The organism is Shewanella sp. MMG014 (assembly GCF_018100775.1).
Classification (GTDB): Bacteria; Pseudomonadota; Gammaproteobacteria; order Enterobacterales; family Shewanellaceae; genus Shewanella; species Shewanella japonica.
In genome coordinates this window covers 1-57671 of record NZ_JAGJDZ010000011.1, presented here as the reverse complement: position 1 = coordinate 57671, position 57671 = coordinate 1, and the positions used below count along the sequence as shown (strand labels likewise).

Sequence of the window (57671 nt, the reverse complement as noted above, 5' to 3'; positions counted from 1 at the left end):
AGAGCAGTATTATGCCTGCAACGTAGATGGGCAAAGCCCACCGCCTGAGGATTTCAGGGTTAATTTGTGCAAATACAAACATTACGCCTAGCGACAGTGTTAAGCGAACTAACTGACGCTCCATCATGGCTGCATCTTCGCCACTGGCTGAATAAATCACAAATAAGCCAAATAGCATTAATGCTAATAGGCCCAGTAATAGTGGCAAATCTATGTGAAGTTTTTGCCAGATATTTTTTTTATGTGGGTGGTGAGAAGCATTCATTCTTCTACCTTCCATTCGTCACGTAACATATATTCATCCAATAGAGCACGGGCAACTGGCCCTGCATTAACACCACCCCAACCAGCATTTTCAAGTACAACTGCTAAGACTATTTTCGGGTTTTCATAAGGGGCATAGGCAATGATTAATGCGTTATCTCGTAAATGCTCTGCAACGGTTTCAGAATCGTATTTGGCATCTTGTGCGACACTGAATACTTGCGCCGTACCGGTTTTCATTGCTGCGGTATAAGTAGCATCGGTAAAGCGAGATTTGTGAGCTGTGCGGCGCATTGCTTCATTGATGATTTCCCAGTTGTTGTCATTATCGAGCACAATTGGGGCTTGCTCATCTATCGGTGTATCAATTTTTGATGTTTCATCTTTAAATGATTTTAACAAATGAGGTGTGAAGCGCTGTCCATGATTGGCTAATATGGTGGCAGCATTCGTTAGCTGTAATGGCGTGGTTGTCCAGTAGCCTTGGCCAATTCCCACCGAAATAGTGTCACCAATATACCAAGGTTGGTTATAGCGCATGCGCTTCCAATCTTTTGAAGGCATGATGCCGTTGGCCTCTTCGTAAATATCGATGCCAGTGGATTCGCCAAAACCAAATTGGGACATAAACTGGGCAATTTTATCGACACCGACTTTATAGGCGAGATCATAGAAAAACGTGTCGCAGGAATCCATGATTGAACTATACACATCTACCCAACCGTGACCCCAACGTTTCCAATCTCGGTACTTACGCTCAACATTCGGAATTTGCCAAAAGCCAGGATCCCAAATACGGGTTTTCTCGGTAATGGTTTTTTCTTCGAGTCCAAGCAGTGCGACATGGGGTTTAATCGTCGATGCCGGTGAATATTGGCCTTGTGTTGCACGGTTAATCAAAGGCCTAGATTTATCATTAAGTAATGCGCTATAGGCTTTAGAACTAATGCCATGGACGAATAAATTAGGGTCGTAAGTTGGGCTAGAAACCATGGCGAGAACACCGCCATCTTGCGGGTCAATAGCGACAACAGAGCCACGGCGACCATCGAGTAACTCCATGGCTTTTTGCTGCAGTTTTAAATCTAATGTTAAGTAGATATCTTGACCCGGTGTCGGCGGGGTGACTTTTAAGGTACGGATCACTCGACCACGGTTATTCACTTCTTCTTCTAAGTGGCCTGGTTTACCTAATAATAAGCTTTCGTAGAATTTTTCGATGCCTTGTTTGCCAATGTCATTGGTTGCGGCATAGTTTTTCCATTGTCCTGAGCTTTCAAGTGAAGCACGGTCACGAGCATTAATTTTTCCAACATAACCCAATACATGGGTCATTAAGCCTTCATATGGGTAATGACGTTTAAGGCCTGCCTCTACTCTAAAGCCAGGAAATTGGTGTTGGTTAACACTAAATGTGGCAACTTGTTCTTCAGTGAGACGGGATTTAATTGTAAGTGGCTTAAAGCGTCGATGGTAACGCAATCTTTCAGTGATGCTTTCTCGTTCATCTGGGGTGAGTGCAATGATCTCATTGAGTTTATCCAGCGACTCAGTTATTCCTTGGGCTTTTTCTGGGATCAGTTCTAACGTATAAAAAGGTTGGTTTTCAGCCAGTAACTGTCCGTGTCTGTCATAAATAAGACCACGACTAGGTGCAACAGGCACCACACGAATACGGTTATCATTGGAGCGTGTTTCGTAATCTTGGAAAGAGACAACCTGCAATTGGTATAGATTAGACAGCAGGATACTGATTAGGACAAATACGCACAGGAAGGTAAACAAAGCACGACGTTTGAATAGCGACGCCTCGGCAGCGTGGTCGTGCATGGCAATGCGCTTTTTTGGCGACACTTAAGCTATCTCCGATAGGGGTAAGGCAGAAAAAATTCAGAATAGCTATATTAGCTGAATTAACTTCACTTTTACCAGCGCTTTACCAATTAGGTTTATTCTCTGTGGTAGGGGTGGTTGTTATTTATGCTCCATGCTCGATAAAGGCTTTCTGCCACCAAAACTCGAACTAATGGATGGGGTAAAGTCAGTGCAGATAAACACCAACTTTGGCTTGCTGCTGCTTTACAGTCAGGAGCAAGACCTTCAGGACCGCCAATCAATAAGCTGACATCGCGGCCATCAAGTTGCCATTTACTGAGTTGCTGAGCAAGTTGGGGCGTTTCCCAATTCTTGCCTGGCAAATCTAGGCTTACAATGTGATTGCCTTTGGGCACTGCTGCTAGCATAAGTTCGCCTTCTTTTTGAAGAATGCGTGCTATATCAGCATTTTTACCGCGCTTTCCTGCGGGGATTTCAATCAGTTCTAACGCCATATCGCGAGGAAAGCGACGTTGGTACTCTTCAAATCCGCGGGTGACCCAATCTGGCATCTTAGTGCCAACAGCAATCAGTTGTAACTTCATTATGCGTCGCTATCAGTCCATAGTTTTTCTAGGTCGTAGAATTCGCGTGTTGCTTGCTGCATCACGTGTAAAATTACGCCACCTAAATCAACCAGTACCCATTCGCTGCTATCACGACCTTCAACACCTAATGGTTGCATGCCTGCAGTTTTAGCTTCGACGATCATATTCTCTGCGATTGCACGAACATGTGTTTTTGATGTACCAGAACAAATTACCATAAAATCAGTAATGTGCGATTGGTTTGCCACGTCTAATACCACAACGTCTTTGGCTTTTAGGTCATCGATCTTATCGACAACAAAATCTTTTAATTCCGTGCTCTGCACGTCACTTACCTCGATCTGTTAAAACAACGGGGCATTATACGCAAAATACCCCTGTTAGCGCAATTGAACTGGCGTGCAAATGAACAGCTTAATTAGCTTGATACAGACTATGTTGGCAAATGTATTGCTGAATGACCTCAGGGAGTAATGCATTTAGCTGTGCATTGTTTGAGTCTTGGCGTTCTTCGACTGTTAAATTGCTCAGCAATTGGCGTATTTGTGTCGAAGATATATCTTGCGGCTGTACTTCGATAGGGTAGATTTTTCCTGTCAATGCTGTGGTACTGACGAGTTGGTTATCTGCTAATACGCTTGCCATTGGATGTTCAGCTGTTAACTGCCAGCCTGGTCGCTGACATACGACGATATGGCATAAGTCGAATAATGATTGCCAGCGATACCAAGTGGGTAATTGGATAAACGAGTCGGTTCCCATAATGAAGTAAAACTGATGCTGGGGATATTGCTGTTTAAGTAATGCTAACGTTGCTACCGAATATGATGGCGTGTCACGATTAATTTCAATATCACAAAGTGCAAACTCATCATATAGCTCACAGACAGCTTGAGTCATTGCAAGACGATGTTGACTGTTGACTGTCGTTGATTGTTTGTGGGGCGGTATATGATTTGGCATTAACCAAATTTTATCGAGATTTAGCTGATGCAAGACTTCCAATGCGGGCTTGATGTGACCTAAATGAATTGGGTCAAAAGTGCCGCCTAGTAATCCTATTTTCATGTCTGTAGCTCAATATGGGCAAGGCGGCGATGTGCATTTGGATCAAATAGCAGACATAAATGGCTCATAGCGGTCCAATCTTCAATACCCTGTTGTTTGAGATTCATTTCCATTTTTGAAGCAAAGGCAAGCATGTGTTCGATTTGGCTTAGGGTTAAGCGCGTTAATGCTGCTTGATAAAGCGGTTTGCGTTTATCCCATATTCGGTGCTGCTGCCAAAGACTATTAAGCTGTGCGCCTTCTTCGACCGCTGTTTTTAAACTAAGCAGTACATTAAGTTCTTTAAACAGTGCCCACATTAAAATTGGCATGGCGGTGCCTTCACCATTTAATTGCACCAGCATGTGCTGTGCGTGCTTTTGATGGTTACCTAATAGGGCATCCGTAAGCTGAAATACAGTAAAGCGAGATTGATCTTCAAAATAATCAGTTAAATGATCACTATGAATCGGTTGTTCAGGACTGAGTAATTGCAGTAGCTGTAGTGCTTGCTCTGCTGCTAATAAGTTGCCTTCAAACAAGTTAAACAGCATGGCTTTGGCATCCATTTGCACTTGCAAATGATAATGATGGATTCGGTTATCTAGCCAGCGCTGAAATTGCTTCCCCTCTGGGGTGGTACAAGGTAAATAAATGCCAGATGTATCGAGGGTCTTAAACCATTTACTTTTAGTTTCAGCGGACAGCTTTGGTCCGTGAATAAGTAAAATAATGTCTGGATTAGGGCTTTGCATCATTGAAATTAATGCAGCAGAGCCTTCTGTGCCGGGTTTAGCTTGTGGCAGGGTTAATTCAATGATCCGTCGACTGGCAAATAAACTCATGGATTGCCACTCCTGAATCAAATCATTCCAGCTGAAACCTGTTTCTTGAGTTAAGTGAACACGTTCATCAAAGCCATGCTTTTTCGCTGCAGCTAAAATCTGTCCTTTGCAATTTTCGATGAGCCATGGGTCATCGCCAAATAACAGGTAGCAACCTTGCGGATTTTTTAAATGCTGGCTTATTTGATCTGGGTAAACCCGCATCAATTCACCTCGATTGAGGCCAACGTTTGAATAATGTTGTCAGCTGCTTGAATACGCATTTCTTTGACCAACATATCCATCTCGCGACTTTTAGCGAGAGCTGTACGAGGATCGTCTTGGTAATCGCGACGTACTTCAGCATGGAAAATTTGTGGTTCAGATTGTGGCAAAGTGACGGAATAATTCACTAAATAAATCAATTCGTATTCGGCAACGTTACCTGTTGGGTATAACGATAATGTCGCTCGCTCTAATGAGTCGTTAATTAACCTTAGTGTTGGCGTTGTATCTGATGCAGGTACTGTTGAGACTGCATGAATACGTAATCTGTCGCTTACCAGTCTTGATAGCTCACTGTATTGATCGCTGGTGCTTAAATGTAATTCTTCAAGCTCAGCTGGAATAGAATAACTGCGTTGTAATTTAAAGCCGCAACCTGCAGTGGTTAAGATAACCAGTGCGATTATTGCCAAGCTAATGCGTTGTATTAGCATCACTGTTATTGGCATCCTTTTAAACGTTGGAGTGGATATTTTGCTAAAGCAAAGTTGAATAATAGATTACAGGGAAATAAGTAAGGTTGCTAATCAATAGCAACCTTACTGTCAGAAAATGCATTATTTCACTGTAGTGAACAGCGTTAATTGTTGAAAATGATTATTTTGCAACAATGTTCAGCAGTTTACCTGGTACGTAAATCACTTTACGCACGGTGACACCGTCAGTGAACTTTTGTACGTTTTCATCCGCTAAGCCTAATGCTTCAACTTCTTCTTTTGATGCATCTGCAGCAACGGTGATTTTAGCGCGCAGTTTACCATTCACTTGAACGATAATAAGTTTGCTGTCTTCAACCAGTGCTGACTCATCAACGGTTGGCCATAAGCTATCTTCAATATCAGTTTGGTTACCTAATGCAGTCCATAAGCTAAAGCTTGTATGTGGAATGATAGGGTAAAGCAAACGCGTTACTGCAGTTAATGCTTCTTGCATAAGTGCACGGTCTTGCTCGTTAGCAGACGGTGCTTTTTGCAATTTGTTCATTAGCTCCATGATAGCGGCAATAGCAGTGTTGAACATTTGACGACGCTCGATGTCATCACTGACTTTGGCGATGGTCTTATGCAGTTCACGACGAAGTGCTTTTTGATTGTTATCAAGCGCTTTAGGGTCAAGAGCAACAACGTCACCTTGAGCAACATGATCGTGTGCCGTTTTCCATAAACGCTTAATAAAGCGATGTGCACCTTCAACACTTGATTCTTGCCACTCAAGAGTTAGCTCAGGTGGTGCAGCAAACATCATGAATAAACGTACGGTATCAGCACCGTATTTATCAACCATTTCTTGTGGGTCAATACCGTTATTCTTAGACTTCGACATTTTGCTCATACCGGTGTAAACCAGTTCATGGCCTTCTTTGTCGACAGCCTTAACTACACGGCCTTTGTCGTCAGTTTCTTGAACTGTTACATCAGCTGGTGAAACCCAAACTCGAGCGCCTTTCTCATTGGTGTAGTAGTACGCATCAGCAAGTACCATACCTTGAGTCAATAGACGTTTTGCTGGCTCGTTCGAATCCACTAATCCGATATCGCGAAGTAATTTGTGGAAGAAACGGAAGTAAAGTAAGTGCATACACGCATGTTCGATACCACCAATGTATTGATCCACTGGTAACCAGTAGTTCGCTTTAGCAGGGTCAAGCATTTGATCGGCATGCGGGCTACAGTAACGTGCGTAGTACCAAGATGACTCCATAAAGGTATCGAAGGTATCTGTTTCACGCAGTGCGCTCTGGCCGTTAACTTCAGTCTTAGCCCACTCTTTGTCTGCTTTAATTGGGCTTTGAATACCATCCATTACCACATCTTCAGGTAAGACAACGGGTAGTTGCTCTTCTGGCGTTGGCATGACAGTACCGTCTTCAAGGGTCACCATTGGAATTGGTGCGCCCCAGTAGCGTTGACGAGAAACACCCCAGTCACGTAGACGGAAGTTGACTTGACGCTTACCTTTACCTTCTGCGGCAAGTTTTGCATCAATCGCATCAAAAGCGGCTTGGAATTCAAGACCGTCGAACTCAGCTGAATTAAATAGTACGCCTTTTTCAGTGAAGGCTTCTTCACTAATATCTAGCTCACCATCAACTGGCTTAATTACAGCTTCAATGGTTAAACCATACTTTTTAGCAAATTCGTAATCACGTTGATCATGAGCAGGAACAGACATAACAGCGCCTGTACCATAGTTCATTAATACAAAGTTTCCGACCCAAATTGGGACTTCTTTACCCGTTAATGGGTGAATGGCATTAAGACCCGTTGCAACGCCTTTTTTCTCCATTGCAGCCATAGCAGCTTCAGTGGTATCAACGTTTTTACATTCTTCAATGAATGCAGCTAACTCTGGGTTATTCAGCGCGGCTTTTTCTGCTAGCGGGTGACCGCTTGCAATCGCAACATACGTCACACCCATAACGGTATCAGGACGTGTTGTGTAGATATCGAACGTCTCGTCACTGTTAGCAACATTAAAGGTCATTTCGATACCTTCACTGCGGCCAATCCAGTTACGCTGCATTGACTTAACCTGTTCAGGCCATTCGTCTAGCTGATCAATATCATTTAATAGCTCTTCAGCGTAATCGGTAATTTTGATGAACCACTGAGGGATTTCTTTTTGAACCACTTCAGTGTCACAGCGCCAGCAGCAGCCGTCTTGTACTTGTTCATTGGCGAGTACGGTTTCATCGTTTGGACACCAGTTTACTGACGCAGTCTTTTTATAGACTAAGCCTTTTTCGTATAGCTTGGTGAAGAACCATTGCTCCCACTGGTAGTACTCAGGAGTACAAGTCGCAATTTCACGACTCCAATCATAACCAAAACCTAATAGTTTAAGCTGGTTTTTCATGTAGTCGATATTTTCGTATGTCCACGGTGCTGGGGCAGTCTTGTTGTTGATTGCCGCATTTTCAGCAGGTAGGCCGAATGAGTCCCAACCGATAGGTTGTAATACATTTTTACCTTGCAAACGTTGGTAACGAGCAACAACATCACCTATGGTGTAGTTACGGACGTGTCCCATGTGAAGTCGACCAGATGGATAAGGGAACATTGAGAGACAGTAAAATTTCTCTTTGTTTTCATCTTCTGTAACTTCGAAGGTTTTTTTGTCTTCCCAGTGCTTTTGCACTAGGGCTTCAATTTCTGAGGGATTATATTGCTCTTGCATCAATCTATTCCGGCCTATGCCGCCCATTGTTTGATCTAACGCTAAAAAGCGCGAGTGAGATCTGCATAGAATAAACTAGAAGTGATGCATTAAAAAGGTTCAGATGAAGGAGTATTTTTTATGAGTGGAAGAAGTTCAGCATTATTAGGGCTTTATCAGACGCTTTTTGAGCAAGTGAAACAGCGCTATGAAGAAGATAACTCATTGACTGCAAAGAGCCTTTTTGCATCAGTAACCCAGTGTAAAGATTATTTGCAATTGAAGTCAGAAGCTCAAGCAGAGGAGCTTGCTTTAGTAGAAGAATTTTTAAAGCGTGACATCGCAAGCTATGTAAAAGAGGAAAATGCTGAAAATCTCAGTTTTAGTCCTACAGTTATCACTTTAGAAAACACCCTTTGGCATTGGCTAGGTGAAATTACGGATAGAAGCCAAGTTGAATGGCATGAGATTGCCCAAGACTTCAAACACAAGGGCTTTTATATGTCGGGTGAGGTGATAAACCAAGGAAAGGTCATTTGTACTGAATGTAACCATGAAATGAGCATTGAGTTTCCAAGCTTAATTCCTGACTGCCCTCAGTGTGATAATGAAATGTTCACCCGAGAATCTTTAGCACCTTAATGTTGTAGCAAAGGTTAATTGGCTCAGCTGAGCCAATTAACGGTTTAACACCCAGACACCTCGTTAACATAGCCTGGTGGGGTTGCTGCATTAGCAGCTTGGCTATAGAGAAAATAGCATTGGTCATCTTGGACTTTGCCGTCTTGGTTTAGATCGTAACCGATAAAGGTATTTGCAATACCTTGGTACTCAATCACAAAACCATCATCAAGAATGAGCCATTTTTCGATATCAGTATTGTCTAGGTAACCCCATTTTAGGCGGGTATTAAAGCTGCCATCACCTTCTAAATCAATATCCAATAAATCCGTTCTATTTCCTACTGATTGGGTTGAGAAACTACTCATTTGTGAGCGGGCATAAACAAGATTATTAGCTGTTTTAGCACTGGCATTGAGCTGTGCAAGGCCACTGACTCTCGCTTCTGTAGAGACAGTGATAAATTTAGGTGCTGCCACAATGGCTAAAATAGCCAAAATGATAATGACAACAACGAGCTCAATTAAGGTAAACCCTGTTTGCTTTTGTTTTTGGTTCAATCAGTTTTGCTCTGTTTCCATATCGACACTTGAATAGCGATGCCAACGAGTAATAGTAACCAGCACAATATCAATAATGGGGTCTGACCTAGATGTTTAAACCAAGTTTCACCGTCATATAAAGCGACATCGGCCACTAATACGCCTTCTTTAAATTGTGGTATTTGGTGGGTAATACGTCCGTGGACATCAACCACAGCTGTCACGCCATTATTGGTTGCTCGAACCAGTGGTCTTCCAAGCTCAATTGAGCGCATTTGGGCAATTTCCATGTGCTGTAGGGGGCCAATTGAGTCACCAAACCATGCATCATTTGACACTGTAAGCAGTAAATCAGTATCAGCATGAGTATTGGCGCGAAGCTGTTCTGGAAATACGATTTCATAGCAAAGTGCTGGAGCAATTTGATACCCCATAGCGTTAAGGTTTTGCTGTTGAAAATTTCCCCTAGCAAATGATGACATTGGCAGATTAAAAAACGGTGCCAATGGTCTTAGTAGACTCTCAAACGGGACGAATTCACCGATAGGCAGTAAGTGGTGTTTTTTATAATCATTAGTGCCATTGCCTTGATAATCGCCCATAGGTTGAACGGCTTTATTAGCGTTACCTAGGACAATAAGAGAATTATAAAAATCATTCTTTTGCAGACTGATGATGCCAGTAATAATGGCACTGTCATTCATATTGGCGACTTTATCTGTGTTTCTTAAAAAATCACCCACCATTGATTCTGGTGCTGGAACAGCAGCCTCTGGCCATATGACAATATCAGCATCAAAATTTGGACGGCTTAAGTCCATGTATTTTAGCAGTGTAGGCCATAGTGCATCAGGCTCCCATTTCATGCTTTGTGCAATATTACCTTGCACCAAGGCCACTTTTACAGTCTCATTGCGAGGGGTAATGTCCGATATCATTGGTGCTGCGATTGTGGACGCCAATAGCACTGCAGAAATAATGATGGCACTCATAAAGCGCTTTTTCATGACTAATGCAATAGAGCCACACAATAGGGCAATGATGTAACTTAATCCAAGTGCGCCAACAATGCTGGCTAACTCTGAAAGCGGCCCTTGGGTTTGGCTGTAGCCAGCCCATAACCACGGGAACCCAGTTAATACCCAGCCTCGCATCCACTCTGTAATAACCCAAAGAGCAGGAAACAAACCTAGATATTGGAAATAACAATGCCAATGCTTAAAGCGAGGGTGTTGGCTAAGCTTGGCGGTGAGGTAGCCTGCCAGTGCGGGATAAAGTGCTAGGTAAAGTGCTAATAATCCCATTAATGTCATCGATACAAATAAGGGTAATCCCCCAAAGGTGTCGATGCTGACATGTACCCAGCTTATACCAAAGGCAAAACAGCCAAAGCCGAAACTTAACCAGTGAAAGAAGTTTTCTTTTGGGGTTAATTTACGGCTTTGCCAGAGGACAAATAACATCGCCGCTGGATAGAAGGCCCAAATGGAGTAGGGCGCAAAAGCGAGTGTGGTTGAAGCACCCGCAATAAAAGCGGTCATCATCTTAACTAAAGATGATGCAGAGATATTATTTTTTTTAAACACAGTGTTAGTCGTCGTTGTCTTCTTGAAGTTTAGGATCAGGTAACTTCACACTAAGCTGAATGAGTCGTCGAGTATCAGCGTTAGTGACTTTGAATTCAATGCCTTCGATTAACACGCTTTCATTACGCTCTGGTAAATGACCAAAGGCATGAGACACTAAACCACCGACAGTATCGAACTCTTCGTCGCTGAATTGGGTACCACAAGCTTCATTGAATTCATCAATTGGCGTGCGGGCTTTAATCATAAACGCTGTGTTACTGATCTTCTTGATTTCCGTATCTTCCACTGAGCTATGGTCAAATTCGTCTTCAATTTCGCCGACGATTTCTTCCAAGATATCTTCAATGGTGACTAGACCGGATACGCCACCGTACTCATCAACCACAATGGCCATATGATAACGTTGGGAGCGGAATTCTTTTAGCAGCACATCGACTCGTTTACTTTCTGGGACAACTACAGCAGGTCGAATGACTTGGTGTAATGAGAAAGGTTGGTCAGATTGCTTAAAACCATATTTGAGTAGATCTTTTGCTAACAAAATACCTTCAATATGATCTTTATCTTCGTTGACTACGGGAAAACGAGAGTGTGCTGATTCGATGACTGTTTCAAGTAACTCTTCAACAGTACTATCGATTTGTAATGTGACTATTTGGCTTCGAGGGATCATAATATCGCGAACGCGAAGACCCGATACTTCTAAAACACCATTCATCATTTCGCGAGTATCTTCGGTAATGAGATCACGCTCTTCAGCGCCTGCAATCACATCAACAAGATCTTCACGATTTTGAGGTTCGCCCTGAAACAACTGACCTATTTTGTCAATCCAGTTTTTTTTACGGGCGCTGGTACTCGGTGGGATGTCGTCACTCATAATATTTTACTAAATCGCTGGAGGGCACTTTCATGCAATCCTTTGACTTATTTATGCTTCCTTATACGGATTTGAAAAACCTAAACCTTCAATGAGTTGAGTCTCTAATGACTCCATTTCTTCGGCTTCACTGTCGATAATATGGTCATAACCTAGCAAATGCAAGCAGCCATGAATAACCATATGAGCCCAATGTGCAACAAGGGGCTTATTTTGTTGTTTTGCTTCGAGTTCTACGACCTCAGCAGCAATGATTAAATCACCTAAAAGTGGCAATTCTACCCCTGGTGGGGCATCGAAGGGAAACGATAAAACATTTGTTGGTTTATCCTTGCCTCGATAAGTATGGTTAAGCTGCTGACTTTCAGTATTTTCGACAATACGAATCGTCAATTCAGCTTGTGCCATTGTGTTACCAATTGCGGTGCGAACCCATAATTCAAACGCTTCTTGTGTCGGAATAGCTTGTGGGTCATTTACCGCAATCTGTAAGTCTACATCTAGCTCCAGTTTCGTGCTTTTCTCAGAGCTCATTTTTAACGACCTCAGTAGCATGATTTTCTTGCGTCATTTGTTCGTTAAATGCTTCTTGCCGCTTTTTGTACTGGCGCTCTTTTTCTGCTTTTATTGCTAGCTCTTTACTGTCGAAGGCATCATAGGCTTCAACAATTCTAGCAACAATTGGGTGACGCACAACATCGTGTGACATGAAAAAGTTAAAGCTGATGTCATTCACTTCGCTGAGCACTTCGATAGCTTGGCGTAGACCAGACTTTTGGCTACGAGGCAAATCTATTTGAGTAATATCACCTGTGATAACAGCGCGAGAATTAAAGCCGATACGGGTTAGGAACATTTTCATTTGTTCAACCGTGGTATTTTGGCTTTCATCCAAAATAACAAACGCATCATTTAAGGTACGGCCTCGCATATAGGCAAGTGGGGCGATTTCAATAATGTTACGCTCAATCAGTTTTTCAACTTTTTCAAATCCAAGCATTTCAAATAATGCATCATAAAGCGGGCGTAAGTAAGGGTCGACTTTCTGGCTTAAATCACCAGGCAAGAAACCTAACTTTTCACCTGCTTCAACCGCTGGTCGAGTTAACAAGATACGGCGGACTTCTTGGCGCTCAAGGGCATCAACGGCTGCAGCCACGGCTAAGAAGGTTTTACCCGTACCAGCAGGGCCAATACCAAAAGTAATATCATGCTTGGCAATATTGGCCACATAATTGGCTTGATTTGGATTTCTTGGCTTGATAACACCGCGTTTAGTTTTGATGTGCAGGGCACTGTCCTCACCTGAGCTTTCAGCTTCAAGGTTGATGACTTCTTGTATGGCTAAATGCACGCGCTCAGGTTCAAGATCAGGGGTGCTGCCTTTAACCGTTTGCGTTTCAATATATAACTGCTTGAGCAAATTATTCGCATTAAATGCGTTGCGTGGTAGGCCTACAATCTTGAAATGATTGTTTTTGTGGGCAATCTCAACCCCTAAACGGCGCTCAAGTTGTTTAATGTTGTCATCATAAGGACCACATAATGAGGCCAACCTTCGAGTCTCTGAGGGCTCAAGGTACAAATTCATGGTTGTTACTTTAGTGGACAAAAATATTGCTCCAAAACGAGAGTTTATTAACAATCAATCTACGAGTGTAAACGCTAAAATACCACGCTATGATGGTAAAAGCATAATAAAGGCGGCTCAAGGCCGCCTTTATTAACAAAACATAATCTGATTAATGATTAGTTTGGAGTGAACTGAGTCACACCTAGATCATCATCGGTTTTATGTTTAGCCAAAATATCTGACGGGCGTAAACTACGACGTAAATCCATTTCGTCTTCACCACGGACAAATACGCCACGTAATGAATTCGTGTAAACGTCAACGATTTCAACATCAACAAAGCCACCAATGCACTTTGGATCGCCTTCAAAGTTAACGACACGATTATTTTCAGTACGACCACGAAGCTCCATTGGATTCTTTACAGATGGACCTTCTACCATAATACGTTGCACTGTACCTAGCATTTGACGGCTGTAACGCATCGCTTGTTGAGTAATACGGTCTTGTAAAATCGCTAGGCGCTGTTTTTTCTCTTCCATGGATACATCATCAGGCAAGTCCGCTGCTGGAGTACCAGGACGTGCACTGTAGATAAAGCTGAAGCTGTGATCAAAGCTCACATCTTCAATCAACTTCATGGTGTCTTCAAAGTCTGCTTGAGTTTCACCTGGGAAACCAATAATAAAGTCAGAACTGATGTGAATATCAGGACGGGCTTTACGTAACCGACGGATGATTGACTTGTATTCAATCGCCATATGGCCACGTTTCATGTTAGTTAAGATGCGATCTGAACCTGACTGAACAGGTAAGTGCAAGAAGCTCACTAATTCAGGTGTATCTTCATAGACATCAATAATGTCTTGTGAAAACTCGATAGGGTGACTCGTGGTAAAGCGAATACGATCGATGCCATCAATAGATGCTACTAAGCGAATGAGTTCTGCAAAGGTGCAGATTTCATCATCGTGAGTTGGACCACGGAATGCATTAACGTTTTGGCCAAGTAGGTTTACTTCACGTACACCTTGCTCCGCGAGTTGTGCAACTTCTAGAATCACATCATCGACAGGGCGGCTGACTTCTTCACCACGTGTGTATGGCACTACACAGAATGAACAATATTTACTGCAACCTTCCATAATGGACACGAACGCCGTTGGACCATCAGCTTTAGGCTCAGGTAAACGGTCAAACTTTTCGATTTCAGGGAAGCTCACATCAATAACGGCTTTATCACCGTTATTGATTTGGGTAATCATTTCAGGAAGACGGTGCAAGGTTTGTGGGCCAAAAATAATATCAACACACTGAGCACGTTCTTTAATTGCTTTACCTTCTTGCGACGCAACACAGCCGCCAACACCGATAATTAAATCAGGTTTTTTATCTTTTAAGGTTTTCCAGCGACCAAGCTGATGAAACACTTTTTCCTGTGCTTTTTCACGAATTGAACATGTGTTTAGTAGCAGTACGTCTGCTTCTTCAGCATCCTCAGTCAAGGTATAGCCTTGATAATCGTCCAGCAAATCAGCCATTTTAGATGAATCGTACTCGTTCATCTGACAGCCCCAGGTTTTTATGTGCAGTTTTTTACTCATCAGTTACGCCGTTCTATTACCACAGAAAAATAGCCGAGTATTTTAACTGCACAAAGGCTCGCTGGCTAGCCTTTGTGCACATCTTGTTGGCATTATTCTGAAATGGCGAATACCCCTATTTTTTCAGGGTATTTATCTTGCTGAGCTAACTCATTTGATTGATTAGCAAAAAAGCCAAAATCTTCGGCCATCGCTAAATTATCTAAACGTGCTTGAAGCATGACCTGTTGATTTAAATCAGCATGCAATCTTGATGAATGGGTAAACTCTGCTGCTAAATTGACGAATTCTTGTTCGTCATCAGCAAAAAAACCGTATCTTTTTGCCAAGGTGACATTGTCTTGGCGAGCTTGGGCAATAATTTTCTGGCCTAGCTCTCGATTAAAGCCAGTGAGCATTTCCGTGGTTTGCTGATATAAGGCATAATCAAATGGCGTGCGATAGATGACAGTGACGGTTTCCATTGGTTGTATTTGCGCATGAGATGCAGCAGAAAATAACCCAGTGACGGCCAATATAGTGCTCACTAAAACGCGGGTGATTTTTTTTACATTAAACGCCAATGACGTTGTCGAAAGTTTGGTGCTAATTTTTGTAGAATGTACGTACGTGCTGCTAGTAGACATAGTATCCTCTCTTACCTTGGCATGACAGAAGTGGTGCAAGGTGTTTTCATTAGACAGTTTGAGTATAAGAAGAGGTTTACTGGTTAATATGTCACCATTGTAAGCAGGTGTTGCTCAAAGATTGTCTAGCAACATATCGACACGATTAAGCGAATTTAGACACGTTTGCACATATTTAACTAAAACAAGTGTGACGTGCGATGAGAAGGGTTTAGTAATGCAAGATGCAGTTCAAGATACGGTTGAAGGCAGTGACCAAAGTCAAGAGATTCAACATGATGTAGTGATTGTTGGTGGCGGGATGGTTGGGGCTGCAGTTGCTGTTGGCTTGGGGCAGTTAGGCTTAAATGTTGCAATGATTGAAGCTTATCAACCCAAGGCCTATGAACCAGAACAAGCGCTGGACCTTCGAGTGTCAGCAATTAGTGTCGCCTCTGAGCAATTGCTCGACCGTCTTGGTGTGATGGACACCTTATTATCATTACGTCATGTGGCATACAAAGGCTTAGAAACTTGGGAGATGGATGATTGCATCACTCGGTTTCATGCGGACCAAATAGATGAACCGCATTTAGGTTACTTTTTTGAAAATCGCTTAATTCAACTGTGTCTATGGCAACAAATCGAGACGATGGACAATATCACCTTATATTGCCCCAACAGTGTAAGTCGATTTGAACGAGTTAGCTCAAGTGAAGCTACACAAGTTAAAGTCAGTCTTGATTCTGGTGCTGAGCTGATGGCAACACTGGTTGTGGGGGCCGATGGGGCTAACTCACAAGTCCGTCAGTGGGCAGGTATTGGCATTACAGGTTGGGATTATGCACAATCAGCCATGTTGATTAATGTTGCCACAGCGACTGAGCAACAAGATGTCACATGGCAACAATTTACACCTCATGGCCCACGTTCGCTTTTACCTTTACCAGGTAAAAATGCGTCATTAGTTTGGTATGACAGTCGCAGCCGAATTAAGCAATTAATGCAACTCAACCCTGTGCAACTTGCCGAACAAATCAGACAGCATTTCCCTGAGCGGTTAGATAGTGACTTTACCGTTATCGACAGAGGCAGTTTTCCATTAACACGTCGACATGCGCAATCATATTATCAAGACAATGTGGTCATATTAGGTGATGCAGCACATACCATTAACCCACTTGCGGGGCAGGGGGTGAATATTGGTTTTAAAGATGTCGATGTATTGATTGCGACAATTGCTGATGCCATTGGCAACGATAAACCTTGGTGGACTGGAAGCGTGTTACAGCAATATCAGTGCAAACGTTATAACGATAATTTACTGATGATGTCTGCGATGGATGCATTTTATGCTGGTTTTAGTAATAACTTATTGCCGCTCAAATTATTAAGAAATGGCATGTTAAAGCTAGCAAACCATGACAACCCAATCAAAAAGAAAGTCCTTAAATATGCATTAGGCTTAGCATGACCGATATTGTGACTAGCCATACCCTGTGCTCTGAATCATTAATGAAATAATGTTGTCGAATGAAGTGCCTGAAAAGTTCAGGCGCTTCTAATTTTAAACATCTATCTTCTCGTTTTCTCCTGCTGTTTTTCTTCTTACTAGGCACAGCCTTTGCGCCAATAGCCAGTTTGTGGCAATAAAATTAAATGCGCTCGTCAGTAAAAGCAGCCGCTTGGTGCCAAGTTATTATCTTGAGTTTAGGTTAATTAGCACAGGGTATTTGTTGAGTTCTGTTTTGAGTGTTAAAATGCCGCGCTTTAGCGCAATCAGATCATTGTCAGTGTGTTTTTGTACTTTGATTTGTTGTTCGCGCGGTATTATTTTCGCTAAAAAATGAGTACTAATGAGTCAAATTAAACTAATTGTCGGCCTTGCAAATCCGGGCGCTGAATACGCGCAAACTCGTCATAATGCAGGTGCATGGTATGTGCAGGAACTCGCACGTTTATGTGGCGCTACTTTAGTACCTGATAGTAAATATTTTGGTTTAACCGCAAGAGTGACCATTGACGGTAAAGATGTCAGGTTATTAATACCGACAACGTTTATGAATTTAAGCGGTAAGTCAGTGAGTGCATTAGCTAACTTTTTTAGAATTACCCCAGAGCAAATGTTAGTTGCACATGATGAGCTGGATATGGAGCCGGGAGTCGCTAAGTTTAAACTTGGTGGCGGTCACGGAGGCCATAACGGTCTAAAAGACATCATTGCGAAAATGGGCAACGATAAAGGCTTCCATCGTCTTCGTATCGGTATCGGCCATCCTGGTGATAAAAATCGTGTCAGTGGCTATGTGCTGGGTAAAGCGCCCGCAGTAGATCAAGAAAAAATGAATGCAGTAATAGATGAAGCAGTGCGTTCAACAGAGATTTTATTTAAGCAAGATATGGCGAAAGCCATGAACAGATTACATACTTTTAAAGCTGAGTAAGGATTAATCCGTATCAACGGGCTAATCGTCATCGGTTTTAAGATGATTATTGATATTCACTGCATCAGTGTTGGTGCAGTTCAACATAGATAAAGGTAACAAATATGGGTTTTAAATGCGGCATTGTTGGTTTGCCAAACGTTGGTAAGTCAACACTATTTAATGCGTTAACTAAAGCAGGAATTGAAGCAGCTAACTTCCCGTTTTGTACCATTGAGCCTAACACTGGTGTTGTACCAGTACCGGATTCTCGTTTAGATAAGCTTGCTGCTATTGTTAGCCCTGAGCGTATTTTACCAACGACAATGGAATTTGTAGATATTGCAGGTTTGGTTGCTGGTGCATCTAAAGGTGAAGGTTTAGGAAATAAGTTCCTAGCTAACATTCGTGAAACTGATGCGATTGGTCATGTGGTTCGTTGTTTTGAAGACCCAAACATTGTTCACGTTGCTAATAAAGTTGATCCAGCTGGCGATATCGAAGTGATTAACACTGAATTAGCATTAGCTGACTTAGACAGTTTAGAGCGTGCTATTACACGTCAACAAAAGCGTGCTAAAGGTGGCGATAAAGAGGCTAAGTTTGAAGTTGAAGTGCTTGAGAAAATGCGCCCAACGCTAGATGAAGGCCAAATGCTGCGTTCACTTGAGCTAAGTAAAGAAGAGTTAGCAGCTATTGCTTACCTTAACTTCTTAACACTTAAGCCTACTATGTATATTGCTAACGTGTCTGAAGATGGTTTTGAAAACAACCCGCATTTAGATGCAGTAAAAGCGATTGCAGAAACAGAGAATGCTGTTGTTGTTGCTGTTTGTGCGGCGATTGAATCTGAGCTTGCAGAAATGGACGCTGAAGAGCGTGATGAGTTTATGGCAGATCTCGGTTTAGACGAGCCAGGCCTTGATCGCGTGATTCGTGCAGGTTACCAATTACTGGATTTACAAACTTACTTTACCGCTGGTGTAAAAGAAGTGCGTGCTTGGACAGTGCCAGTTGGCGCAAGTGCTCCACAGGCTGCTGGTGTTATTCATACTGACTTTGAGCGTGGTTTCATTCGTGCACAAGTGATGAGCTATGATGACTTCATTGAGTATAAAGGTGAAGCTGGTGCTAAAGATGCGGGTAAATTACGTGTCGAAGGTAAAGGTTATATCGTTAAAGATGGCGATGTAATGCATTTCTTATTCAACGTATAAAAGCGATTTTCAAACTATAATAGTGTGAAGATTGTTTAAAAAAGGGATTGAGGTTAACTTTACTAAGATATTTTGTCGATTTGACGCTCAGTTTGGTGAACTTATAGCCGAACAACAACAATTGATGAAAATAGCTAAAAAAAGCAGTTGACCTCGATACCCTGAATAAGCATAATACGCCCCGTCCTCACGACGAGGGCAAGAAAGAATAAAGTGGCAATGTAGCTCAGCTGGTTAGAGCACAGCACTCATAATGCTGGGGTCGCAGGTTCAAGTCCCGCCATTGCTACCATCTTCTCTAGATGTAAATTAAGAGATTGCTGGTTAGTTAAAGTTTTAACTTTAGAAATATGACCGGCTACCTTCTCAAGGTTAAATGAGCATCGTGTTCTGGATGATAAACAGAGTCTGTGCGGGAGTGGTGGAATTGGTAGACACGCCAGATTTAGGTTCTGGTGCCGCAAGGTGTGAGAGTTCAAGTCTCTCCTCCCGTACCATTATTAAGAAAATTGGCTTATAGCGAGTTTTCAAAAAAGCTTTAGATTGGGATATCGCCAAGTGGTAAGGCACCGGGTTTTGATCTCGGCATTCCCAGGTTCGAATCCTGGTATCCCAGCCATTTTAAAGTAAGTAGTAAAGATTATTGGGATATCGCCAAGTGGTAAGGCACCGGGTTTTGATCTCGGCATTCCCAGGTTCGAATCCTGGTATCCCAGCCATCTTTGGCAATGTAGCTCAGCTGGTTAGAGCACAGCACTCATAATGCTGGGGTCGCAGGTTCAAGTCCCGCCATTGCTACCATATTTAAAAGGTAGAGTAGAGGGAAACCCTAAACTACTTAGTTAGAAAAGAGCAAGAAACAGCGTTTACTCATGATATAAATGAGTTTACTCTGGTAAAAATTTGATGCGGGAGTGGTGGAATTGGTAGACACGCCAGATTTAGGTTCTGGTGCCGCAAGGTGTGAGAGTTCAAGTCTCTCCTCCCGTACCATCAAATTTTCTTCAATATGTACATCTTCCTCGTTTAAGAGTGACATATCCAAGTTTTTGGGATATCGCCAAGTGGTAAGGCACCGGGTTTTGATCTCGGCATCCCCAGGTTCGAATCCTGGTATCCCAGCCATATTTAACCTTACGGTTAGAGCAAAAGCCCGTCTTATGACGGGCTTTTTGTTGCCTGAAATTTAGTATCAGCGTTATGCTTGAAGCACTCTAGCGCTTAACAATGGCGCTTTGATTATTCAGAACCCTAACGGCGTTTGTTATTAGCGAGCTATCTTTAGAGAATGTGATGCAGATAAACAAGATTGAACCATCAATGTGGCAAGCGATTTTTGAGTTACAGTGTCAGGTCTATACTGAGATTGAGCCAGAAAGTTTGCAGGTGTTAAGAGGTAAGTGGCTACATTCGCCTCACTGCTGTTTTGTACTGCAAGATAAAGCGGATAACATCCTTGCTTACTTGCTCGCTCACGAATGGCACGATGAAATGCCTCCTAAGCTTTATCAGCCTCTTTTAAATGAAAATAAAGGGGATAGACTGTTCTTACATGATTTAGCAGTTTCTAAAGCACTTAAAGGCAAAGGCGCTGGTAAAAAAATGGTAACCGAGTTAATTGATATTGCTAAAGCTGGTCATTACCAACACATTCAATTAGTCGCGATTCAACATTCAGTGCCATTTTGGCAGAAAATGGGCTTTAGCATTGATGTAAATAATGTCGCCAGTGAGACTTATGGCGACAATGCACAAGTGATGGGGCTAACCCTATAAAAAAATACGGCCTATTGGCCGTATTTTTGTTTGTCGTTAATGCGATTAACTAGCTGGGTAAGAAGTCGATGGCCCAAATTGTCGTCATGGTCGCTACATCCTCAGCAGGAAAGCTGATTGAACGTAAAACAACCTTTAATTGGCGTTCTAATTTCGGGTTATTTAATTGGCTCGATTGAATATCGACACGACTAATGCTGCCGTTTGGTTGAATTTCAATTTCGAACATGACTTTACCTTTAAGAAAAGGATCTTTTCTCAAAGCACGGTTATACAGTGCATACAATCGTGCCTTGTTTGCCTCAAGGGTACGCCTTAACGCCGCTTCAGAACGCTGACCTGCAGTACTTGCTTCACGATCAATTTCTGCATTCGCCCCTGCAACTGCTAATACCTCTTCTTCAGCTAACCGTATTTGCTGGGTATTTTTAGTGCTAATCGCATCAGATACCACGGTTTGCTGCACGGTCGAAGTCGATAAGCTTTCACTTTGTGTATTAGCCGCTGCGGCAAGTAACTTGCGTTTTACTTTCACTTCTTGGGCTTGGTTTTGCTCAAGGTTACTTTGCGCTGCAGGTTTAACATCAAAAGCTTCACGCATCGAAAAAAGCTCATCTTTCATGGCTGCAAGGCCTGACTTTTGTGCTTTCTCTTTTGCTGCCTCTCGAGTTGTTGGTTGCACCTTTGGTGGTTCTTCCACTTTCTCGACAGGTTTTTCTTCGAGTTTTTCTGGTTCGGGTTCTGGGATAGGTTCCTCTTTTGGCTTTTCAGGTACTGGAAGTTGTTTTTCTTTCAGCATGATTTTGGCCAGTTGAGGTGGCAATTGCTCTTTGACTTCCCTTGGCACTTCCACTTGTTCTAAAAAAGGGACACCAATACCAAAGATGACATAAACCACCAGTAACAAAATTAAGATTTGTTTGAATAATCTATCTTGTCTACTCGGTTTAAACATATCACCGATATCAGAAAAGCTATTATCACTGCTATGAGTAAGGCTTGCTGTGGTCATATTAGCCCTCACTCTGTGTTTTACTGGCTTGTCGCTCAACAGCGAGTGACATATTGCGATAGCCTGTTTCAGCACATGCAGCCATAATTTGTTTCAACACCAGGTAAGGCGTTTCAGAGCCTCCTATGATGGTGACCGCTCGTCCTTTTTCCTTTTCGGACTCTGTCAATTCAACACGCTTGCTGGCTTGATAGGTCAGTTCTGTGGTGATAGCGGTAATAAATTGCGCATTTTCTTGTTCGCTAAAATTGGGTTTATCGTCAGAGTTTTGCCACACTGCACGCTCTTGAATGAGCACAGTGTCTGGCAATACAGTGATCACCAGGTTCTCAACAGGCAGTTCTTCGGCAATCGATACTGGCAATTTTATCTTTTCGATATTTTGCAATACCCGCACTTCTGATTGGTTCACAATCAAAAAGAAAACCAAGATTGTGAAAATATCCATTAATGCGACAAGATTAAGTTTACCGCCAGCTTTAAAGCGTTTGTGGTGCTTTGCAAGACGCTTAGTTCTTGAAGATTGCTTCATGGCTGGCCTCCTGCGGTTGTACTGCTTGCACTTTGCTCAAGGCTATTTTCTGGGGCGTCGCCTAATGAAATAAGCGGAAATAATTCAGCATCCACTAAATTGGCGGCAACCACGGCTTTATAAGATCTAACGGTATCCATTGTCGTGACGATGGTTTGGTAATCGACATTGGGCTCAAGCAACAACACGATATCTCTTTTCTCAATGGCTTGCTGCTGGAATGTCAGCTTTAAATCTTGTAAATATACCGATAATGCCTTGAAGTCATAGCCTTCGTCAGTTATTTCAAAACGTTTAAGTAAAATACCCGCAGGGTAGTTAAGGGTTAAGTGATTCGAGGTGATCACCAGCTCAAGTACCTTAGGTTCTTGATCTTCATCAGCTTGCTGAGATTCTGCAGACACAGGTAGTTGCAGATTTAAAATCCGCACTTGTGAAAACACTAAACTAAGCAGCAATACTGGCACTAACACGATCATCAAGTTCATAAACGAAGTGATATCGAGTTCAGCGTCTTCGGTATTGGGGCGACGACGGCGTCTCATAGTATTAGCCTCGATCAGAATCCGTATGCTTATTAAATGACAAAGAGTTAAGTAACTTAATGCCTGCCATTTCAATTGAATCTACAATCGTTGCTGTTTTCGTTTGCAAGGTTGAGTGGAATAAAATCAATGGGATAGCTGTGATCAAGCCAAATGCTGTGGTGTTCATTGCAACTGAGATACTTGATGATAATAGATTGGCTTTTTCTGCGGGATCGGCACTTGCCACAGCAGAGAATGCCGCGATTAGGCCCATAATGGTACCGAGAAGACCGAGTAAGGTGGCGATATTGGCTAACGTTGCAATGAATGGTGTGCGCTTTTCTAGCCTCAGCATGTATTCCATGATGGTTTCTTCCATCGCATATTCCACATCTTCACGACGATCAGCTTGAGAGATACGAACAATCCCTGATTGGAGGACGTCAAATACTGGCGCTTTATTGTTTTGTGCATGCTGGCTGATGGTTGCAACGTCGCCTTTTTTTAATGCCTCTTTAATCAGTGCAAAGGCTTTTTGATTTGTGCGATGTGCTGAACTTAAATATAACCAGCGTTCAATCGTGATCGCTAAACCTACCACGAGCACTAATGCGATAGGGTAAATGAATGGGCCGCCATTTTGTAAAAATGCAATGATATGGTCGGTAAAACTCATGATATTTTCCTTTTTATTGAGTTGAACGAATAGTTCTTATTAACTCGTCCTAATTGTTTTGAATCGTTAGTTACGTGTTTTCGGGTAAATTTTTATTATTGATTAATCGTTATTGGTCTTACTCTTGTTAAGGCTGAACTCTCTTACTTGTTGCTGAAACTGCTTCGGATGTATCGGGTTAAATTCAGGTAAGGTGACTTGCATGTCAGTATCCTGAATCGCAACAGGATTTGTAATCCCTTGCCAAGGCATGATGTAGAGAACTTTGGGTTGCTCTTGCGTGCCGGTCACCTTGGTTTCAATCAGTACGGGGTTATTGGGCGAGCTAGCAGGTTCGGCCGCATGTGTTTGAATTGCTGATAGGCAAAAAATACAAAACAATCCACCATTACGCAGCATTGAGCTGATAAAACGCTTGAGTGTTGCTGAAGGAATAAATGCCGACATATTAACTTTCTCCTTCAGGCAAGGTTAAGCCTGCACGCTGAATTTTAATTTCTAAGCCTGCCAACCAACGTTGAGCAAGTTGATCATCTGGTTTTAAGCGTAAATAAGATTGGTAATAGTGGCGAGCATCTAGCAATTTGCCTCTATAAAGCTCCAGTAAAACCGCAAGATTAACTTGCGCTTCTGGGTAATTAGGCCAAATTTCAAGTGCCGTTAAGTAACCTTGTTCAGCTTGTTCAAACTTACCTTGGGTTTTGGCAATGTTGGCTTTGATTTGATGGGCATAAGGGTTAGTTGGGTTGGCACTAATGGCATTGGCTAAATGTCCGTTAGCTTTATCTAACTGGTTTTGATTGAGGGCAATAATAGCTTGGTTAACATAGGCACCTGACAGTTGTGGTTCTGCGTTAATGATTACAGAAAACATCGCATCCGCTTGTTGCCATTCCTGTTGCTTCATTAACGCTATCGCCTGCTGATATTGCTCTAATACAGAGGTTGGAACGTTTGCTAGCTTTTGCTTAGCCTCTGCTTCATAAGCATTCACTTGGCTTGTTGCTGAGCTTGTTTGTAATGATGACTCTATCGATGCTTGGGTACCATTTGTGGTGTCTACCAGCTCAACTAATGCTGCCGAATCACTTTCTAACTCAGTGATGTTGTCGTTTTGGCTTTCTGCAACTTGGGTGTTGCTACATCCTTGTATTAAAGCAAAAAAGATCAACCACAGACTTTTTCTAGTCATACAAATAAGCGGCGCTTTAATGAATCGCTTCAATAACATCATGAGTTACCTCCGGTTTGTTATATAAGGCGGGGGATAATTCAGTGAGTGTGGCAAAGCTTTTACCTACCCATTGGTCGTATATATTTTGCCAAGCACGTTGCGAGTTACTGATGTGGATCTCAATCGCTTTTTCTTCAAATGGGTAGGCCAATTCTTCTAACAAGATTTCATATTCTTCTAGTGCCAGTTCATCTAAATCTGATGGGCGCTCAGAGTCCATAACATCGGCCGCCAGTTGACGATACATCTCTGCAAGTTCATAAGTGGCTTGGGGAACATATTGTGCTTGCTGGAAATCTAATACTTGCTGGTAATAGTTAATAGCAAGTTTCATTTCATCTTGTTTACGTTTTAACGTCTTGTTGAGCGGTGCTGTGAGCTTAATGGTTTTAAATGTTTGCTGATGAGCTTTGGCAAGCGAAATTGCAGCAATGGAAGCGATAACGACCTCACGATTGCCAATAGCTAAAGCTTGATGGCGCTGTTTTTTGTCGGCGCTGAGAATTTGGCGATACCAATAGTATTCTTTGTTCGGTTCATTGGATACTTGATAAAACCCACTCATTTTTAGGCGAACTTCTTGGGCTAAATCAAACGGCTCAGGGTAAGTTCTAGCGTAGGTTCTGAAGGTTAAACGGGCTTTTTCCGTATTGCCTGCCTTTAGGTAATACTCTGCAGCTGTGTACTGGGCTTCACGTTTTAATTCTGTTGAGGGCTGATTAGCAACGATAATCAGCAACTGCTCTGCGGCAAGCTCCCATTCTTCTAATGCTTCGTAAGATTGCGCCAATTTAGCGGGGATCGTGGCGCTAAATTCATGGTTTGGATATCGCTGCTGAAAGGGCACTAAGACCTCAATAGCTTGTTGCCATTTTTGTTGGGAAAGCAAAATATTGGCAGCCTCAAACTGGCCGTTTATCGCATATTGTGACTCTGGCACTCTTGTACTGATCCGTTTCAAATCCATCACGGCTAAAGCTGGGTTTTCAGCCTTATTGGCTTGGGCTTGAAAGTAGATACTGGATGCCAATAAATTGCGCATTTCTGTTTTGGCTTTATGCTGCTGTGGCTTTAGATTTGTGCTGGCATTGAGGTAATTCAGGGCGATGTCGTAAGCCGATTCAGCCTGAATATAGTGTGATAGTTGGTACAAACTATGGGCATACAGTTGGCTGACAACTTGTACTTGTGTTAATGCAACACTTGATAAGGCTTGCCCGTGACGCAAGTGATTACTGACTTGCGAGTTATCGTAACGAATAAGCCTGCTCTCTGGCTCGTTTCCTGCTTGTTGATTTACCGCTAGCGCAGCATGCTCACTTTCTTCGCTGTCATTTTTGTTGCTGGTATTGCTATTGGTATTACTATTGTTATTTGCCTGATTAATCACTTTGTGGCGCAGTAATACAAATTGACTGAACTGGATTAAATCATCAAATTGCTTGGCGTTAAATGCATACTGTGCGCCATCGGTAGCAAGCTCTAACGCGCGTTTATCAAGTGGGTGGTTAGCAATAAATAGCTTATCTAAGCGGGTTCGCTCCGAGATGATGGATTGTCTTTTTGACTGACTTATTGGTGTTATTTCAGCGCCTTTTACCACTGACTCATCATGTTGTGACAATATGGCTCGGATGGTCAACGTGGTTGCGAATGCCGCTTTTTGCTGTAAGGCAAGTTGCTCTGCAGATGGCGCGAACGCATCTTTTTGTGTATAAGCGATAGCCTCATAACTGATTAAGGCTTGTTTAAATTGCTGCGCTTCATAGTTTGCATCAGCAAATAGATACTCGTCACCGTGAATAGGTTTGGTCAGTAAAGATTGAGCTTGTGGCAACTTAGCAAGTTGTAAGTAAACACTTAAAGCACTTGCAGCGGTTTTAAATCCATCTATGCGAGCTTGCCCTGGTGGAAGTTGTTGTGCACTGGCATACAGGCGACGACTGTGCTCGTCACTGAAGGCTAATAAATGCGGTAACACTTCTTGCTGCTGTGCGGTATTAGCGTGAGTCCAAAATTGGCTAGATAAGCCATATTGTTCAACGTACTGATTTTTAAGACGGTGCATCGAGGCGAACTTGCCTTGCTGTTGATATAAATCCAGCAAAGCTAATGAGTAACGCGCAGCCCAAATGTTATTTTTGTCAAATTCAATATAAGTTTGATAAGTCAGCTCTGCGTCATGCTGTAGCTCTTTTTTAAGTAAAAATTTGGCCAAATTATCAAACAGTACATGTTGATATATCGTCAGGTAAGGGGATGACTTTTGTTGGTTTACCAAGTTAAGCAGTGAGCGAGATTGCTCTTGTTGAGACAATGAAATACTCAGTACGCGTTGCGCATCGATAGCCAGATTTTGGTAGCGGCTTGCTAACTTGTTAAATTCAAAACTGGTTTGGGTTAACTGTTCATTATCAGTACTAATTAATTCTTCATTTGCCGCAATGATGTTATCAAACACCTGCAAAAATCTAGCATCCGCTTCGGGTAATCGATTGAGCTTAAATAGCGCCCAACCCGACATGTAAATACTATTGATGAGATATTTATCATTGTCGTTTGCCGACTCTACTTGCTGATAAGCTTGAATCGCAGCAGGGTAATCTTGCAAGTTGTAATAAATCTCACCACGGCGGAAGTTGAGTTCTGCCCGATATTGAGTATTAGGGTAGCGAGTCAGTAATGACTCCATTTCGATCAAGCTTGCATCTATCTCACCCTGCACATCGAGTGCTTTCGCAAGTTGGTATTGCAAGTGTTCATTCTCGGCTCTATCCGGGTAACGGTTCAGTAATACTTGGTATTCTGCAATAAGCTTATCGAGCTGTTGATCATTGTGTTTTAGCTGAGTTAACGCCAGCTGCTCAGCTTCTTGCGCTGACACGTCAGTCTGCTGACTGGCAACTTCATCAAAGGCTTCGCCAAACATTTGTTCTTCTAAATGTTCTGATTTGATTTGAACTAAGCGATATTCAACATGAGTTCGCACTTCTGGATCTGGCTCTAACGTCAGTAGTTGCTGGTAAATTAATGCTAACTTCGCTTTTCGCTGAGCTTGGCTTAATTGCTGTTTTTCATAGTTTACTTGAGGCTGGCTATTGGCTAAATCTGTCAATGTTGGTCGCTGTTGTTTGCTTGACGTTGGCGACTCATCGGTTAGCTGGCAACCCGCTAGACTGATTAACACTAAGCAACTTACCAATCGAGATACACCAAAGCGTTTAGGAAGCGTTAAGGCCATATTGCTACCAAGGCTTGAAACATTGCTAGTGTCAGAGTTGCTGGCTTGTAAAGCGAGTGGGTTAGTGCGCTGCATAATGCTTCTCCACTTGCTCGAAATGAGCAGTCAATGAACTCAATGGAGAATGCTCCTGTTGGGGCATGAGCTTAGTTGTGTTCAAGTTATCAGAGGTAATCGCATTGCTCGGTGTTATATCTTGCTGGCTCATTCTTTCCAGTACCGCTGCCATTTCATGGCGTGAAGTCAGCAGTAACTGCGTTAGCTGTTGACGTTGATTTTGGGTAAATAGGCGCAGTTTTTGTTGAATCGTTAGCTGTGTTTTGTGACTTGCTTGCTTGATGTCACGCGTAATATCTTCGATTTGTTTGGCTAAATTCTGCTGACGGATAACATACTCAGTGGCGCCTTGTTGAGATTGCGAGACTGATTTAAAACGAACATATTGAGCGTTTAATGCTTGTAATTGGGTGTCGATGTCTTTTAATAGTTTTTTGTGTTGCCATAAACGTGGAATAAAAGATTGTTGCAGCTGCCAATTCAGCGCACCTTCTACTCGTGTTAGTCGGAGTAAATCATCTTCTGTGTCACGTGTTGAGGCAATGTTAGCAAGTGCTTGTTTGCTTGATTCAATCCGCTGTAACCATGCTTGTTCGGTACTATTGGCAAACAGTTGCATTTGCTGGAAGGTAATTTCATCGACAGGAACATCGACAGCTTGGATTTGTTTGCTAAGTTGCTGCTTGCGTTCGGTTAGTTGGCTAATTAGGTTTTCATAATCGCTTAATTGCTGTTGAGCTAACCTTTTTTCTCTACGCTGCTTATTTAAATCGATAGTCTCAGCGAGCCAGTCACTTTTACGTTGTTGCTGAGTAAGGTTCTGTTCCAATAGGGATAAACTGGCTAATGTCGTAAAGTCATTTTTCAATGCATTGTCTGTTAGCGCTTTTTCAAGCCAAGGCTGCTTTTCGAGTGTTTCAGGACTTAATCCTTGCGGGGTTAATGCGGTTTGCATTATTTGGCTTGTGTTAAAGCGAGTTTCTAGTGCTACTTCAAAAGCGTCTAATTGTGCTAATTGTTCAAGATAAAGTGTTTCTGCTTCTTGGTAGCTTGTTAGACTTTGTTCAAGGCTTTGTTGCTCACGAACCTGAGCGGCCAGTAATATTGCCGATTGCCAACCCATTAAAGAATAAGGATATTGGCGTTTTAGTAGACCCAATAGCGCTAATGAAATGGGATATTGCTGCAATTGCTGTGCTGAAAATGCATATAAAAATAACGCTGATTCGATATAAGGACTCTGTTGGGGAAAGTCTTTTAATTGTGTAAATGCTGCTTGATATTGGCCTTGTTTGACATACGTTTGCGCTAATAACAGTTGCGCATAATCATTGATCGCTTGTTGCTGTACTTGCTGATCAGATTCTTGGTCTGTAACGCTTTTTTGGTTGTTTTCGTTATTTTCAGCTGTCATTGGAGCGGTAAGTTCTGAAGGCGTTTTTTCAGTGAACAAGCTTTGCCAAAAGCCCGTTTCAGTTTCAGCCAAAGGCATATTTTTTATTGTAATGAGCAGGGTTTCAGCTTGTTGGTACTGCTTTTGTTCAATGAAATGCAGTGCTTGGTTTAGCATAACGTAAGCCGATAACGATGAAGAAGCTAACTGGTTATCAGCTGGGTTATCGTGATTGATAGAAGCAGATGCATTAACACCACCCGCAATCTTTGCCATTATGGCAGGCTCGTTAGGCCAATAAGCCAGTTGGTTAAGAATATGGTATTGCTCAATATAGCTGTTAGGGACTTGGCTAATACGCTGCAACGTTTGTTGCGCTTGGTATGGCTGACCTTGCTCTATTTGCTGCTCTGATAATTGCAATAATGCAACTAACTTGAGTTCAGCGGGTGAAGTATTTTTTTGAGACTGAGAAGAAGTTTGATTGGCTTGGTTTTTGTTGCCAGTTAACGCTTGCTCAATTGCCAATGTTTGCTCAAATGAAGATAAGGTGCGAGTCGCTTTTTGATGAAGACCAACTGATACTTGTAGCCCAGCTTCGAACAATTGACTTTTAGCAGTATCGGCATCAAATCGTTGTCGGTTAATGCTGACTTGCCTTAACGCTGCTTGATAATCGCCTTCAAAGTAGTAATACAAGGCTTGGCGATAAAGTTTATTGCGCAGTTCTTGGTTTGCTTGAGTCGTGACTTCAGTATTAGCAGTGGTCACAGTGCTTACTTCAGTTGCTGAAATACTGTTGCTGCAGCCAATAGCCAATGTCATCAGACACAATAGCGACAAAAACTTCGTTTTAGCTGGTTTTTCTCGCTCTGGATGACGATATTGTTTACTCACATCGGCGGCTTGGGTTCGTTGAAGCACTGGTATCATCTGTTATAAAACCCATTCTTCAACGCTAACATCAGCTCGGTAACTTGATTCGCTGTCTTCAAGCTTTAATTCAACCATGATGGTTTCATCTGTCTTTTCAAAAGGGTGGTTGACTGCTCTTTGTATCGTGCGTCCTTCTGCATCAATGCCGGTGAATATTGCTGTTAATTGATGCTGGCCAGTTTTTAAATTGCCCATATATAGTTTTTGAATGCCGCCTTTTTCAAGCGCGCGGCGCTGACGCTGGGTATATAAAAATCCAGCCACATCTTGGTTATTTATTTTTAGCTCGACGCTATCTAAGGTAAAAAAACGTCCAACATCCACAGAGACAAAGATTGCTATTTGCGTGCTGGCAGGGAAAAGTAAATCTTCTTCTAAAATAAACAAATCACGATTGAGTTGAATGACCTGGCTTTTAATATCTTCAAGTTCGCTACCAATGCTGCTTTGCGCTTGTGTGGCATCTGCCGCGACGACTGGCGATACTGAGATACATAAGCTCAAAAAGAGCGCGTACAGTGCTCGTTGAGATAAACTGAAAAATTGTTGTGTTCGTTTCATATTATTGCCTTGGACGTAGCGTTGAATTGCGTACTACTAAAAATAAATACTGTAAAAAGCACGAATGACATTGGCTGAAAAGCTATAGAATGGCTCATTACCGACACCACCTTCAGCGGTAGGATCTCTGAAGTTGCTATAGTCAAAGGTAATGTAATCCCATTGCAGGCTGGCCTCTGAGCGGTTATCTCCAAAGGACAGGCTTTCAGGCATCAAATAAGTCACGCCTAAACCTAAGGTTAAGTCATTAAAATCACTAAGCTCTTTATCTCGAGCGAGATAATTCTGGGCATCTTGATAAGGGAACAGATCACTATAAAACTCAGCTTGAGTTTGTTGGTAATAGCGCACTTTAAACTCCAGCTCTAAGTAGTCACCAATCGGGTGACGATAGCCAAGCTCCACATCATTGGCATTGATTTCCCAGCTATCATTAAAGTATCGGTAGTGAAAAAATAGCGCTGCACGATAGGGAAGAAAGTAACTGGCTGACAATTTACTCGAAAAGGAGTTACGGGTTTCAGGGTACACTTCGGATTGATAGCCTACCCCTGAAGGGCTGGTAGTATCGATAAAACGTACTGTTCTATATGGGTTATTAAGGTAGCCTTCATCGGCAATTGCTTCAAAATTAAGTTGTGCAGTTAGGTTGCGGGTTAAAATCTGACTGATGCCCGCACGAATTCGATATTGTTGGCTTTGCTCTTCAAATAGGTCATCGCCGTTTCGGCGAATTTCATTGTCACCGTATGACACACCGAGACTAAGATTGGTTAAGTCGCCAAAGGTATCTTGTGAAACGTTAATACTAAAAGACTGGGCAAGGTAATCGTCTTCGTCACTTTGCCTAGCATTAAACGTCATCAGGGTTTTGTCATTAAGGTATTCAACACCAATTTGACCTTCATGACGTTTTTCAGTGTAAGGGCTGGCAGTACTGAGTACATCCACTGACGCAGAAGAAATACTATCTAGATAATAATAACCTGTGAACGCTAATGACTCGGACGCCTTCTTTCGCAGCAGCACAGAAGGACCGTCAATTTTCATCCCGCCGCCTTCGTAACTATGATAAAGCGCATCGGCTCTATCTGGCTCTAAAACAGCCGCCCATGATAAAGGGACATTTATGCTAACGAGCAGCAATGTGATTAGCTTACATACCGTGAGGTTCATTATTCTAGTTACAGCCACAACCACCGCCTCCCGTACCTTCAGCGCCTCTTGCTGATTCACGCGCTTCAAGCACATGAGCTACATGCATATTGGCAATTGGGTGTCGACCAAAACGCATAATAGGGTCGGCTAAGTTTTGGCGCTCGTAAGGTTTTACCCAAGGCTCTATATCAAGACTAGAGCAAGCTGAGAGCGTTAATAATGAGCTTAATCCTGCACTTAACATGATGAGCTTTGTCACAGAAGACTTCATAGCGTTACTCTCTGATTAGTTTCTTGATAGCTGCGGCGTACTTTTTCTCATAGCCGTCTTGATAACCTAAGAAGACGTATCGTACGACACCATCACGATCGATCATCACAGTGGTTGGCATAGCTTTCACGTCATAGGTTTCTGAAAGGGAGTTAGTTTCATCAAAAAAGATAGCAAAGCTTAAATCTAAGTCTGCGAGGAAGTCTTTACCGGCTTGGTTTTCTTGCTCGACATTAATCCCCCAAACTGCGACACCTAAGTCTTGGTACTTATCTTGTAATTTTTGCAGTACGGGCATTTCTTTACGGCAAGGTCCACACCAAGATGCCCAGAAGTTAATTAAGATAATATTGCCACGCTGCTCAGACAGCTTTTGGTTTTCGCCTTGCATATTTTTAAGGGTAAAATCTGGTGCAACTTGCCCGGTTGTCACCGCATTTGCTTGCGCGGTAAGTCCCAGCGTCGCAGCCAATACTAAGCTTTTAAGGCTCTGATTTAATTTAAACATTAATAATCCTTTATTGTTTTTATTCTGTCTTTCACTGCCTGTTATTGTTCGTTACTCAGTTGCTTATTGCGCTATGTAAACAATAACCTCAGGTTAAAAGTAAACGGCTATGCCGGTTGCAAAGGTCAAGTTATGAGTCGTTTTACTTGAGCCAGTGATTTGGGTGTCAAAAATGTAGTCACTCATGGCCAGATCCCAAGCAACCCAATCAGTTAAAAATACTCGATAGTTAGCAGTTAAGTTGACAGTAAACTGTTCATCACCAGCAAACTCAGTGCTGCCGCCACCTAATTCAAATGAAAAGACACTGTTGAACACTAAGTCTTCACTGAAAAAGATTTCGCCAGGTAAAAAGTTATACCCAATATTCAGCCCGTAATAGCGCATTTCACGTTCTTCATCTGTCAACAGTGGGGCTGTATTAGCTAGCTTTTCAAAACTGGTATCACCGCCTTCAGCTATGGCGTAACGGGCTTTGACATAAAAGTGTTCACTGATGTGGTAACCTAAATGTGCACTAATCCAAGGGCTATTTTCGAAGTCTTCAATCGACATTAAGCCGCCTTGTAAACCGACCTCGAAATTTTCGGTATCTAATACATCGTCCAACACTTCACGACGCTCAACATCGGCTTTAACACCAACACTGTTTGGGTTTTCTTGAGCTAAGGCTCCAGCGCTAAAACTGAGCCCTAGTGCCAGCAAGCAATAAGTGAATCGGCTTTTCACAGCGGTTTTAGCACGGCTTGTTATTGTTGTTTTCATTGCTACCTTCATGACGACTTTGGTGTTAATTAATATGTTTAGAAAAATACGCTAAAACCGAGTTGCCAAGATTGCAGTTGCTCATTTTCATCTCGGTCGGTTAATGCCAGAGAAAACTTATATTCAGCCCGTAAAATAAAGTTACGGCCTAAGTGATATTTAAGGCCTGCTGCCGCACTCATTAAGGTGTTTTCACGTGATTGTGAATCTGCAATAACACTGTGAGGGCTAGTATTAATAATGCCACCGCCAACACCAATATATGGACTAACTACCCACTCAGGAAAAGGATGGCTAATTAACATGGCTTCGAATAAATCACTGTCAGATATACTGCCAAGTGCTTTACCAGCTGATATTTCAGCGCTAAATACAGGGGTAAATACATAGCCGAGTTGGATGGTGTAAAGGTTTGCACCTTCAAAATCGCCGTACATTACCCCGGCTTCCCAATCTCGATTAAGGTATGCATCAGTCCCGAGCTGAGTTTGTTCAACGGCTTGTCCATGTTGACTAAAACCGAACAAATCATCTTCGTGAAACCAACCTTCAACCCCACGTTTGTCACGCACTTTTATCCAAGCCGTTCGCTTGACTAACACGGTCACTTCTTCACTTTGTTCTACCACATGCACTACAGGGTAGCCTGCGCTTGGGCCTGAATGTAGCTCGATAAAAGGCACGTCTATGGTCAATGTTGCTGCTGTATTTGTGTCTTGGTATGAATCGACTGTGGTGTCACGTTTAGGAATGGAAGTTGGCTCAGCCGCAAGGGCATAGCAAGGAAGCATCATTGCCATAGACAATAATATTGGGCTTAACCACTTCATGGTAAATGGATAATTAAACATGGTTTCCTTGTTGTAACATCATCATTCCTTTATGTGCTGTTGTCAGTGTTTACTACTCTTGTGTATAAAAAGGGGTGTTGTAATACTGCGCCCCAATATCTATCCACTCAGCGATTAATTTGAGTTCGTCGGCAGACAGCATGTTTTGATGAGTGACATCATTCATGGTGTCAAAAAAGTTGCTGCTAGCGCTTGCGCCGTTAGTTGACATGATGGCTGGCACATTTACTGTCGTCATAACCGGAATTGGGTTACCTTCAGCATCAAGAATAAGCTCACCTTCGCTATCAACTTGATAGACAATATTGCCATCAGCGTCGAGAACCACGATTAAGCGATCGACGATAATGCCATCAATGTCTTCCTGTTCGACATCATTGAAAAACAACTCTCGATAGCTAGTAAAATGTGCTGGTTGGTCAGTGGACGGCGTTGCTACTAATTCAAGCTGCCCAGCTGGTACTTGGGCAAGGTTATTGTCGTCAACAATGCTATGGCAGCTAGTGCAGGTGTTATCAGCAAGAACTGCTAAAGTCGTTTCATCTATTGCAAGGCGCTGCAAATCCCACAATGGCTGTATATGTTCTTCATAGTTAATCTGAATTCGGCAATAAGCATTCCAATTGTTAAAACACTCACTACCATTTGGCGCTGGTGTAGCAAGGTTTTGGTAGGAATAATCTGTACTGGGATTAACCGTAGATAATGCAGGGTTGGTCCAGCGATCTTCGTAGGTTAAGTTAGCCGATAACTCGGCGATACCATTAACCATCGCATCAGCTTGAGCCATGGTTTGCCCTTGAGTGGGAATGATGTTTTGTGTGGCGTTTGTAAAAGCTGCGCCGCCCGCTGCTCCGGGGTTAATTGATTCAGCTTGCGCATCATAACGGCCGTGGGGTAGTTGACTGTTTGCAGTATGACAGCCTTTACATTGCAGTGTTTCACCCGGCTTTAAACTAATCCATTGGCTATGACGGCCACCAATACGTTGACCAGATGCATCCAATACGCTGATAGCCAAAGGAACATTCGCTGGGACTTTAATTTTTACAGAGCCATCAGGTTGTATTGGCGTGTAACCAATAATTTCACGCATTAGCTGATTGCGACTACGACCAAAATCTGTATTAGGAATATCTCTGACTTCATCTGATGGCATAGGCACGCCACGAACCACTTTCAAAAAACGTGCAGGTAGCTCAGTTGCACGTGTTTGGGTTGGATCGCTGAGTTGGCTAATCCCGCCTAAATTGGCACTACTGTCTTGACCGTCAAAGTCATACACACTGCGAATATCAATGGCTGCTGCCAGCTCTTCGTGTAGTTGCGCATCAAGTTCATTGCCGATCACTTTATTGGCTATAAATGTTTTTGGCTGTGAACTCGGTTGCATGACTAAGGCTTCAGTAATCACTTTTCCTTCTTCACTATCAGCGACTAATTGCTGAGTTCCATCGGCATCATTTAATAGCCAAAGCTCGTACAAGGGAGCGGCAAGTTCTAGTGTGGGATCCAATAACTGTTCATCAGTTAGCTGGCCGCAAGCACGAATTTGCTCTTCAATCACGACACGGCATAAATCCCAACTTAATAAATAGCGCTGACTATTATCAGGTAGTGGCGTTAAATGGGTTAATCGTCCAGAAGGAGAAAGGTTATCTGAGAAGTTAAAGTTAAACTCGAAACTGAATGCTAAATCGTTAATGGCACTATCGTTAGCAGCAGACGCAAAGGTTGGCTGCTGGTTATCAGTAAACTCGTCGATATTAATCACCACAGGGCGCTTTTGGTAGCTGGTTTCGTCTTGTGAAGAAAGTAAAAGTAAGATCTCACCATTTGGCAGCTGTTGTGGTTTAACAAATTCGATGAGTTCATCTTGCTGATCGAAGGCTATTTGATGTGAATGCCAGCCAAACATCAACTGATTATCGGTGCCATCAGGGTTCATTTCATACAGGTTTATGCCCTTATTGCCGCCCATATTATCCCAGCGACTGTACAAAATTTTACCGCTTTGCAGCACTAATGGGTGTGTGTCGTGGCTTAAATTAAAACTCAATTGCTCTATACCGCTACCGTCGGCATTCATCACATGAATATTGAAGGTTTCATTATCTCGGCTTTCATCTAGGGCGGTGTACTGGGGCTTACCTTCATCTAATAAAATCGCTCTAGATAAACGCTGGCGAGTCGAAGCAAAAATGATGCGGCCGTCAGGTAAAAACGATGCCATGAGATCGTCACCTTGCTCAGCAGTGGTATCGCTGACAATCACTCGTTCAAGAGTTTGTGTTGCAAGTTGATAACGCCAAATATTCCAACTCGGTTGGTCCATTTCATCCGCATCTTCAATTTCAGGCGCTCGAATTGACACTAAAAATTGTTGGCCATCATCTGAAACTGACAAATCTCGAATATCAATAGCCTGAATGGTGTCAGCAGGTGCATCTTCTGGCAGTAAATCAGCAAATAACTGGGCTGATATGTTAGTCACAGGGGAGTCGCTAAAGGCATTTCGTTTGACGAAAAGCTGCGCGCCGGGATTAAACTGAGCGGGGTGACGAGAATCAAAACTGGCAGGTTGAGCACCTTCATCGCCGTCTAAAGCGATAAGATCACGCTGAATATAAATAACAGGGTATTCAACTAAAACAGGATCAGCTTGCTCATCCTTAATGGCTGTATCGGTATTACATCCTGTAAGATAAAAGAAGGCCAGAATGATATAGACGCACTTCCCTGCATAGCCCCAAATTGGCCTCATTTATTACCCTTAATACGCAATTGTTATTATTGTTATTGTTACATAGTAAAAATGTAATAATTCTTGACATTATTGCCGCCTAGTCTCAGTGTTTCAATACTTTTTAGCAAAAATTATTTTGCCAAGTAAAAAATAAAGTTAACAAAATAAAAACAACAAGCTTTATGATTTTAGAATACTCGATCATTGTCTGCGTTTTTATCTTATTGCTACTAAAGCAATTGTTAGCTAAGAACAATGACAAGGAGACAGTATGAAGTTGCAACTTTATACGCTTAAAAGTCGGCATTTTTTGAATGGAATTGATGTATCCCAGCTTAAAGTTCAACAAGGTATTACTCTGCTTTTGTTGTCATGCTTGACTATTTTTTCAGCAAACACCTCTGCTGGTACATTAGAGCAAGCCAAACAGTTACATGACAGAATCGCTGGTGTCCCAGCATCAGAGCAAACACTCAATGAGATGTCTGTATTGCTCAGTGACAGTAAGCCAATTGAAGCGGCTTATTTAGCAATGGAAAACCCCGCTTTTTATTCTACTACGCTTAAATTATTTGCCACTCCATGGACCAATATTGATCAAGACAGCTTTGCACCATTAAATGATTACAGCGCTACTGTGATTGGTGCGGTTCGAGATGATGTGGATTTTAGGCAGTTACTTCAAGCTGATATGGTTTATGTAGGCGATAACAGTCTAAACCTTCCCGCTTATAGCACCCGTGATAATGCTCATTATCAGGCACTTGAAGATCAATTTATTGATTTAAAGTCAGGCCTAGAGCGAACCACTCAATCCAGTGTTAACGGCTTACCTAGCGATGCAACAGCTGGAGTGCTTACAAGTCGCGCCGCGGCAAAAGCATTTTTCTATTTAGGCACTAACAGAGCGATGGTGCGCTTTACCTTGATGAATCACCTTTGTACTGATTTAGAGCCTTTAAAAGATAATACTCGCTCACCTGACAGAATTCGCCAAGATGTGAGCCGCAGCCCTGGTGGTGATAGCCGGTTATTTATCAATAACTGTTTGGCTTGCCATAGTGGAATGGATCCCCTTGCTCAAGGGTTTGCATATTATCAATATGACTTTGATGTTGAGAGCGACCCTGATGGTGATAGTGGGGCAATTACCTATAACCAAAGTGGTCAAATAGATCCTGACACTGGCACCAGAGTACAGGGGAAATACCATATTAACTCCACCAGTTTCCCCTATGGTTACGTGACAGAAGACGATGAATGGCAAAATTATTGGCGTGAAGGTGTTAACCAAAAGCTTGGGTGGGACGAATCACTCAATGGTAAAGGTTTTGGGGCTAAATCATTAGGCCAAGAGTTTGCTAACAGCCAAGCATTTGCCCAATGCCAAGTTAAAAAAGTATTTAAAACCGTATGTTTAAGAGATGCAGAGTCAACTGAAGACATTAATCAGATTGCTGCTACAACTGCATCTTTTCAACAAAACTCATATCAACTCAAGCGTGTGTTTGCTGAAGTTGGCAATTATTGTATGGGAGAATAACGGTGATATTACCTCATAAAACCCTAACCTTACTCTCTGCTATTTGTTTGCTATTAACTTTGTCCGCTTGTGGTGGGGGAGATGTCGAAAGCAATCCACCTCAACAGCAAGATCCTGGCTCTGATGTCTACACAGGTCCTGCGCCCGCTACAGAAGACATTCAAAAATATAAAGTGTCGCTGTGGGATAATATTTCAGGGCAAAATCGATGCGGAGCATGTCATACCGAAGGTAATCAAGCGCCGTATTTCGCTAGTCGAGAAAACGTCAATGACGCGTACGCTGCGACTAACCCATTAGTAGACTTAACAGATCCTGCGGCATCTCGTTTAGTTGAAAAAGTCGCTGGTGGCCATAATTGCTGGTTAGACAGTGATAGTGCCTGCGGTGAAACCATGACTTCATGGATCAAGCTGTGGGCTGATGAGCGAGTCAGTAGCGCCAATACCATCGAGCTGACATCACCAGTCATACGAGAACCTGGAGCCAGTAAAAGCTTTCCCGATGATAGCGGCTTATTTAGTCAGCATGTCTATCCTATCGTAAGCCAGTATTGCAGTGACTGTCATAATGAATCAGCAACGTTTGCCCAGTCGCCATTTTTTGCCAGCAATGACATTAATCAAGCTTATGAATCAGCCAAAAATGTCATCAATATTGATGAGCCAACCCAATCACGTTTAGTGGTTCGTTTGGGTAGCGAGTTTCATAATTGCTGGACTAACTGTCAGGAAAACAGCAATGAAATGCTTGCTGGGATTACAGCAATGAGTGATGCCATTGAAGTCGATGAAATTTCACCAGATATGGTGGTATCAAAGTCATTACGTTTAACCGATGGTATTACCGCATCCAGTGGCGGCCGTTTTGAAACTGATGTGATTGCGCTTTATCAATTTAAGACGGGTGAAGGTGCCATTGCTTATGACACATCGGGCATAGCACCAGAAGCAAATTTATCACTAACAGGTGATGTTGAGTGGCTAGGTAGCTGGGGATTATCTTTTACTAATGGCAAAGCGCAAGCCAGTACGGCTAATAGTAAGAAACTGCATGACCTTATTACCTCAACGGGTGAGTTTTCTATCGAAGCTTGGGTGACGCCAAACAATGTTACTCAAGAAGGCCCAGCAAGAATCGTCACCTATTCTGCAGGTGATGATGCGCGTAACTTCACGTTAGGTCAGACACAATATAACTATGACTTTATGTTGCGCACAGAGAGCTCAACAGTAAACGGTGAGCCTGCGTTAAGTACGCCTGATGCTGATGAAGTGCTACAAGCAACATTGCAGCATGTGGTACTGACCTACAATGCAACTCAAGGGCGACGTATTTATGTTAATGGCAACCTTATTGACGCCGTTGACGAAGATATTGCGCCGCTTGCATCATGGGATGACAGCTTTGCATTAATACTAGGTCGTGAAGCCTCAAACCAACATGTATGGCAAGGGGATATTCGTTTATTAGCGATTTATAACCGTGTACTCGAGCAAGAACAAATTAGCCAAAACTACGATGTTGGAGTTGGTGAGAAATTTTTCTTACTGTTTTCAGTCAGTCATTTAATTGATTTACCCGAAACCTACGTCATGTTCGAAGTCAGTCAATTTGATAATTATAGCTACTTATTTACTGGTGCATCACTGGTGAATATTAATGGCACGCCTGTGGCGGACAACTTTGATATGCGCGGGATCCGCCTTGGCATTAACGGCAAAGAAAGCGCTCAGGGCCAGGCATACTCCAATGTCGATTTAACCATAGACAGTGGTCAAGAAATTGCTGAACCCATGCCAATTTCGGCACTCGGCACAATTATTGGCCTTGAAAAAGGTGCCAGCCAAGATGAGTTTTTCTTAACTTTCGAGCAAATCGGTGAGCACGAAAATGTTCGCGTACCGGGTGTTGTCATTACACCAGAAGAACTTCCAGCCAGCACAGAAACATCGCATATTGGTCTACGTAATTTTGCCGAAATTAACCATACCATGAGCGAATTAACCGGTGTGGCACAACAAAATACAAAAGTCTTTGATACCTATGAGTTAGTGAAGCGGCAACTGCCCAGTGTTGAAAATATTGATACCTTTATTTCAGCGCAGCAAATGGGGGTAACGCAACTGGCTATTGCCTATTGTGATGTTGCTATTGACGACAACACGATTCGCACGACTTGGTTTCCTGATGTCGACTTTAGCCTTGCACCTGCTGACGCATTAAATGCAGCGCAACGCCCAGCATTGCTTAATCCGCTCATTAATCAATTAATGCCGTTGAGTCTTGCAACCCAGCCAGATGCAACTGCTGTGTATGATGAACTGGACTCTTTGGTAAGCCACTTATCAGTTTGTGGTACAAACTGTAATGCGGAACGCACCCAAACGATTGCTAAAGCCTCTTGTGCTGCAGTGCTCGCTAGTGCTGTTATGTTGATTCAATAGGAGAGTAATAATGATAAAACAGCAACTGAATATTACTTCTCGTTCAAAATTGAAACTGGTCAATGTGGCAAGTGTATTAGCCTGTTCAAAAGGATTTCAACATGACTAAACCAAAGCATCTTCATCCGGACACGCCATTATTGTTTTCTGATCATCGCAAGCCGATGACGCGACGTGAGTTTATCTCAACAGGCTTAGCAAAAGGTGGCCAAGCGATAGCAGGCTTATCGTTAATGAGTATGTTTGCTAACCCAAACCAAGCTAATGCAGCATTGTCTTCTGACTTAGAAGCACTGCGGGACTCTTGCGGTATTAGTGTTCAAGGCGCAGGCAAAATTCCTTTTATTAGTTTTGACTTGGCTGGCGGCGCAAATATCGCAGGTTCAAATGTATTGGTAGGCGGTGCAGGCGGCCAGCAAGATTTCTTATCAACCGCTGGCTATAACAAACTGGGATTACCTGGTGATATGGCGCCATCAATTGCTAACCCTGATGTGGGCATGTCTGATTTTATTAATACGGACTTAGGTTTAGCATTTCATTCTGATTCTGCTTTTTTACGTGGCATTCTAGAAAAAGTCTCAGCAGATACGGCATCACGTATAAATGGTGCAGTTATCCCATGTCGCTCTGACAATGACACTGGTAATAACCCGCATAACCCAATGTATGCCATTGCTGCTGCTGGTGCGAATGGTTCACTGATGCCGTTGGTTGGCTCTCGCAGCACAGATTCTGGTGGCAACTCTATGGCGCCGAATAACTTTATTGATTTAAGTATGCGCCCGACTAAGATTGATCGTCCGTCAGATGTGACGGGCTTAGTCGATGTGGGGGACTTATTTAGCTTATTGTCTCAGCGCGATGCCGTCACTGTGATGGAAAGTATTCAGCGTATCAGTGCTCAGAAAATGGCTTCAGTGAATACTCAAGTCACCCGTGACGATGTGATTAAAGATTTAGTCAATTGTGGTTATGTAAAAAGTGCGGATTTAGCCGATAGATTTGGCGATCCTTCAACCTTAAACCCGGTACTTGATCCAGATATTGTTGGCCCTGCGGGCATATTCACGATTAACGAATTTGATTCTGAATCAGAGTTTCAAAAAACCGCATCGATTATGAAATTAGTCGTAAATGGTTTCTCTGGAGCGGGCACCGTCACCATGGGCGGCTTTGACTATCACACAGGTGAGCGTGGCACGGGAGAGCTTCGAGATTTACGCGCAGGCCGCTGTATGGGGGCATGTTTAGAGTACGCAGCCAGACGCAACCAACCATTGATGATGTATGTGTTCAGTGATGGCTCCGTTGCCAGTAACGGCCGCATTGATGAATCAATGGAAGGACGAGGCAAGGGTGAATGGACAGGTGATAACTCATCAACAGGCGCATCGTTTTTCTTAGTCTATAACCCAACGGGCAAGCCACAATTGATGGGCGCAAATGCCGATCAAATGGCGCAAAACCAACAGATTGGTTTTATGCGCTCAGATGCCTCAGTGGATACCGCATCAGCGCCTTCTGCTAATAACGTTAACTTATTGGTTGATACTGTATTGCTTAACTACATGGCACTGCATGGTGAACAAGGTCAGTTTAATACTGTTGCGCCAAGACAAGGTTTGGGGAACAGCACAATGCTGGATTCACTGACAGCATTTCAACCCATTGTTTGATTGAAATGTAGGTTTATTTTTCTGATTAAACTAAAAAGCTCAGAGGTTTTCCTCTGAGCTTTTTGTTTTAAATTTGTTTTTAAGTTTAAGTTTAAGTTAAAGGTAAAATCAGAATCAACGTCGTGGCGCTTCGCCCACACCCGACGAAAGGGAAACAACAGCATTTCCCTTTTCGCTGATTTTTATAAGAGCCTTGCCGCTCCGACGAAGTGTTGTTCCTCATCCTATGGAGCGAATTTACTATCGCCTCAGACTCGCCATCGATGGCTCAACTGAGGCTATGTCGGCGTCCTGCCTCCATCACGTAAATTAGCTCAACGCATTCGGACACTTCCAACGGAGATTATTGAGCCTGCAATTTCATTTGTTGTTATAGAGCTCATTTTGTAAAGGTTTAAAATTGCTTTTGATTTTCTATGAATGATCCTTTTGAATTGAGGACGTTGAAGAAAATAGCGTGATGCTCACATGGATGTGAGCATAGCTTTCGCGGTGCATGGATGCACCATCGGAAGCGTTAGCATTTTCGAATAAGTCTGAAGCAGTCTGCAAATGAAGTTAAAAGCTGGATGATTCTCCGTTGGAAATTTTGCTTTTTAAATTTCGCCGGAGCTGCGGGGTGTTCTAAGAGGGAGTCGCAGTTCACTCCCTTTTAGTCTGGTGTGGGCGAAGCGCCACGACGTTGATCTTAATCCAAACGAAGTTTGGAGATGAAGCAATGAAATAGGCGATTACCTGAAATGCTTATTACCCAATATGGATACTCGTATATCTAACAGGGCTCTAGTAATGTGACAATTAATCAATAGCTTTGCTATGGTGGGGGCAGAAAAGAACTCAAATTTTAATTTTTTTAGTTTCAATGAATCATACACAAGCCTACGCATTAAGCTTCAACAAGGTGCTAAAATCAAATATTTTCTTCTAGTACATGTTTTAATTATGAGGAAGGTTTTATGCAACAAGGAAGTATGGACGGAATGTTCAAACAAAATAGTATTAATTTAGTTTGCTCTACTCTGGCAATTGTATGCGCTTACTATAGCGATCTAGTAAGTGTTTTATTTTGGTTTGGCGGGCTTCTAGTCATTCCAGCAATTGCAATTTGGTATCAGTTTAAGTTTGCTCTTGGTCATTTTATATTACGACTCAGTATTGCTATTTTACCTTGGTTAGTTCTTTGTTTTATTGGTCTATTTACGGCATCAAATACAGAGCATGATGGCCAGAGAACCATGAATATGTTCTTTTTCGAAATGCCATTATATTCTGTAGCAGTCGGAACTGTTGTAGTAACAGTATGTTTTCTATTTAAAAAAGCCACAACTTCTAGTTAGTTGCTGTATAACCATTTATCAGAAAAGACGTCAAACATATGGATTGCGTTTCTTAGTCGCTAATTAAAATCAACTAATATTACTTCTATTTGAGTCATTAGGTGCATCTTTCAAATTTTAAAAATGTGTGGGATAGACAGTTCAGACTCACCCAACTTACCCTTTAATCTAATTCTCTTGTAATCCCTTAGACACATGTAAGGTCTGCTGATTATCAATAATAATCGCTTCGTATTCTGGCAGCTGGTTAATCAGCGCCATGCCTTCTTGTAAGCCTTTAACAAACACTGCGGTAGATAGGGCATCTACATAAGTTGAGTTTTTGCCAATGATAGATACGCTAACCACTTTTCTGGCTGAGTCACCGGTTTTGGGGTTAATGATGTGATGGTAGCGTATGCCATCTTCAATAAAGTAACGCTCATAATCCCCTGATGTAGAGATGGATTCATCGCTTAGCGGCAATTGCACTGCTGTTTTTTCAGCGGCGCGAGGATGTTTTATGCCAACAAACCAAGGGCGGCCGCGTCTGTCGCCTAACAAACCTGTGTCACCGCCTGCGCTAACGAGTCCATGTTTTATGCCTGCAGCTTTTAGTATGGCTAGGCACTGCTTTACTGCATGGCCTTTGGCAATGCCACCTAAATCAATACGTACATCTTGATTTTTAAACCGCACACTCGATTGTTGCTTATCTAACATTACTGCTCGGTAATCAATGGCATCAAGCGCTTGGTTGATGTCGGACTTAGCTGGTTTTTGACCTTGACGATAATCATATTGGTAACCGATAGAAGCGTAGGTGATATCAAATGTACCTTGGGTTAACTCGGCGATTTGGCGTGAATCAAGCAGTAAATTAAACAGTTCTTGGTCTACCTTAACTGGGGCTATTCCAGCTTGCTGATTAATGTGACTCAGTTGACTATTTGGCTTGTAAGGACTCATTAACCTGTCGATGCGGTGCATCTCTTGTTCGACCTTTTCAATAAGCTGGGCTGGCGAGTCTGAGATGCTCGAGTGTTCATTTTGTTCAAGCCAAAACTCGACATGGGCTTGAGTTCCCATGACTTGAAAACTTTTTTGATGCCATTGCGCAGTTGCATGGCCTGATAAGCTGGCTGCAAAAAAACAAAGAACAAGAATGAGATAGTTAGGTTTAAACATGACGTGCAGCTCATTTATTTTTATTAGTCACTGTGAGTGCAAGTAGGTTACTGAGTTATACAAGATTTGGCTAGCTGAGATGAAAAATGGTGCAGCAGCAAAGTGTAAAGCAATAAAAAAACGCACTCAATTGAGTGCGTTTAATCTATTCTGTTTCGCTATGTAGCATGTCAGAATATTAGTGGCGGAACATCGCAGAGATAGACTCTTCGTTGCTAACACGGCGAATTGCTTCAGCCAGTACCGCTGACATAGTCAGTTGGGTTACTTTTTCCACTTTTAACATTTCTGGGCTTAATGGCACAGTATCAGTCACAATCACTTCATCGATAACTGAGTTAGCAATATTGCTTGCTGCGTTACCTGAAAATACTGGGTGAGTTGCGTAAGCAAATACACGGTTTGCGCCATGTTCTTTTAATGCTTCAGCAGCTTTACATAAAGTACCGCCAGTATCGATCATGTCATCAACGATGATACAGTCACGGCCTTGTACGTCACCAATGATGTGCATGACTTGTGCAACGTTCGCTTGTGGGCGACGCTTATCAATAATGGCTAAGTCAGAGTCATCAAGCAGTTTAGCAACTGCACGAGCACGAACAACACCACCAATGTCAGGTGAAACAACCACAGGGTTATCAAGTTCTTTACCTAACATATCTTCTAGTAACACAGGGCTACCAAATACGTTATCAACAGGCACATCAAAGAAACCTTGAATTTGCTCTGCGTGTAAATCACAAGTTAATACGCGGTCAACACCAACACTTGATAAGAAGTCAGCAACAACTTTCGCGGTAATTGGTACACGTGCGCTACGTACGCGACGATCTTGGCGAGCATAACCAAAGTATGGGATAACGGCAGTAATACGACCTGCAGATGCGCGACGTAATGCGTCAACCATAACGATAAGTTCCATTAGGTTGTCGTTAGTCGGTGCACAAGTAGACTGAATGATAAATACATCAGCACCACGTACGTTTTCATTGATTTGAACACTGATTTCACCGTCGCTGAAACGGCCTACTACTGCATCGCCAAGTTTGCAAAATAAACGGTCGGCTATTTTTTTGGCTAGTTTAGGGGTAGCGTTACCAGCAAAGAGCTTGATATCGGGCACTTTATGAACCTCAGGTGTTGGCTTTAATGTTAGTGGCTAAAGATGAACTAAATCGACCGAAATCGTCGGTTAAGTTTAGTCAATATCATCTTTAGAAGATAAATTTTAGCTTTGGCTTAAACGGCTCACTAAAGGTGATTGATTTAAGCCTTTTGCAACAAAACCTTGCATAGAATCAGGCAGTTGTGCCAATGCATCTAGTGCTGTTTGTTGCTGTTTGAACTCTCCGAAGACGCATGCGCCAGTTCCGGTCATTCTTGACGGCGCATATTCTACCAGCCAGCTTAATGCATTGGCAACTTGAGGGTGCTTTTCTGCGACCAACTTCTGACAATCATTTGTCCAACTTTTCTGCATTAAAGTAGTTAGCTCTAATTTAGGGGTGTCACGTGGTAAGTGCGGATCTTGAAAGATAGCTTGCGTCGATACATGCACATCAGGGACGATAACTAAATAATAGTATTCAGTGGGTTCAACTGGTAATAGTTGCTCGCCAACACCTTCTGCGAAAGCTGAAAAACCATTAATAAAAACAGGGACATCCGCTCCAAGTTTTAAGCCGATTTCAGCTAGCTTTTCCAGTGGCAAATCGAGTTTCCAGAGCTTATTTAACGCGATTAACGTGGTCGCAGCATCAGAAGAGCCGCCGCCTAAACCGCCTCCCATTGGTAAGTTTTTCTGCAACCAAATTTCAGCGCCGCCATCATAATTGGCATATTCTTGTAATGATTTTGCGGCCTTTAGAATTAAGTTATCTTTTTCAGCGACAACTTTTGATAATTCAGAGTGTATCTTGATGCTGCTATTTTCTGTTGGTAAAAAGTCCAGATAGTCACAGCGATCGATAAATTGAAATAAAGTTTGGAGTTCGTGATATCCATCAGCACGTTGGCCGGTGATATGCAAAAATAAATTCAGTTTTGCCGGAGCTGGCCAATGGGTTGAAATGGCTGAGTTTTGGCTATTGGTTGTCATAAAGCGCTTCTTTATTCTTCTGTTATAAAGGGATATCAATAGGCGCAAGCGCTTGCCATTGATTAATTTGAATCTTAATACGCACATCTGCACGAGTTATTTGCAACAACTTTGGTACCATTGCACCGCTTTGTTGTTGGTAGCTTATATATTCTACTTGCCAACTTTCACCCAACTCTGGACTGGTAAAAGCGCTAATACTACCGTCATCATTATAACTGTCGACGATGTCATCGTTTGTGACTTGACCTGTTATCCAAAGCGGCAGTTTATTCAATGGAATTTGCATACCACTGACTTGGCCAATAAGGCGCTGTGGATCTGTATCTGTATAGGTTTTACCTTGAACAGTAATGGTGGTAAGTCCTTGTTTAGAGGTTAATGACAAGGCAGTCGTGCCAATCATCGTCGTTAAAGACAGCTCATCGTGCGGTTGAGATAAAAGATTGTCATGAAACCAAAAAAGGTTTGTACTGAATTTATCGGTTGATGAACGAAAGGCCAGTTTACCTTGTATTTCCCATGCCTTGGCCTCATTGGCTTGGGTAACATCAATATTTGACAGCGTATGAGGCGGCTTTACCGAACAGGCACTGAGGAATAAACAGCACAGTAATAGTATGCGCTGGGGAGTAAATGTTAAATATTGCAAGTGACTATGCGCCCTAAATAGAGTGTTGCTTTATAATACTGACCATAGTCTGCATTGTAAAAACTGCTTTGCGGTTTTTGCATTTTTATTAGCCAATAGAAGTAAATATCGAAAGATTACTATGCATGTTAGGGATTTACCTGCATCATAAACATTAATGAAATTGGTCTAATTTCCTATGGTTTTGTTAACAAGATAGAATAAATAGAAAAAATATAGACAATTATTCGGTTTTGTTAAGCCAATTGTGTTTTTCATTTTTGCAATTCAGTAGAATAGCCTAATTAATGATCCCGCGAAGAACTTAAAACGAGTCACATGAGCCTAGTAGCAATCGGAATAAATCATAAAACCGCCACGGTAGACCTTCGTGAGAAAGTCGCATTTTCACCAGATAAAATTCATGATGCCATGAAGAGTCTGGCGAGTCGCACAAGCTCAGGCGAAGCCGTGATTGTGTCGACATGTAATCGCACCGAGCTTTATTGTAATAATGGCTCGAAAGAAGACATTATTGAGTGGCTTGAAGATTATCATAACCTCACGCACGAAGAGCTCATGCCGTGTGTATATAGTTATGAAAACCATGAATGTGTTAAACATTTGATGCGTGTATCTTCTGGTCTTGATTCATTAGTCTTGGGTGAACCGCAAATTTTAGGTCAAGTGAAACAAGCTTTTGTGAAAGCAAAAGAGGCAGGTACCACTGCGGTAACGATTGACCGTTTGTTTCAAAACACCTTCTCTGTGGCGAAAAAAGTCCGCACCGAAACTGAAATTGGCGCTGCAGCGGTATCAGTGGCCTTTGCCGCTGTTAGTATGGCTAAACACATTTTCTCTTCGCTTAGTACCACCAATGTCCTGTTAATTGGTGCCGGTGAAACCATTGAGCTTGTCGCAAAACATTTAAAAGATAATGAAGTTGCCGGTATTGTTGTAGCAAACCGAACAGTTGAACGTGCACAGGCCATGTGTGAAGAGTTCAATGCAACAGCAATTACACTACAAGAAATTCCAGACTATCTACCTAAAGCCGATATCGTGATATCCTCTACCGCCAGTCCGTTACCTATATTAGGTAAAGGCATGGTAGAAAAGGCGCTAAAACAACGTCGACATCAGCCAATGCTGCTAGTTGATATTGCAGTTCCTAGAGATATAGAAGCAGAAGTTGGCGAATTAGACGATGCTTTCCTTTATACTGTGGACGATTTACACAGTATCATTGAACAGAACATGGCTTCACGTAAAGAAGCCGCCGAGCAAGCAGAGATAATTGCTGATGAGCAAGCCCATGTATTTATGGAGTGGGTACGTTCATTAGAGTCTGTAGATAGTATTCGAGAATACCGAAGCCAGAGTTTGGCAATAAAAGATGAATTAGTAGAGCGCGCCTTGAACAAATTGACTCAAGGTGGTGACAATGAACAGGTGATTTTAGAGCTGGCAAACCGGCTAACCAATCGCTTAATCCATGCACCAACACAAGCGTTAACTTCTGCTAGTCGTCAAGGAGACTTGAATACCTTAGGCCAATTACGCGTCACGCTTGGTTTAGATAAAAATTAAGGTAACAAAGCTAAAATGAAAGAGTCGGTTATTCGCAAGCTGGAAGGCTTGCTTGAACGTAATGAAGAAGTGTTGGCATTACTAAGTGATGCAGAAGTTATTGCGGATCAAGACCGCTTTCGTGCTTTATCAAAAGAATTTTCTCAATTAGAAGATATCGTTAAAAGCTTCACTGCATTCCAAGAGGCGCAAGAAAATCTTGAGTCAGCTAATGAAATGTTAGCTGAGGACGATGCAGAAATGCGCGAAATGGCGCAAGAAGAAATCAAAGAAGCCAAAGCTGAAATTGCACGTCTTGAAGACGAATTGCAAATTTTACTGCTGCCTAAAGATCCTAATGATGATCGTAACGCCTTTATTGAAATCCGTGCTGGTGCAGGTGGCGATGAAGCCGCGATTTTTGCTGGCGATTTATTCCGTATGTACTCTCGTTACTGCGAATCTAATAAATGGCAAATGGAAATCATGAACGCTAACGAAGGCGAACATGGTGGATTTAAAGAATTAATCGTACAAGTTACTGGTGAAGGCGTTTACGGTAAGCTTAAATTTGAATCAGGCGGACACCGTGTTCAACGTGTACCTGAAACTGAATCACAAGGCCGTGTTCATACCTCAGCTGTTACTGTTGTGGTACTGCCAGAAATTCCAGAAGCTGAACAAATTTCGATTAACCCTGCTGATTTAAAAGTGGACACGTTCCGTGCATCAGGCGCGGGTGGTCAGCACGTTAACAAAACCGATTCTGCCATTCGTATTACTCACGTTCCTTCAGGGATTGTGGTTGAATGTCAGGATCAGCGCTCGCAACATAAAAACCGTGCACAAGCAATGAGTGTTCTTTCTGCTCGCTTACAAGCGGTTGAAGATGAAAAGCGTCGCAGCGAAGAAGAGTCTACTCGTCGTAACTTAGTGGCCAGTGGTGATCGCAGTGAACGTATTCGTACTTATAACTTCCCACAGGGGCGTATGAGTGAGCATCGCATTAATTTAACCTTATATCGTTTAAATGAAATTATGGAAGGTGATTTGAATTCAATCATCGAGCCATTGATGCAAGAAGAACAAGCTGATTTGCTTGCTGCGTTAGCAGACGACTAATTCCAATGATTGATTCCATTGAATAAGGAGTGACGTTGTCACATTCTTCTTTTTCTACCATTGCGGAATCTTTGCAATGGGCCTATAGCCAATTAGTCGACTCGTCAGAGTCGGCTCATATCGATGCAGAAGCTTTGCTTCTGCATTGTCTTAATAAACAACGTAGTTATCTTTACACTTGGCCTGAAAAAGTGCTGACTGCGGATCAATTTAAAGCTTACCAAACGATGATTGAAAAGCGTCAACAAGGGGTTCCTGTTGCGCATATCATTGGTGAACGTGAGTTTTGGTCATTGCCGTTTATTGTAAATGCCACAACGTTAATCCCAAGACCGGATACCGAGATCTTAGTCGAAACGGCATTAAACTTGCCTTTAGCTGACAATGCTAAAGTGCTTGATTTAGGGACAGGCACTGGAGCAATTGCTTTATCGTTAGCATCAGAGCGCCCACAGTGGCACATGACTGCAATCGATAAAATTGAGGATGCTGTAGCGCTTGCAAAAGCCAATCGTGACAACCTTAATTTACCGCATGTTGAGATATTACAATCGGATTGGTTTAGTGCTGTTGAGCATCAAGACTTTAATTTGATTGTGTCTAATCCTCCTTATATTGATGAAACCGATGTTCATCTTGATTTAGGCGATGTGCGTTTTGAACCATCGAGTGCGCTAACTGCGGCAGAACAGGGCTTTGCTGATTTATTTCATATCGCCCAGCACGCGACGAAACACTTATCTAACGGTGGATATCTATTGTTAGAACATGGTTTTGAACAAGCACTCACGGTTAGACAAAAGCTGATTGATTTAGGTTATGTCAACGTTGCTACAGTACGTGACTTTGGTAGCAATGACCGTTGTACCCTTGGCCAGTGGTGCGGGGAATAAACCTCAGTAAGCTCTGCGCTTCGAATATATAAGCTATTAGTACGCTAATACGATTAGCGTACTGTCATAGGCTGTTTTTCCTAACATTGCTATCAGGCTGCTTGATGAAGTAAACTAGCGGCCATTTTATCTGTAGAGCAAAGAGAAAAACAATAATGGAAACCTTTTACAGTTTATATCCTGCTGTTAAGCATACGCACTTAACGTTCATCTTTTTAAGTGTGGTATTCTTTATTACTCGCTTTGTACTGCACATGCGTCAATCGCCTGTTATGGACAAGAAGTTTGTCAAAGTTGCACCACATGTAATTGATACCTTCTTATTATTGTCAGGACTGACATTATGCTTCATGATCAAGCAGTATCCATTTGTAGATGAATGGATGACAGAGAAGTTAATTGCCGTACTTGCCTACATTGGTTTAGGTGTAATGGCATTAAAAGGTAACCGCAATAAATTCTTTAAAATCTTTGCCTTTTTAGGCGCTATTGGATGGCTCGTATTGGCTGCCAGGCTGGCTCATTTTAAACAAGTTGTATTAATGGGTTAATAGAGTTTCATGGCTAAACATCAAATGAATGATGCAGTTAAGATCCCCGAAACTGCATTCGAAATAACGCAACATCTCGGTTTTTCACAAGAAAAAAAAGCACTCTGGGCTTGGTATGAAATTGCAGGTTCAGTGATGAGTTTGCATGTGGAAGATCCGCAGCAACGTTTTGACGGTTTATTACGCTGGTTTTATAACGATCTTGGCTTTTGTGCCCGTGAAGATTATTTCAGTGTCGAAGCGGCAGATTTAGGCAGTTGTATTATGAGCCGTCAAGGTAATAGTACGACTCTGGCAACTGTTTTAGTGTTACTAGCAAAGCAGTTGGACATCACTTTAGATGCTGTTTTGTTGCCGGGGCAAACCGTTGTTCGTTCTCGTATCAATGACGAAATGAAGTACTTTGACCCGCTAACGGGTGAGACATTAACTCGTAACCAACTGCATTTATTAGTGCGTGGTGAGTTAGGTAATGCTGCCCAGATGAAGCCTAAGTACCTTAAAACGGCAACACTTAAGCGTCTGATTTCTCGCATGATACATGAGCTTAAAGCAGGCTGTATTGTGACGCATCAATTTGAGCAAGCGATGGAGTGCTGTAATTTATTATTACAATGGCACCCAGATGATGTGAACTTGAATCGTGAAAGAGCCTTCATTGCACAGCAACTCGGTTGTATTAAAGTGGCAATGTCAGATCTACAGCACTTTGTAGACAGTAGCCCGCACGATCCTGTGACTGAAATTGTTAAAATGCAATTAAAAGAGCTCAGTCAACAGCCGCAAACGTACCATTAACCGACTGACTGCACATCGATATTCAGGCTCATTTTATGAGCCTGAATTTTTTTGTTTCAAATGAGAACCTTGTTAACTAGGACGTGATCAATGTTATCGAGTGAGGTAGTTCAAGCAAACACCATGTAACTGCTGCTCAAAACTAGATTATCGATTACAGTACAATGCAGATTGGTAAGTAAGCCAACGAAGATATAAAAATAATACGCGTTAAAAATAAGTACGATTAAACGTACATAACAATAAAAATATTTCACTATGACATGCATTCGCAAGGGAGATTGTTCATGACAACCAGTCCTATGGTTACTAATGACGCAACAGCATTAGGCCTGTTAGCCGTTATTCTTGGCTTTGTTTTTTATACCAGCTCTTCATCAAGTCCATTCTGGCAAAAGTTTTATAAATTTATTCCAGCCTTATTACTGTGTTACTTCTTGCCTTCATTATTAAATACGTTTGGTATTGTCGATGGTGATACCTCAAAGCTTTACTATGTCGCATCCCGTTATTTATTGCCTGCTTGTTTAGTGTTACTGATTTTAAGTGTCGATTTAAAAGCAATTCTCAGTTTAGGGCCTAAAGCCATTGTGATGTTTTTAACAGGCACAGTAGGCATTGTTATCGGTGGCCCCATTGCACTATTAATCATTTCAGCGATAAACCCTGAGGTATTAGGTGGTAACGGTCCAGATGCGGTTTGGCGCGGTATGACGACGCTTGCGGGCAGCTGGATTGGTGGTGGTGCAAACCAAGCATCGATGAAAGAGATATATGAAGCGGGTGGTAATATCTTTTCGGTGATGGTCACGGTTGATGTGATTGTGGCTAATATTTGGATGGCTGTTTTATTACTCATGGCCTCAAGAGCTAAACAGATTGATGCTAGAACGGGGGCTGACACCACAGCACTTGAAGCATTAAAAGAAAAAGTAGAAAAGTATCATGCTGAAAATGCCCGTATACCGTCATTACGTGATTTAATGCTGATAGTGGCAATAGGCTTTGGGGTAACAGGGTTAGCTCATTTTGCCGCAGACTTTTTAGGGCCATTTTTTGAAACCAACTATCCTTGGACTCGAGATTACAGCTTAACCTCGAAGTTCTTCTGGTTAGTGGTATTAGTGACATCAATTGGTTTGGCTTTATCATTTAGCCCAGTTAAGCATTTAGAAGCCGCTGGCGCATCTAAAGTCGCGTCGGCGTTTTTATATATTTTGGTGGCGACCATTGGTTTGCACATGGATGTATCAAAACTCGCAGACGAGCAAAACTTGTGGTATTTCGCCATCGGGATTATTTGGATGATTGTGCATGCTAGTTTTATGTTACTGGTGGCCAAATTAATCAAAGCACCATTGTTTTATATGGCAGTGGGAAGTCAGGCAAACGTTGGCGGCGCAGCATCAGCGCCAGTGGTTGCCGCCGCTTTCCATCCAGCTTTAGCGCCAGTGGGCGTATTGTTAGCGGTATTGGGCTATGCTGTAGGAACGTATATGGCATGGTTATGCGGACAGCTATTACAAATTATTGCTGTTTAGCCTTATTATATGGCGCTGGATAACCAGCGCATTGAATGTTGAAAAAGAGAAGTGACTATGGAACAAAAAATCATTGGTTTGAATGAACTTGAAATCGCAAATGACAAACCGTTTGTATTATTTGGCGGCATGAACGTGCTTGAGTCTCGTGATCTTGCTATGTCGATTGCTGAGCATTATGTAGAAGTAACACAAAAGCTAGGCATTCCGTATGTATTTAAAGCCTCTTTTGATAAAGCAAACCGTTCATCGGTCAATTCATACCGTGGTCCAGGTATGGAAGAAGGGTTAAAGATTTTCGAAGAAATTAAATCAACCTTTAACGTACCTATCATCACAGATGTGCATGAAATTCATCAGTGTCAGCCTGTTGCAGATGTGGTTGATATTATTCAATTGCCAGCGTTTTTAGCCCGTCAAACAGACTTAGTGGTTGCAATGGCTAACACTGGTTCAATCATTAATGTGAAAAAGCCACAGTTTTTAGCGCCACATGAAATGCGTCATATTATTAAGAAGTTTAACGAAGCGGGTAATGACAACATTATCTTATGTGAGCGTGGCTCAAGCTTTGGTTACAACAACTTAGTTGTGGATATGCTAGGCATGGATGAAATGAAGCAATCAGGTTACCCAGTGATTTTTGATGCGACTCATGCATTGCAGCGTCCTGGTGGACGAGAAGATAGCGCTGGCGGACGCCGTGCTCAAGCAACAGAGCTTGCTCGTAGTGGTATGGCGTTAGGTTTAGCGGGTCTGTTTATTGAAGCGCATCCAGATCCCGATAATGCCAAATGTGATGGCCCATGTGCATTACCATTGCATCAGCTTGAAAACTACTTGGCCCAAATGAAAGCGGTTGATGATTTGGTTAAGTCGTTTGAGCCGATTGATACCAGTAAGTAGATAAGAGATGTTTAAAAGCCCTGAACTTATGATTAAGTTCAGGGCTTTTTTATGGCTTGAACTTAACGTTGTTTGGATAGGGTAAGAAGTAATTTTTGGTATTTTACTTGGTTATAAGATCAAGGTCTTGGCGCTTCGCCCACACCAGACCAAAAGGGGAAAAGCGCTTGTTCCCCTTTTGGATATCCCCCAGCGCCCCTAACGAAAAATGCTGAAAAGCGCATAATTTTCGATGGGGATTGATCCCGCTTTTTACTTCGTTTGTTGCAAACTTCGGCCTTATGCGAAAATGCTAACGCTTCCGATGGTGCATCCCTGCACCGCGAAAGCTATGCTCACATCCATGTGAGCATCACGCTATTTTCTTCAACGTCCTCAATTCAAATTGAGCCTTTTAGCTATTTTTTATTACCGCGAATGAAGTTAAATCGAAGAAACAATAATCCCAATGTAGATGCGTTCAAGACCTTAGAAAATAAGGCGAAGTTTCACAGTGTGAAACGCTCTGAGCGAGAGGCATGGATGCCGAACTGGCTGTTTAACATGGATGTTATTTGTTTTCGTAGAGCCCACATGGATGTGTTTACGGCGTGTCTTGGATGTATCAGCATAAAGGTCGCTCTTTCACATCCATGTGATCGCGACATTCCGTTCATCCTGAACATTCCTGCGGCAGGCAATTGGTTAAGTTGAAGTTATGGACGACTGAAAAAGAGCCAATATAAATGAAGTATAGAATTGATGGACTTAAAACGTTTTTGCCCCATAACGAGCTAGCAAGAGTAGCTCTTGTGGCGGAGAACGGAAATATCCCCTTATATTTTCTAATCTATTGCGCACTATATCTGACTTTGAAGTACTAGATAGATATACAGTTATAATTATACGCAGATGACTCGTGAGTAAAGTGAGCAAAAATCGGGTGATTTATGCTCGATAAACTGCTAGTTTTTTGATAAGTTGTTGAATCTAAAGTTATTGATAAAAGGTTGTAGAGACCTCTACATCAAAACGCTCATTTTTGCGGGCTTGATACTAATAAAACGGGTATTAAATTTTCATTTTATCAATACTAAACAGTCGGTTGGCTTGGTATCGTTGCTACTAAGTTGAATTTTTGTCAGGAACATTATCGAGCAGCTATATAATAAGCTGTTAGGGAGCCTTAGAGTTGCGCATCAATATCGATAATTGCATGATTGGTAATAAGGCTTTAGCTTCTGTGTTGCTGCTTTATTATCATCTTTGTATAGAAGGTAACTTCTCTGGAGATGAAACTGTCTACATTGATCCTAAAGACTTCAATGGTTTCGATTTTCTTCAAGTCGAAATTGACTCATCAATAATAGATATTGATGAAAAATTAATAAGAGAAGGAGCTATTATCTATCTTTTGTGTGATTTAAATGATTTAGTTGTAGAACATGAAAAATCATTTATGTCTATGGAATATATTCAAAAGGTTCTTGGCGTGGCTCGTGATGGAAAAATGTCAGAGATTCCTGAAACCGAGAGCTTATTTGAACTGTTCAATACAGATCAAACATCATTTGATTTCGTACAATATAATGATATTTTACGAGAAATATATTCTAAGTATATTAAAGAACGGATTAATTCACTTATTGGTTAATGGCTTCCCTAACAAGCCATTCAAGCAGGACAAATAACAGCTGGCTATTTGCTCCTTCGTCGCTTATTTTAGCCAACTATTGTTTGCCTCTTAATGGGGCGTTAGGTATACAAGGACGTTTATATGAAAGCATCAATTATCGGCGGTTATACGCTAATTATTTTAGGCTGTATTTTGGGGGCAATTTCTCTTTTAAGTTTAGCTACATCAATTCCTATGTTTTTGGAGCTTAATACTTCAGAAGCATATAATTGGGGCTTTATTATTGGTCGCATATTCATGATTATTTTATTATTTTTACTTGCCAAAGTGTCCATATCAAAAGGTAAAAAAATAAAGGCTTTAAGTTTAGCGTAAGTGTATACCTAACAAGCAGTTAAAGCGGGACTTTTTACAGTTTGCTCGGTTTCGCTTCGCTACACAATTTTAGCAAACTAATAAAAAGCCCCTTAACGT

At 42.2% G+C, this 57671-nt stretch carries 52 protein-coding genes and 7 tRNA genes (1 of these 59 running past the window's edge); 25 read left to right on the top strand and 34 right to left on the bottom strand.

Going from position 1 to position 57671, the window contains the following annotated elements; translation table 11 throughout:
* The 8 genes from rodA to leuS form a co-directional block, all read right to left on the bottom strand.
* A protein-coding gene (gene rodA / locus J8L86_RS16655) for a rod shape-determining protein RodA (protein WP_055025769.1) crosses the window boundary here: on the bottom strand, positions 1-265 show its start. Its footprint begins 848 nt before the window's first position; only the first 265 of its 1113 coding nucleotides appear in the window; its start codon is at positions 263-265; the stop codon falls past the left edge of the window.
* Complete coding sequence (mrdA, locus tag J8L86_RS16650) at positions 262-2118, bottom strand: penicillin-binding protein 2 (RefSeq protein ID WP_055025768.1); 1857 nt, start codon at positions 2116-2118, stop codon at positions 262-264. The genes rodA and mrdA overlap by 4 nt, the downstream gene beginning before the upstream one ends.
* 95 nt (positions 2119-2213) lie before the next feature.
* Positions 2214-2684: a 23S rRNA (pseudouridine(1915)-N(3))-methyltransferase RlmH gene (gene rlmH / locus J8L86_RS16645; protein WP_055025767.1), complete on the bottom strand. Its 471-nt coding sequence runs from the start codon at positions 2682-2684 to the stop codon at positions 2214-2216.
* The gene (rsfS, locus tag J8L86_RS16640; protein WP_055025766.1) at positions 2684-3013 is read right to left on the bottom strand and encodes a ribosome silencing factor; all 330 of its coding nucleotides are present in this window, start codon (positions 3011-3013) and stop codon (positions 2684-2686) included. The genes rlmH and rsfS overlap by 1 nt, the downstream gene beginning before the upstream one ends.
* 88 nt (positions 3014-3101) lie before the next feature.
* Positions 3102-3755: a nicotinate-nucleotide adenylyltransferase gene (gene nadD / locus J8L86_RS16635; protein ID WP_211031070.1), complete on the bottom strand. Its 654-nt coding sequence runs from the start codon at positions 3753-3755 to the stop codon at positions 3102-3104.
* On the bottom strand, positions 3752-4783 hold the full coding sequence (gene holA, locus J8L86_RS16630; protein WP_211031069.1) for a DNA polymerase III subunit delta: 1032 nt from the start codon (positions 4781-4783) through the stop codon (positions 3752-3754). The genes nadD and holA overlap by 4 nt, the downstream gene beginning before the upstream one ends.
* A complete protein-coding gene (gene lptE, locus J8L86_RS16625; protein ID WP_055025763.1) occupies positions 4783-5277 on the bottom strand; it encodes an LPS assembly lipoprotein LptE in 495 nt (164 codons plus the stop codon). Before lptE ends, holA begins: the two co-directional genes overlap by 1 nt.
* Positions 5278-5440: 163 nt before the next feature.
* Positions 5441-8020 (bottom strand): leucine--tRNA ligase, encoded by a 2580-nt coding sequence (leuS, locus tag J8L86_RS16620; RefSeq protein WP_065110019.1) that lies wholly within the window; start codon positions 8018-8020, stop codon positions 5441-5443.
* 120 nt (positions 8021-8140) lie between these two features.
* On the opposite strand from leuS, the gene J8L86_RS16615 reads away from it, so the two are divergent.
* Positions 8141-8641, top strand: coding sequence for a zinc ribbon-containing protein (locus tag J8L86_RS16615; protein ID WP_055025761.1), 501 nt, complete (start codon positions 8141-8143; stop codon positions 8639-8641).
* Positions 8642-8685: 44 nt separating this feature from the next.
* Here the strand turns inward: J8L86_RS16615 and J8L86_RS16610 are convergent, their stop codons facing one another.
* The 7 genes from J8L86_RS16610 to J8L86_RS16580 form a co-directional block, all read right to left on the bottom strand.
* Positions 8686-9180, bottom strand: coding sequence for a prepilin-type N-terminal cleavage/methylation domain-containing protein (locus J8L86_RS16610; protein WP_211031068.1), 495 nt, complete (start codon positions 9178-9180; stop codon positions 8686-8688).
* On the bottom strand, positions 9177-10706 hold the full coding sequence (gene lnt, locus J8L86_RS16605; protein ID WP_211031126.1) for an apolipoprotein N-acyltransferase: 1530 nt from the start codon (positions 10704-10706) through the stop codon (positions 9177-9179). The genes J8L86_RS16610 and lnt overlap by 4 nt, the downstream gene beginning before the upstream one ends.
* Before the next feature lie 46 nt (positions 10707-10752).
* Positions 10753-11631, bottom strand: coding sequence for a CNNM family magnesium/cobalt transport protein CorC (gene corC / locus J8L86_RS16600; RefSeq protein WP_055025759.1), 879 nt, complete (start codon positions 11629-11631; stop codon positions 10753-10755).
* A 51-nt stretch (positions 11632-11682) separates the two neighbouring features.
* Positions 11683-12165 carry an rRNA maturation RNase YbeY gene (gene ybeY, locus J8L86_RS16595; RefSeq protein WP_211031067.1) on the bottom strand — a complete coding sequence of 161 codons (483 nt, stop codon included), beginning with the start codon at positions 12163-12165 and terminating at the stop codon, positions 11683-11685.
* Complete coding sequence (locus J8L86_RS16590) at positions 12155-13243, bottom strand: PhoH family protein (RefSeq protein WP_055025757.1); 1089 nt, start codon at positions 13241-13243, stop codon at positions 12155-12157. Before J8L86_RS16590 ends, ybeY begins: the two co-directional genes overlap by 11 nt.
* 137 nt (positions 13244-13380) lie before the next feature.
* Positions 13381-14808, bottom strand: a complete 1428-nt coding sequence (gene miaB / locus J8L86_RS16585) for a tRNA (N6-isopentenyl adenosine(37)-C2)-methylthiotransferase MiaB (RefSeq protein WP_055025756.1) — start codon at positions 14806-14808, stop codon at positions 13381-13383.
* A 92-nt stretch (positions 14809-14900) separates the two neighbouring features.
* On the bottom strand, positions 14901-15434 hold the full coding sequence (locus J8L86_RS16580; RefSeq protein WP_211031066.1) for a hypothetical protein: 534 nt from the start codon (positions 15432-15434) through the stop codon (positions 14901-14903).
* Positions 15435-15651: 217 nt separating this feature from the next.
* Here J8L86_RS16580 and J8L86_RS16575 point away from each other — a divergent pair, with 217 nt between their 5' ends.
* The 11 genes from J8L86_RS16575 to J8L86_RS16525 all read left to right on the top strand — a co-directional run bounded on the left by J8L86_RS16575 (position 15652) and on the right by J8L86_RS16525 (position 20829).
* Positions 15652-16887 (top strand): FAD-dependent monooxygenase, encoded by a 1236-nt coding sequence (locus J8L86_RS16575; RefSeq protein ID WP_211031065.1) that lies wholly within the window; start codon positions 15652-15654, stop codon positions 16885-16887.
* 382 nt (positions 16888-17269) lie between these two features.
* The gene (pth, locus tag J8L86_RS16570) at positions 17270-17857 is read left to right on the top strand and encodes an aminoacyl-tRNA hydrolase (protein ID WP_211031064.1); all 588 of its coding nucleotides are present in this window, start codon (positions 17270-17272) and stop codon (positions 17855-17857) included.
* 104 nt (positions 17858-17961) lie between these two features.
* Positions 17962-19053, top strand: coding sequence for a redox-regulated ATPase YchF (gene ychF, locus J8L86_RS16565; protein ID WP_055025752.1), 1092 nt, complete (start codon positions 17962-17964; stop codon positions 19051-19053).
* A gap of 215 nt (positions 19054-19268) precedes the next feature.
* A tRNA-Met gene (locus tag J8L86_RS16560) sits at positions 19269-19345 on the top strand.
* 120 nt (positions 19346-19465) lie between these two features.
* Positions 19466-19550: transfer RNA gene (locus J8L86_RS16555), tRNA-Leu, on the top strand.
* Positions 19551-19597: 47 nt separating this feature from the next.
* Positions 19598-19672: transfer RNA gene (locus tag J8L86_RS16550), tRNA-Gln, on the top strand.
* A gap of 25 nt (positions 19673-19697) precedes the next feature.
* A tRNA-Gln gene (locus J8L86_RS16545) sits at positions 19698-19772 on the top strand.
* Positions 19773-19777: 5 nt separating this feature from the next.
* Positions 19778-19854 (top strand) — tRNA-Met (locus J8L86_RS16540).
* A 107-nt stretch (positions 19855-19961) separates the two neighbouring features.
* Positions 19962-20046: transfer RNA gene (locus J8L86_RS16535), tRNA-Leu, on the top strand.
* A gap of 57 nt (positions 20047-20103) precedes the next feature.
* Positions 20104-20178, top strand: a tRNA-Gln gene (locus tag J8L86_RS16530).
* 168 nt (positions 20179-20346) lie between these two features.
* Positions 20347-20829 (top strand): GNAT family N-acetyltransferase, encoded by a 483-nt coding sequence (locus J8L86_RS16525; RefSeq protein ID WP_211031063.1) that lies wholly within the window; start codon positions 20347-20349, stop codon positions 20827-20829.
* Between the two features lie 49 nt (positions 20830-20878).
* On the opposite strand, the gene J8L86_RS16520 is transcribed toward J8L86_RS16525, so the two are convergent.
* From J8L86_RS16520 to J8L86_RS16450, 15 genes are all read right to left on the bottom strand, one after another.
* Entirely contained in the window at positions 20879-21841 is a 963-nt protein-coding gene (locus J8L86_RS16520; protein ID WP_082972295.1) for an AgmX/PglI C-terminal domain-containing protein, read from the bottom strand.
* A gap of 1 nt (position 21842) precedes the next feature.
* A complete protein-coding gene (locus J8L86_RS16515) occupies positions 21843-22373 on the bottom strand; it encodes a biopolymer transporter ExbD (protein ID WP_211031062.1) in 531 nt (176 codons plus the stop codon).
* Positions 22370-22918, bottom strand: a complete 549-nt coding sequence (locus J8L86_RS16510) for a biopolymer transporter ExbD (protein WP_055025748.1) — start codon at positions 22916-22918, stop codon at positions 22370-22372. Before J8L86_RS16510 ends, J8L86_RS16515 begins: the two co-directional genes overlap by 4 nt.
* Before the next feature lie 4 nt (positions 22919-22922).
* A complete protein-coding gene (locus J8L86_RS16505) occupies positions 22923-23576 on the bottom strand; it encodes a MotA/TolQ/ExbB proton channel family protein (RefSeq protein ID WP_055025747.1) in 654 nt (217 codons plus the stop codon).
* A 102-nt stretch (positions 23577-23678) separates the two neighbouring features.
* Positions 23679-24023, bottom strand: a complete 345-nt coding sequence (locus J8L86_RS16500; protein ID WP_080915102.1) for a hypothetical protein — start codon at positions 24021-24023, stop codon at positions 23679-23681.
* A 1-nt stretch (position 24024) separates the two neighbouring features.
* Positions 24025-24810, bottom strand: coding sequence for a tetratricopeptide repeat protein (locus J8L86_RS16495; protein WP_211031061.1), 786 nt, complete (start codon positions 24808-24810; stop codon positions 24025-24027).
* Positions 24785-28126, bottom strand: coding sequence for a tetratricopeptide repeat protein (locus J8L86_RS16490; protein ID WP_211031060.1), 3342 nt, complete (start codon positions 28124-28126; stop codon positions 24785-24787). The genes J8L86_RS16495 and J8L86_RS16490 overlap by 26 nt, the downstream gene beginning before the upstream one ends.
* A complete protein-coding gene (locus J8L86_RS16485) occupies positions 28113-30434 on the bottom strand; it encodes a CDC27 family protein (RefSeq protein WP_211031059.1) in 2322 nt (773 codons plus the stop codon). Before J8L86_RS16485 ends, J8L86_RS16490 begins: the two co-directional genes overlap by 14 nt.
* Before the next feature lie 3 nt (positions 30435-30437).
* Positions 30438-30998: an AraC family transcriptional regulator gene (locus tag J8L86_RS16480; protein ID WP_211031058.1), complete on the bottom strand. Its 561-nt coding sequence runs from the start codon at positions 30996-30998 to the stop codon at positions 30438-30440.
* 36 nt (positions 30999-31034) lie between these two features.
* Positions 31035-32192: a DUF3570 domain-containing protein gene (locus J8L86_RS16475; RefSeq protein ID WP_231919061.1), complete on the bottom strand. Its 1158-nt coding sequence runs from the start codon at positions 32190-32192 to the stop codon at positions 31035-31037.
* A complete protein-coding gene (locus J8L86_RS16470; RefSeq protein ID WP_211031057.1) occupies positions 32179-32427 on the bottom strand; it encodes a DUF4266 domain-containing protein in 249 nt (82 codons plus the stop codon). The genes J8L86_RS16475 and J8L86_RS16470 overlap by 14 nt, the downstream gene beginning before the upstream one ends.
* A 4-nt stretch (positions 32428-32431) precedes the next feature.
* Positions 32432-32935 carry a TlpA disulfide reductase family protein gene (locus tag J8L86_RS16465; protein ID WP_211031056.1) on the bottom strand — a complete coding sequence of 168 codons (504 nt, stop codon included), beginning with the start codon at positions 32933-32935 and terminating at the stop codon, positions 32432-32434.
* A 93-nt stretch (positions 32936-33028) separates the two neighbouring features.
* Positions 33029-33700 carry an outer membrane beta-barrel domain-containing protein gene (locus tag J8L86_RS16460; RefSeq protein WP_082972299.1) on the bottom strand — a complete coding sequence of 224 codons (672 nt, stop codon included), beginning with the start codon at positions 33698-33700 and terminating at the stop codon, positions 33029-33031.
* 38 nt (positions 33701-33738) lie between these two features.
* On the bottom strand, positions 33739-34551 hold the full coding sequence (locus tag J8L86_RS16455; RefSeq protein WP_211031055.1) for an SH3 domain-containing protein: 813 nt from the start codon (positions 34549-34551) through the stop codon (positions 33739-33741).
* 52 nt (positions 34552-34603) lie between these two features.
* Positions 34604-37315 (bottom strand): hypothetical protein, encoded by a 2712-nt coding sequence (locus J8L86_RS16450; protein WP_211031054.1) that lies wholly within the window; start codon positions 37313-37315, stop codon positions 34604-34606.
* 253 nt (positions 37316-37568) lie between these two features.
* Between J8L86_RS16450 and J8L86_RS16445 the strand changes: the two genes are divergently transcribed.
* The 4 genes from J8L86_RS16445 (at position 37569) to J8L86_RS16430 (ending at position 44303) form a co-directional block, all read left to right on the top strand.
* Positions 37569-38840, top strand: coding sequence for a hypothetical protein (locus J8L86_RS16445; RefSeq protein WP_055025736.1), 1272 nt, complete (start codon positions 37569-37571; stop codon positions 38838-38840).
* Positions 38841-38842: 2 nt separating this feature from the next.
* Positions 38843-41287, top strand: a complete 2445-nt coding sequence (locus tag J8L86_RS16440; RefSeq protein WP_348772661.1) for a LamG domain-containing protein — start codon at positions 38843-38845, stop codon at positions 41285-41287.
* A gap of 101 nt (positions 41288-41388) precedes the next feature.
* Complete coding sequence (locus J8L86_RS16435) at positions 41389-42966, top strand: hypothetical protein (protein WP_055025735.1); 1578 nt, start codon at positions 41389-41391, stop codon at positions 42964-42966.
* 956 nt (positions 42967-43922) lie between these two features.
* Entirely contained in the window at positions 43923-44303 is a 381-nt protein-coding gene (locus J8L86_RS16430; RefSeq protein WP_211031053.1) for a hypothetical protein, read from the top strand.
* 168 nt (positions 44304-44471) lie between these two features.
* Here J8L86_RS16430 and J8L86_RS16425 read toward each other — a convergent pair whose 3' ends face one another.
* From J8L86_RS16425 to lolB, 4 genes are all read right to left on the bottom strand, one after another.
* Positions 44472-45470: an FAD:protein FMN transferase gene (locus J8L86_RS16425; RefSeq protein WP_211031052.1), complete on the bottom strand. Its 999-nt coding sequence runs from the start codon at positions 45468-45470 to the stop codon at positions 44472-44474.
* A gap of 178 nt (positions 45471-45648) precedes the next feature.
* Positions 45649-46596, bottom strand: a complete 948-nt coding sequence (locus J8L86_RS16420; protein WP_055026471.1) for a ribose-phosphate pyrophosphokinase — start codon at positions 46594-46596, stop codon at positions 45649-45651.
* 105 nt (positions 46597-46701) lie between these two features.
* The gene (gene ispE / locus J8L86_RS16415; protein ID WP_211031051.1) at positions 46702-47571 is read right to left on the bottom strand and encodes a 4-(cytidine 5'-diphospho)-2-C-methyl-D-erythritol kinase; all 870 of its coding nucleotides are present in this window, start codon (positions 47569-47571) and stop codon (positions 46702-46704) included.
* Between the two features lie 22 nt (positions 47572-47593).
* Positions 47594-48223, bottom strand: coding sequence for a lipoprotein insertase outer membrane protein LolB (gene lolB / locus J8L86_RS16410; RefSeq protein WP_211031050.1), 630 nt, complete (start codon positions 48221-48223; stop codon positions 47594-47596).
* Positions 48224-48541: 318 nt separating this feature from the next.
* On the opposite strand from lolB, the gene hemA reads away from it, so the two are divergent.
* The 9 genes from hemA (at position 48542) to J8L86_RS16365 (ending at position 57572) form a co-directional block, all read left to right on the top strand.
* Entirely contained in the window at positions 48542-49792 is a 1251-nt protein-coding gene (gene hemA / locus J8L86_RS16405; RefSeq protein WP_055026468.1) for a glutamyl-tRNA reductase, read from the top strand.
* A 15-nt stretch (positions 49793-49807) separates the two neighbouring features.
* Positions 49808-50893: a peptide chain release factor 1 gene (prfA, locus tag J8L86_RS16400; protein ID WP_211031049.1), complete on the top strand. Its 1086-nt coding sequence runs from the start codon at positions 49808-49810 to the stop codon at positions 50891-50893.
* Between the two features lie 35 nt (positions 50894-50928).
* The gene (gene prmC, locus J8L86_RS16395) at positions 50929-51786 is read left to right on the top strand and encodes a peptide chain release factor N(5)-glutamine methyltransferase (protein ID WP_211031048.1); all 858 of its coding nucleotides are present in this window, start codon (positions 50929-50931) and stop codon (positions 51784-51786) included.
* A 155-nt stretch (positions 51787-51941) separates the two neighbouring features.
* Positions 51942-52337 carry a SirB2 family protein gene (locus tag J8L86_RS16390; protein ID WP_055026465.1) on the top strand — a complete coding sequence of 132 codons (396 nt, stop codon included), beginning with the start codon at positions 51942-51944 and terminating at the stop codon, positions 52335-52337.
* Between the two features lie 9 nt (positions 52338-52346).
* Positions 52347-53135: a tetratricopeptide repeat protein gene (locus tag J8L86_RS16385; protein WP_065108920.1), complete on the top strand. Its 789-nt coding sequence runs from the start codon at positions 52347-52349 to the stop codon at positions 53133-53135.
* 287 nt (positions 53136-53422) lie between these two features.
* A complete protein-coding gene (locus tag J8L86_RS16380) occupies positions 53423-54676 on the top strand; it encodes a DUF819 family protein (protein ID WP_211031047.1) in 1254 nt (417 codons plus the stop codon).
* A 57-nt stretch (positions 54677-54733) separates the two neighbouring features.
* Entirely contained in the window at positions 54734-55582 is an 849-nt protein-coding gene (kdsA, locus tag J8L86_RS16375; protein WP_065108921.1) for a 3-deoxy-8-phosphooctulonate synthase, read from the top strand.
* A 1171-nt stretch (positions 55583-56753) separates the two neighbouring features.
* A complete protein-coding gene (locus J8L86_RS16370) occupies positions 56754-57215 on the top strand; it encodes a hypothetical protein (protein WP_211031046.1) in 462 nt (153 codons plus the stop codon).
* 123 nt (positions 57216-57338) lie between these two features.
* Positions 57339-57572 (top strand): hypothetical protein, encoded by a 234-nt coding sequence (locus J8L86_RS16365; RefSeq protein WP_211031045.1) that lies wholly within the window; start codon positions 57339-57341, stop codon positions 57570-57572.
* Positions 57573-57671 lie beyond the last annotated feature (99 nt).

Excerpts from the sequence above, each read along its gene's own strand:
- ychF (WP_055025752.1), top strand. The coding sequence starts at position 17,962 with ATGGGTTTTAAATGCGGCATTGTTGGTTTGCCAAACGTTGGTAAGTCA.
- J8L86_RS16515 (WP_211031062.1), bottom strand. The coding sequence starts at position 22,373 with ATGAAGCAATCTTCAAGAACTAAGCGTCTTGCAAAGCACCACAAACGC.
- lptE (WP_055025763.1), bottom strand. The coding sequence starts at position 5,277 with ATGCTAATACAACGCATTAGCTTGGCAATAATCGCACTGGTTATCTTA.
- J8L86_RS16495 (WP_211031061.1), bottom strand. The coding sequence starts at position 24,810 with ATGATGTTATTGAAGCGATTCATTAAAGCGCCGCTTATTTGTATGACT.
- J8L86_RS16445 (WP_055025736.1), top strand. The coding sequence starts at position 37,569 with ATGAAGTTGCAACTTTATACGCTTAAAAGTCGGCATTTTTTGAATGGA.
- J8L86_RS16580 (WP_211031066.1), bottom strand. The coding sequence starts at position 15,434 with ATGTCTACTAGCAGCACGTACGTACATTCTACAAAAATTAGCACCAAA.
- lnt (WP_211031126.1), bottom strand. The coding sequence starts at position 10,706 with ATGATGACCGCTTTTATTGCGGGTGCTTCAACCACACTCGCTTTTGCG.
- J8L86_RS16425 (WP_211031052.1), bottom strand. The coding sequence starts at position 45,470 with ATGTTTAAACCTAACTATCTCATTCTTGTTCTTTGTTTTTTTGCAGCC.
- J8L86_RS16500 (WP_080915102.1), bottom strand. The coding sequence starts at position 24,023 with ATGTCGGCATTTATTCCTTCAGCAACACTCAAGCGTTTTATCAGCTCA.
- J8L86_RS16485 (WP_211031059.1), bottom strand. The coding sequence starts at position 30,434 with ATGATACCAGTGCTTCAACGAACCCAAGCCGCCGATGTGAGTAAACAA.
- J8L86_RS16385 (WP_065108920.1), top strand. The coding sequence starts at position 52,347 with ATGGCTAAACATCAAATGAATGATGCAGTTAAGATCCCCGAAACTGCA.
- J8L86_RS16390 (WP_055026465.1), top strand. The coding sequence starts at position 51,942 with ATGGAAACCTTTTACAGTTTATATCCTGCTGTTAAGCATACGCACTTA.
- J8L86_RS16365 (WP_211031045.1), top strand. The coding sequence starts at position 57,339 with ATGAAAGCATCAATTATCGGCGGTTATACGCTAATTATTTTAGGCTGT.
- J8L86_RS16380 (WP_211031047.1), top strand. The coding sequence starts at position 53,423 with ATGACAACCAGTCCTATGGTTACTAATGACGCAACAGCATTAGGCCTG.
- leuS (WP_065110019.1), bottom strand. The coding sequence starts at position 8,020 with ATGCAAGAGCAATATAATCCCTCAGAAATTGAAGCCCTAGTGCAAAAG.
- J8L86_RS16520 (WP_082972295.1), bottom strand. The coding sequence starts at position 21,841 with ATGACCACAGCAAGCCTTACTCATAGCAGTGATAATAGCTTTTCTGAT.
- J8L86_RS16575 (WP_211031065.1), top strand. The coding sequence starts at position 15,652 with ATGCAAGATGCAGTTCAAGATACGGTTGAAGGCAGTGACCAAAGTCAA.
- J8L86_RS16465 (WP_211031056.1), bottom strand. The coding sequence starts at position 32,935 with ATGTTTAAATTAAATCAGAGCCTTAAAAGCTTAGTATTGGCTGCGACG.
- J8L86_RS16525 (WP_211031063.1), top strand. The coding sequence starts at position 20,347 with ATGCAGATAAACAAGATTGAACCATCAATGTGGCAAGCGATTTTTGAG.
- J8L86_RS16480 (WP_211031058.1), bottom strand. The coding sequence starts at position 30,998 with ATGAAACGAACACAACAATTTTTCAGTTTATCTCAACGAGCACTGTAC.
- J8L86_RS16490 (WP_211031060.1), bottom strand. The coding sequence starts at position 28,126 with ATGCAGCGCACTAACCCACTCGCTTTACAAGCCAGCAACTCTGACACT.
- ybeY (WP_211031067.1), bottom strand. The coding sequence starts at position 12,165 with ATGAGCTCTGAGAAAAGCACGAAACTGGAGCTAGATGTAGACTTACAG.
- J8L86_RS16505 (WP_055025747.1), bottom strand. The coding sequence starts at position 23,576 with ATGAGTTTTACCGACCATATCATTGCATTTTTACAAAATGGCGGCCCA.
- rlmH (WP_055025767.1), bottom strand. The coding sequence starts at position 2,684 with ATGAAGTTACAACTGATTGCTGTTGGCACTAAGATGCCAGATTGGGTC.
- J8L86_RS16435 (WP_055025735.1), top strand. The coding sequence starts at position 41,389 with ATGACTAAACCAAAGCATCTTCATCCGGACACGCCATTATTGTTTTCT.
- nadD (WP_211031070.1), bottom strand. The coding sequence starts at position 3,755 with ATGAAAATAGGATTACTAGGCGGCACTTTTGACCCAATTCATTTAGGT.
- pth (WP_211031064.1), top strand. The coding sequence starts at position 17,270 with ATGAGTCAAATTAAACTAATTGTCGGCCTTGCAAATCCGGGCGCTGAA.
- corC (WP_055025759.1), bottom strand. The coding sequence starts at position 11,631 with ATGAGTGACGACATCCCACCGAGTACCAGCGCCCGTAAAAAAAACTGG.
- holA (WP_211031069.1), bottom strand. The coding sequence starts at position 4,783 with ATGCGGGTTTACCCAGATCAAATAAGCCAGCATTTAAAAAATCCGCAA.
- J8L86_RS16615 (WP_055025761.1), top strand. The coding sequence starts at position 8,141 with ATGAGTGGAAGAAGTTCAGCATTATTAGGGCTTTATCAGACGCTTTTT.
- J8L86_RS16455 (WP_211031055.1), bottom strand. The coding sequence starts at position 34,551 with ATGTTTAATTATCCATTTACCATGAAGTGGTTAAGCCCAATATTATTG.
- J8L86_RS16510 (WP_055025748.1), bottom strand. The coding sequence starts at position 22,918 with ATGAGACGCCGTCGTCGCCCCAATACCGAAGACGCTGAACTCGATATC.
- J8L86_RS16450 (WP_211031054.1), bottom strand. The coding sequence starts at position 37,315 with ATGAGGCCAATTTGGGGCTATGCAGGGAAGTGCGTCTATATCATTCTG.
- J8L86_RS16430 (WP_211031053.1), top strand. The coding sequence starts at position 43,923 with ATGCAACAAGGAAGTATGGACGGAATGTTCAAACAAAATAGTATTAAT.
- kdsA (WP_065108921.1), top strand. The coding sequence starts at position 54,734 with ATGGAACAAAAAATCATTGGTTTGAATGAACTTGAAATCGCAAATGAC.
- hemA (WP_055026468.1), top strand. The coding sequence starts at position 48,542 with ATGAGCCTAGTAGCAATCGGAATAAATCATAAAACCGCCACGGTAGAC.
- J8L86_RS16460 (WP_082972299.1), bottom strand. The coding sequence starts at position 33,700 with ATGAAAACAACAATAACAAGCCGTGCTAAAACCGCTGTGAAAAGCCGA.
- J8L86_RS16470 (WP_211031057.1), bottom strand. The coding sequence starts at position 32,427 with ATGAAGTCTTCTGTGACAAAGCTCATCATGTTAAGTGCAGGATTAAGC.
- prfA (WP_211031049.1), top strand. The coding sequence starts at position 49,808 with ATGAAAGAGTCGGTTATTCGCAAGCTGGAAGGCTTGCTTGAACGTAAT.
- miaB (WP_055025756.1), bottom strand. The coding sequence starts at position 14,808 with ATGAGTAAAAAACTGCACATAAAAACCTGGGGCTGTCAGATGAACGAG.
- ispE (WP_211031051.1), bottom strand. The coding sequence starts at position 47,571 with ATGACAACCAATAGCCAAAACTCAGCCATTTCAACCCATTGGCCAGCT.